Annotated in this window: 48 protein-coding genes, 4 tRNA genes and 1 riboswitch (2 of these 53 cut by a window edge); of the genes, 16 read left to right on the top strand and 36 right to left on the bottom strand. The window is 45.3% G+C overall.

Features of this window, described 5'->3' with window-relative positions; genetic code table 11:
* A protein-coding gene (locus SSED_RS04260) for a 2-hydroxyacid dehydrogenase (protein ID WP_012141172.1) crosses the window boundary here: on the bottom strand, window positions 1–156 show its beginning. The gene continues 834 nt to the left of window position 1, outside the view; the window shows 156 of its 990 coding nt (coding positions 1–156); its start codon is at window positions 154–156; its stop codon lies off the left edge, out of view.
* Window positions 157–384: 228 nt separating this feature from the next.
* On the opposite strand from SSED_RS04260, the gene SSED_RS04255 reads away from it, so the two are divergent.
* The 6 genes from SSED_RS04255 to SSED_RS04230 all read left to right on the top strand — a co-directional run bounded on the left by SSED_RS04255 (window position 385) and on the right by SSED_RS04230 (window position 7229).
* Window positions 385–795: a membrane protein gene (locus tag SSED_RS04255; protein ID WP_012141171.1), complete on the top strand. Its 411-nt coding sequence runs from the start codon at window positions 385–387 to the stop codon at window positions 793–795.
* Window positions 770–1321 (top strand): class I SAM-dependent methyltransferase, encoded by a 552-nt coding sequence (locus SSED_RS04250; protein WP_012141170.1) that lies wholly within the window; start codon window positions 770–772, stop codon window positions 1319–1321. Before SSED_RS04255 ends, SSED_RS04250 begins: the two co-directional genes overlap by 26 nt.
* Window positions 1322–1394: 73 nt before the next feature.
* A complete protein-coding gene (locus SSED_RS04245; RefSeq protein ID WP_012141169.1) occupies window positions 1395–1685 on the top strand; it encodes a hypothetical protein in 291 nt (96 codons plus the stop codon).
* Between the two features lie 160 nt (window positions 1686–1845).
* Window positions 1846–2523 (top strand): bifunctional tRNA pseudouridine(32) synthase/23S rRNA pseudouridine(746) synthase RluA, encoded by a 678-nt coding sequence (gene rluA / locus SSED_RS04240; protein WP_012141168.1) that lies wholly within the window; start codon window positions 1846–1848, stop codon window positions 2521–2523.
* 168 nt (window positions 2524–2691) lie between these two features.
* Entirely contained in the window at window positions 2692–3153 is a 462-nt protein-coding gene (gene asnC, locus SSED_RS04235; protein ID WP_012141167.1) for a transcriptional regulator AsnC, read from the top strand.
* A 215-nt stretch (window positions 3154–3368) separates the two neighbouring features.
* Window positions 3369–7229, top strand: coding sequence for a S8 family serine peptidase (locus tag SSED_RS04230; protein ID WP_012141166.1), 3861 nt, complete (start codon window positions 3369–3371; stop codon window positions 7227–7229).
* A 93-nt stretch (window positions 7230–7322) separates the two neighbouring features.
* On the opposite strand, the gene SSED_RS04225 is transcribed toward SSED_RS04230, so the two are convergent.
* From SSED_RS04225 to SSED_RS04210, 3 genes are all read right to left on the bottom strand, one after another.
* Window positions 7323–8429, bottom strand: coding sequence for a succinylglutamate desuccinylase/aspartoacylase family protein (locus SSED_RS04225; protein WP_012141165.1), 1107 nt, complete (start codon window positions 8427–8429; stop codon window positions 7323–7325).
* Between the two features lie 86 nt (window positions 8430–8515).
* Window positions 8516–9868 (bottom strand): lysine-sensitive aspartokinase 3, encoded by a 1353-nt coding sequence (gene lysC, locus SSED_RS04220; protein WP_012141164.1) that lies wholly within the window; start codon window positions 9866–9868, stop codon window positions 8516–8518.
* A gap of 134 nt (window positions 9869–10002) precedes the next feature.
* Window positions 10003–10178, bottom strand: a riboswitch (Lysine riboswitch).
* A 165-nt stretch (window positions 10179–10343) separates the two neighbouring features.
* Window positions 10344–10781: a DUF3293 domain-containing protein gene (locus SSED_RS04210; protein ID WP_012141163.1), complete on the bottom strand. Its 438-nt coding sequence runs from the start codon at window positions 10779–10781 to the stop codon at window positions 10344–10346.
* 578 nt (window positions 10782–11359) lie between these two features.
* Between SSED_RS04210 and arcA the strand changes: the two genes are divergently transcribed.
* Window positions 11360–12079 (top strand): two-component system response regulator ArcA, encoded by a 720-nt coding sequence (gene arcA, locus SSED_RS04205; RefSeq protein WP_012141162.1) that lies wholly within the window; start codon window positions 11360–11362, stop codon window positions 12077–12079.
* A gap of 428 nt (window positions 12080–12507) precedes the next feature.
* On the opposite strand, the gene SSED_RS04200 is transcribed toward arcA, so the two are convergent.
* The gene (locus SSED_RS04200; RefSeq protein WP_012141161.1) at window positions 12508–14805 is read right to left on the bottom strand and encodes a S9 family peptidase; all 2298 of its coding nucleotides are present in this window, start codon (window positions 14803–14805) and stop codon (window positions 12508–12510) included.
* Between the two features lie 257 nt (window positions 14806–15062).
* Between SSED_RS04200 and SSED_RS04195 the strand changes: the two genes are divergently transcribed.
* Entirely contained in the window at window positions 15063–16052 is a 990-nt protein-coding gene (locus tag SSED_RS04195) for a class 1 fructose-bisphosphatase (protein WP_012141160.1), read from the top strand.
* A gap of 146 nt (window positions 16053–16198) precedes the next feature.
* On the opposite strand, the gene SSED_RS04190 is transcribed toward SSED_RS04195, so the two are convergent.
* The 21 genes from SSED_RS04190 to SSED_RS04090 all read right to left on the bottom strand — a co-directional run bounded on the left by SSED_RS04190 (window position 16199) and on the right by SSED_RS04090 (window position 40410).
* Window positions 16199–16996: a DUF1338 domain-containing protein gene (locus SSED_RS04190; protein ID WP_012141159.1), complete on the bottom strand. Its 798-nt coding sequence runs from the start codon at window positions 16994–16996 to the stop codon at window positions 16199–16201.
* A gap of 227 nt (window positions 16997–17223) precedes the next feature.
* Window positions 17224–18684 (bottom strand): succinylglutamate-semialdehyde dehydrogenase, encoded by a 1461-nt coding sequence (gene astD / locus SSED_RS04185; protein ID WP_012141158.1) that lies wholly within the window; start codon window positions 18682–18684, stop codon window positions 17224–17226.
* A gap of 8 nt (window positions 18685–18692) precedes the next feature.
* Entirely contained in the window at window positions 18693–19712 is a 1020-nt protein-coding gene (gene astA, locus SSED_RS04180; RefSeq protein ID WP_012141157.1) for an arginine N-succinyltransferase, read from the bottom strand.
* A gap of 135 nt (window positions 19713–19847) precedes the next feature.
* A complete protein-coding gene (locus SSED_RS04175) occupies window positions 19848–21065 on the bottom strand; it encodes an aspartate aminotransferase family protein (RefSeq protein WP_012141156.1) in 1218 nt (405 codons plus the stop codon).
* A 474-nt stretch (window positions 21066–21539) separates the two neighbouring features.
* Window positions 21540–22682, bottom strand: a complete 1143-nt coding sequence (locus tag SSED_RS04170; RefSeq protein WP_012141155.1) for an HDOD domain-containing protein — start codon at window positions 22680–22682, stop codon at window positions 21540–21542.
* Window positions 22683–22874: 192 nt separating this feature from the next.
* Window positions 22875–25358: a S9 family peptidase gene (locus tag SSED_RS04165; RefSeq protein ID WP_012141154.1), complete on the bottom strand. Its 2484-nt coding sequence runs from the start codon at window positions 25356–25358 to the stop codon at window positions 22875–22877.
* 238 nt (window positions 25359–25596) lie between these two features.
* A complete protein-coding gene (locus SSED_RS04160; RefSeq protein ID WP_012141153.1) occupies window positions 25597–26190 on the bottom strand; it encodes an anthranilate synthase component II in 594 nt (197 codons plus the stop codon).
* A 184-nt stretch (window positions 26191–26374) separates the two neighbouring features.
* Entirely contained in the window at window positions 26375–26833 is a 459-nt protein-coding gene (locus tag SSED_RS04155) for a ClpXP protease specificity-enhancing factor (RefSeq protein ID WP_012141152.1), read from the bottom strand.
* Window positions 26833–27462 carry a stringent starvation protein SspA gene (gene sspA / locus SSED_RS04150; RefSeq protein WP_012141151.1) on the bottom strand — a complete coding sequence of 210 codons (630 nt, stop codon included), beginning with the start codon at window positions 27460–27462 and terminating at the stop codon, window positions 26833–26835. The genes SSED_RS04155 and sspA overlap by 1 nt, the downstream gene beginning before the upstream one ends.
* 108 nt (window positions 27463–27570) lie before the next feature.
* Window positions 27571–28272 carry a cytochrome c1 gene (locus tag SSED_RS04145; RefSeq protein WP_012141150.1) on the bottom strand — a complete coding sequence of 234 codons (702 nt, stop codon included), beginning with the start codon at window positions 28270–28272 and terminating at the stop codon, window positions 27571–27573.
* Window positions 28272–29486, bottom strand: coding sequence for a cytochrome b (locus SSED_RS04140; RefSeq protein ID WP_012141149.1), 1215 nt, complete (start codon window positions 29484–29486; stop codon window positions 28272–28274). Before SSED_RS04140 ends, SSED_RS04145 begins: the two co-directional genes overlap by 1 nt.
* Complete coding sequence (gene petA / locus SSED_RS04135) at window positions 29486–30076, bottom strand: ubiquinol-cytochrome c reductase iron-sulfur subunit (protein WP_012141148.1); 591 nt, start codon at window positions 30074–30076, stop codon at window positions 29486–29488. Before petA ends, SSED_RS04140 begins: the two co-directional genes overlap by 1 nt.
* A gap of 328 nt (window positions 30077–30404) precedes the next feature.
* The gene (gene hflC / locus SSED_RS04130; protein WP_012141147.1) at window positions 30405–31283 is read right to left on the bottom strand and encodes a protease modulator HflC; all 879 of its coding nucleotides are present in this window, start codon (window positions 31281–31283) and stop codon (window positions 30405–30407) included.
* Window positions 31284–31285: 2 nt separating this feature from the next.
* The gene (gene hflK / locus SSED_RS04125) at window positions 31286–32431 is read right to left on the bottom strand and encodes an FtsH protease activity modulator HflK (RefSeq protein WP_012141146.1); all 1146 of its coding nucleotides are present in this window, start codon (window positions 32429–32431) and stop codon (window positions 31286–31288) included.
* A 43-nt stretch (window positions 32432–32474) separates the two neighbouring features.
* Window positions 32475–33773, bottom strand: a complete 1299-nt coding sequence (gene hflX / locus SSED_RS04120) for a ribosome rescue GTPase HflX (protein WP_012141145.1) — start codon at window positions 33771–33773, stop codon at window positions 32475–32477.
* Between the two features lie 19 nt (window positions 33774–33792).
* Window positions 33793–34074, bottom strand: coding sequence for an RNA chaperone Hfq (hfq, locus tag SSED_RS04115; protein WP_012141144.1), 282 nt, complete (start codon window positions 34072–34074; stop codon window positions 33793–33795).
* A gap of 93 nt (window positions 34075–34167) precedes the next feature.
* Complete coding sequence (miaA, locus tag SSED_RS04110) at window positions 34168–35079, bottom strand: tRNA (adenosine(37)-N6)-dimethylallyltransferase MiaA (protein WP_012141143.1); 912 nt, start codon at window positions 35077–35079, stop codon at window positions 34168–34170.
* Between the two features lie 7 nt (window positions 35080–35086).
* Window positions 35087–36961 carry a DNA mismatch repair endonuclease MutL gene (gene mutL / locus SSED_RS04105; protein WP_012141142.1) on the bottom strand — a complete coding sequence of 625 codons (1875 nt, stop codon included), beginning with the start codon at window positions 36959–36961 and terminating at the stop codon, window positions 35087–35089.
* 53 nt (window positions 36962–37014) lie between these two features.
* On the bottom strand, window positions 37015–38337 hold the full coding sequence (locus tag SSED_RS04100) for an N-acetylmuramoyl-L-alanine amidase (protein WP_012141141.1): 1323 nt from the start codon (window positions 38335–38337) through the stop codon (window positions 37015–37017).
* 2 nt (window positions 38338–38339) lie between these two features.
* Window positions 38340–38798, bottom strand: coding sequence for a tRNA (adenosine(37)-N6)-threonylcarbamoyltransferase complex ATPase subunit type 1 TsaE (tsaE, locus tag SSED_RS04095; protein ID WP_012141140.1), 459 nt, complete (start codon window positions 38796–38798; stop codon window positions 38340–38342).
* A gap of 133 nt (window positions 38799–38931) precedes the next feature.
* Window positions 38932–40410 (bottom strand): bifunctional ADP-dependent NAD(P)H-hydrate dehydratase/NAD(P)H-hydrate epimerase, encoded by a 1479-nt coding sequence (locus SSED_RS04090; RefSeq protein ID WP_012141139.1) that lies wholly within the window; start codon window positions 40408–40410, stop codon window positions 38932–38934.
* A gap of 167 nt (window positions 40411–40577) precedes the next feature.
* Between SSED_RS04090 and SSED_RS24790 the strand changes: the two genes are divergently transcribed.
* Entirely contained in the window at window positions 40578–40751 is a 174-nt protein-coding gene (locus tag SSED_RS24790; RefSeq protein WP_190273187.1) for a hypothetical protein, read from the top strand.
* 160 nt (window positions 40752–40911) lie between these two features.
* Here SSED_RS24790 and SSED_RS04085 read toward each other — a convergent pair whose 3' ends face one another.
* From SSED_RS04085 to orn, 6 genes are all read right to left on the bottom strand, one after another.
* Window positions 40912–41367, bottom strand: a complete 456-nt coding sequence (locus tag SSED_RS04085) for a ferritin family protein (protein WP_012141138.1) — start codon at window positions 41365–41367, stop codon at window positions 40912–40914.
* Window positions 41368–42211: 844 nt separating this feature from the next.
* A tRNA-Gly gene (locus tag SSED_RS04080) sits at window positions 42212–42287 on the bottom strand.
* Between the two features lie 14 nt (window positions 42288–42301).
* Window positions 42302–42377: transfer RNA gene (locus SSED_RS04075), tRNA-Gly, on the bottom strand.
* A gap of 14 nt (window positions 42378–42391) precedes the next feature.
* A tRNA-Gly gene (locus tag SSED_RS04070) sits at window positions 42392–42467 on the bottom strand.
* A gap of 51 nt (window positions 42468–42518) precedes the next feature.
* Window positions 42519–42594: transfer RNA gene (locus SSED_RS04065), tRNA-Gly, on the bottom strand.
* Window positions 42595–42789: 195 nt separating this feature from the next.
* Entirely contained in the window at window positions 42790–43335 is a 546-nt protein-coding gene (gene orn / locus SSED_RS04060) for an oligoribonuclease (protein WP_012141137.1), read from the bottom strand.
* A gap of 113 nt (window positions 43336–43448) precedes the next feature.
* On the opposite strand from orn, the gene rsgA reads away from it, so the two are divergent.
* The 5 genes from rsgA to SSED_RS04035 all read left to right on the top strand — a co-directional run bounded on the left by rsgA (window position 43449) and on the right by SSED_RS04035 (window position 50346).
* Window positions 43449–44507: a small ribosomal subunit biogenesis GTPase RsgA gene (gene rsgA / locus SSED_RS04055; RefSeq protein WP_012141136.1), complete on the top strand. Its 1059-nt coding sequence runs from the start codon at window positions 43449–43451 to the stop codon at window positions 44505–44507.
* Window positions 44508–44540: 33 nt separating this feature from the next.
* Entirely contained in the window at window positions 44541–45404 is an 864-nt protein-coding gene (gene asd, locus SSED_RS04050; RefSeq protein ID WP_012141135.1) for an archaetidylserine decarboxylase, read from the top strand.
* On the top strand, window positions 45404–46282 hold the full coding sequence (locus SSED_RS04045) for a DMT family transporter (protein ID WP_012141134.1): 879 nt from the start codon (window positions 45404–45406) through the stop codon (window positions 46280–46282). Before asd ends, SSED_RS04045 begins: the two co-directional genes overlap by 1 nt.
* A 168-nt stretch (window positions 46283–46450) precedes the next feature.
* Entirely contained in the window at window positions 46451–49651 is a 3201-nt protein-coding gene (locus tag SSED_RS04040) for a mechanosensitive ion channel domain-containing protein (protein ID WP_012141133.1), read from the top strand.
* Window positions 49651–50346, top strand: a complete 696-nt coding sequence (locus SSED_RS04035) for a glycerophosphodiester phosphodiesterase (protein WP_012141132.1) — start codon at window positions 49651–49653, stop codon at window positions 50344–50346. Before SSED_RS04040 ends, SSED_RS04035 begins: the two co-directional genes overlap by 1 nt.
* Before the next feature lie 158 nt (window positions 50347–50504).
* On the opposite strand, the gene SSED_RS04030 is transcribed toward SSED_RS04035, so the two are convergent.
* Window positions 50505–50837 carry a DUF3392 domain-containing protein gene (locus SSED_RS04030; RefSeq protein ID WP_041421535.1) on the bottom strand — a complete coding sequence of 111 codons (333 nt, stop codon included), beginning with the start codon at window positions 50835–50837 and terminating at the stop codon, window positions 50505–50507.
* Between the two features lie 46 nt (window positions 50838–50883).
* On the opposite strand from SSED_RS04030, the gene SSED_RS04025 reads away from it, so the two are divergent.
* Window positions 50884–51810 carry a D-2-hydroxyacid dehydrogenase gene (locus SSED_RS04025; RefSeq protein WP_012141130.1) on the top strand — a complete coding sequence of 309 codons (927 nt, stop codon included), beginning with the start codon at window positions 50884–50886 and terminating at the stop codon, window positions 51808–51810.
* A gap of 237 nt (window positions 51811–52047) precedes the next feature.
* Window positions 52048–52239 carry a bacterioferritin-associated ferredoxin gene (locus tag SSED_RS04020; RefSeq protein WP_012141129.1) on the top strand — a complete coding sequence of 64 codons (192 nt, stop codon included), beginning with the start codon at window positions 52048–52050 and terminating at the stop codon, window positions 52237–52239.
* Window positions 52240–52327: 88 nt separating this feature from the next.
* On the opposite strand, the gene parC is transcribed toward SSED_RS04020, so the two are convergent.
* The 3 genes from parC to parE form a co-directional block, all read right to left on the bottom strand.
* On the bottom strand, window positions 52328–54601 hold the full coding sequence (gene parC / locus SSED_RS04015) for a DNA topoisomerase IV subunit A (RefSeq protein ID WP_012141128.1): 2274 nt from the start codon (window positions 54599–54601) through the stop codon (window positions 52328–52330).
* Window positions 54598–55761, bottom strand: coding sequence for a PQQ-dependent sugar dehydrogenase (locus SSED_RS04010; protein ID WP_012141127.1), 1164 nt, complete (start codon window positions 55759–55761; stop codon window positions 54598–54600). The genes parC and SSED_RS04010 overlap by 4 nt, the downstream gene beginning before the upstream one ends.
* A gap of 311 nt (window positions 55762–56072) precedes the next feature.
* Window positions 56073–57671: the 3' portion of a DNA topoisomerase IV subunit B gene (gene parE / locus SSED_RS04005; protein ID WP_012141126.1), read on the bottom strand. The gene runs 288 nt beyond the window's last position; only the last 1599 of its 1887 coding nucleotides appear in the window; its start codon lies beyond the right edge, outside the window — the gene reads right to left on this strand; its stop codon occupies window positions 56073–56075.

Raw genomic sequence — 57671 nt, 5'->3', positions numbered from 1 at the left:
CACAAATGCACAGATGGCTTCGAAACCGTGTGCGAGTTTGACCGACTGCATACATAGACGATAATCGAAATACTCAATTTCGGCACCGAAAGCCTCATTGGTTCTATCGAAATGCTCAATATCGTAGTGCTTAGCACTGAAGAATCCTATTTTCATCTCTTTCCACCCAACCCGCTAATTTCACCTAATTTGCTAGTATGTACGCTTTTTTACCCTGAATGTGCAAGCAATATCAAATTTTCACCTGGACTTTCTACCTGTCAGTAATTTCTTTTATTATGAGCTTTATTTTCTAAATGGGGTGAAGTTAACCTTCACAGGCGATAAATTCCTGATAAGCTTGCTCCACTCTCTTCTAAAACTTAGCATTATCTCTCCTCTATCATGAAAAAATCTAAGCTTTCTGAAAAACAGTTCTGGTTTCAAAGGATTGGAAAAACCAGCCTTAGGGCATTTCATATTCTTGGGATCACTGGTGCCGGTGGTGGTATTCTTCTTGGCGTCGCTCAGACCGAGTGGATCTTTTATTGGTGTATGGCCATGACGACTGGTTCACTACTTATGCTCTGGGAGATTGTCAGAGACTGGCGCTGGCTGATACAGCTAAAAGGGGTGCTTACTCTGGTAAAGCTAGGTTTACTGGCTCTTTTTATCCCCTTTTCGCATCTTAAACCGGAACTGCTAATAACAGTCCTACTCCTCTCCGTGGTGGTATCTCACGGCCCTGCTGGATTACGCCACTTTTCAGTTATTCATGGACGAAGAATCGATGCCAGAAAAGAAGTTAAAGGTTGAGCCTGAAGCTGCCGCCGAGTTAATCACCCATTTTGCGCCTCTCGAACCTCTTCCCCCTTCAGGAGAGGTCTTAGACCTAGCTTGTGGCGGTGGAAGAAATGGCCTTTGGTTCGCTCAAAGAGAGCACAGGCTCACCTTTATCGACAAGTCACTGGATGGTCTTAGCTCTCGCTCAAATAAACATCGCTATCTGGAATGGGACTTAGAAGATGGCACCGCCCCCCATCTGCCCCAAGAGCAGTTTGATGTCGTGCTTGTTTTCAATTACCTGCACAGACCACTCTTCTCACAAATTAAAACGGCGGTTAAACCGGGAGGCTTAATCTTCTATGAGACATTTACCGAAAAGCAGGCGGAGATCGGCCGCCCCAGAAACCCTGACTTCCTCTTAAAACCTCTCGAGCTCAGATCAAAATTTGATAAATGGGACTGTCTGCATTACTTTGAAGGAGAGGTAAGTACAAATAACAAGCAGAGCTTTAAAGCGCAGTTAATTGCACGAAAGCCAATAAGCCAAAAGTTATAGGCCCACTGAGAAGATGTACAAAGCAAAGGGATTGCTTCTCAAACCTATGGCTCACAACGTCACAAGGATGAATATGTTTCCATATCCAGAACAATATAGACAAGCAGTCCCCCCCATAATCACCGGATTTATGGTTATCTGGGCGCTCTTGAGTCGCTTACTATTTGGCGACAGTAGCAATATCGCCTTTTACCCGCTGTTTATCCTCTTTCCAATTATTGCTCTGCTTCATGCCCAGTTAATCTGGCAAGCGAAGGGAATGGAAAAGTTAGATCAATCCGTTTACGCCTTTATTCACCTCTCACTATCATTCGTTGTCTGGACCTTCTCATTAATGCACGTTAATGGCAGCGGTTTCTCTTAAATCATTGCTTTATAAATATAGAGTTATGAATATACCGTATTCTAAAGTGTTAAAACTCTCATCAGGGCTAAAAGATTTTACTGCAAACAGCCTTTTTTCACTTGCTTCCCCAGTCCGCTTACGGGTATCTTTGCCACGCATTCACACTTAGGTCCTTTTAATGTCTGACTTCGTATACTCACCACCAACTTCTCCCTGGCTAGAGATAATCTATCAAGACAAAGATATTTTGGTAGTCAATAAACCCTCAGGCTTGCTATCCGTTCCCGGTCGGGATCCGGCTCATAGTGATAGCATCTTTACCCGGGTACTAGCCGAACATCCTAACGCACAGATAGTACATAGATTAGATATGGCGACGTCAGGTGTGATCGTTGTGGCATTGAGAAAAAGTGCAGAGCGGGAGTTAAAACGACAATTTCGGGATCGTGAAACGAAAAAGACTTACTATGCGCGTGTTGCGGGTCATGTGAAAGCGGATAATGGTAGCGTCGATCTCCCCTTAATCTGCGACTGGCCTAACCGTCCAAAACAAAAAGTCGATCACGATATAGGTAAAGCTTCACTCACGCACTTTGAAGTAATAAGCAGAGCAAAACGATCGACATTAGTCAAACTGACACCTATCACGGGTCGCTCACATCAACTACGTGTACACATGATGGCGGTAGGACACCCTATACTTGGCGATAACTTCTATGCAGATCCGTTAGCCAAACGATTAGCGAGCCGTTTATTACTGCACGCACAAGAGCTAACCATTAAGCAGCCTTACTCGGGTGAGGAGATGACATTTAACTGTGACACGCCTTTCATGGAGGCTGAGTCAGAACAATAGTTTGTCTAATCCAGGTGGCCAAATCATCTCAGGCTTTGGCCCTCCTCTCTTACCTCCTTTCCCTTTCCTACAATCAAACATCTCTCATCAGATTTGAATATTCGATGGAAATTCAAAACCTAAAAGCGTAAATTAACTGATAATCTTCGTAATAATAAGTATTTCACCATGGAAACATCATTTCAAAGAGATAAGCTCGATAACCAGATCCTATCGGCGCTGATGCAGGAAGCCAGGACACCATTCGCCGAACTGGCAAAACGATTTAATGTCAGCGCAGGTACAATTCATGTTCGTGTTGAGAAAATGAAGCAGGCGGGGATCATTACCGGGGCGCAAATAACCGTAAACCCAAAAGCACTTGGTTATGATGTCTGTTGTTTTATCGGGATCAATTTAAAAAGCGCAGGCGACTATCCAGCCGCGATATCTAAACTCAATGCGCTGGAAGAGGTCGTTGAAGCTTATTACACAACCGGTAACTACAGCGTATTTGTGAAGGTAATGTGCCAATCGATCGATGGGTTACAGCATGTGCTAATCAACCGAATTCAGTCTATCGATGAGATTCAATCGACAGAAACCTTAATTAGCCTACAAAACCCCATCGTCAGGGCTGTAAAACCTTAGCAAACTTGTAATTTTCCTCACCCCCCTCCCCAGATAAAACGACCAAAAAAGTTACACTTAATGATTTTTTTGGTTGTTAAAGTTAACAATTGCGTACATTTATGTTACAACCAATCCTTACCTCTCGAAACAGAGAGGGAAAAAATAATAAGTAAACCATTACAGTTGCCTCACGGATATGTACCTAAGGCAGATTATTGACAAGGAATGAAGTTGTGAAAACAAAAGTATCTATCGCAGTCACGGCCGCGCTAATTTCGAGTGCCGCCATCGCAAGCAGTGATTTTTCTGCTAATAAATATTCTCCTGAGCTAACCTCTGTAAACAACTACAACAAACCACAAACATCGAGTCCATCTCTTGTTGCTCCCCAGCGTTTTATCGTAGAACTCGAGTCTCCGGCTCTGGCCAAATACAGGGGAGGCATTCAACAGCTAGTTGCAACGGCTCCCGCAAAGAAAGGTCAAAGAATCGATGTTCAATCGGCCGGTGCGAAGAGTTACGTAAGCCACCTGAGCCAAGAGCAAAATGCATTTACCAAAGCCCTTTCAAAGAGTGCACCTAATGCGAAAGTTGAGCGTAACTTTAAAACGCTTTTCAACGGTGTGAGTCTTGTTGCTCAAGGAATGACACTCGAGCAGATTGCCGCAATGCCTGGTGTTAAGTCTGTTTACCCTGAAACCATGTATGAAACCAACATGGATGCTTCACATGAAATCATCAACGATGCGGCCATGTGGGAAGTGGTTTCAGGCATGGAGAATGCGGGCAAAGATATCCGCGTCGCCGTTATCGATACCGGTATTCGTCCTGAAAACCCTATGTTCTCAGGTGAAGGCTTTACTAAGCCTACGGCAGATATGCCTGCCGATGATTATTGCTCGACGGTAGATACCAGCTTTTGTAATGACAAGCTAATTGTCGCTCGTTGGTCCCAGCCAACATTTGAAGTTTGTGCCGATGAGCACATGAGCCCGCTTGGATACGGTGGTCACGGTTCACACGTAGCAGGTACCTCTGTTGGTAACAAGATCAGCACGACCTATAAAGATGTCGATGTGGATCTCTCTGGTGTCGCTCCCGCCGCATACCTGATGGTATATAAGGCACTGTTCACTAAGACCGACTGCTCCCGAGGCAGCGGTAGTAACATCATGCTGATGGAAGCGATGGAGCATGCGGTTAATGACGGCGCCGATGTTATCAACAACTCATGGGGTGGCGGTGCAGGCGGCGATCCGGCTAACAGCCCGTACAAAACCATGTATGAAGCCGCCGAAGCCGCCGGCGTTGTCGTCGTTACCGCCGCAGGTAATGACGGTAATGGCGCACAAACTATCGGATGCCCGGCCTGTATCGAGTCAGGGATTACTGTCGCTAACAGCACCACCGGTCGCTTCTTCGCTAACAGCTTTACAATGGGTGATGATGAACTGCTCGCCATCGAAGCCAATAACGAGTTGCTAACTGAGGATATCACTTTACCTGTAATTGCAGCTGTGAATATCGACGCTGACAATTTTGAAGGGTGTGATGCATTCCCGGCAGATTCATTTAAAGATGGTATTGCGTTAATTTCACGTGGTGCATGTGCATTTAGTGATAAGACTGCGAATGCGCAGGCCGCCGGTGCTAAGGCCATTGTTGTCTACAACAGTAAGCCTGGAGCCCCCATCAGCATGTATATGCCTGATGCTACACTTCCTGGTGTGATGATCTCTGATGCCGATGGCGCAGCCGTTATCGAAGGTTTAGAAGAGGGCGTTGCTTGTACTATTGGCTCAACAGTTAAGCGTATCGCCAACTCGACTTTAGCCGATCTTATCAATGCTTCGAGCTCGCGTGGTCCAAACGGTAATCAAAATATCCTTAAGCCAGATCTGGCGGCGCCGGGTACTTCGATACTTTCAGCCACCTCTCCCGATGAAGATGGCACTGACTTTACCACTATGACTGGTACAAGTATGGCCAGCCCTCACGTTGCCGGTGCCGCAGCCCTGATGAGTCAACTGCACCCGGACTGGAGTGCCAATGACATCAAGACAGCGTTAACATCGACCTCTCATATGGCGGGTATACTCGATGATGATGCTGAAACGGATGCCAACCCATTTGCTATGGGTGCGGGTCGTATGGATCTTGATGCGGCAGCTAAAGCTGTCTTAACATTCGATAAGCCATCTGTTGCTTCTGACTCTTGTGTCGGTCCATGTACATTTACCCGTACCGTCTATAACAAGAGCGATGAAACAACTTCATGGTCACTTTCTGCTGCGGCTGACAGCGCCGGGATCAGCATTTCACCAACCACTCTGGAACTTGAAGCTGGCGCCTCAGCGACATTTACCGTAACCGTCGACTCGACGTTCAGTGAATATGGCTCTTGGATCTTCGGCAACGTCATGATCAAGAGTGATGAAGGCAAGCAAGATGCTCACCTGCCACTTGCCGTTATGGCGAAAGAGTCGAGTGACGCTTCACTTATCTCAACACTTACTACGCAAGCAGATATCAAGGCAAGCGATGAGTTTCCTATCAAAGCCGTTGTTAATAACTCTATCTTCGAAAATACAGTTACCCTAACGGCTAATGCACCACAAGGAACCAAGCTTACCTCAGAAGATGATGTGACCGTCTCTATTAGCGGTGCAACACAGCACGGTTTCGATATTAATGAAGATCTGGGACGTATTACCTGGGTAGGTAAACTCGACTTGCCAGAGATGAGCTCTATCAAGGATGTGGGTGGATTCCCGAGCATTATTGATTTAGGGGTTTTACCTCAACCATGTGAAAGCGGCTGTGACGAAACGGCGCTGACATTCAACTCTCTTCCCAGCTTTAAATACAACGGCGTGAGCTATGACAGCATCACCATGGGCGATAATGGTTTAGCCATTGTCGGTGGTGGTTCAACTTCAGGTACCTGGAATAACAAAGAGCTACCTGACTCTGCCAACCCAAATAACATCATCGCACCATTCTGGTCTGATTTCGATCTAGCCGATACTTCAGGTACCGATACCGGTGGTGGAGATATGGCTATCGGGGTATTTACCGGTGGTGACGGCACAACCTGGTTGGCTCTGGAGTGGAAAGATGCGCAGCTATATGCAGATGAGTCAAATACTAAATATACCTTTAGCATCTGGATAAAAACAGGCGATGAAGAGCTGGTATTGTTCAACTACATAGATGTACCTAACATGCCTGCAAATCTGACAATCGGAGCCGAGAATATCGGTGGTTCGGTTGGTACAACCTTCCACTACAATGGGCAAGGTAGTAGTGTAACCAATGGTGACGGCGTCATACTTCAAACATCGACTGCCGGTAGCGTAAACATTGACTACAAGGTTAAGTCTACCGAATTTAACCCGGGTCAAAGCGACAACGTCTCTGTAGATGAAGAAGCTACATTAGCGTTTAATGTGCTCGATAATGACATGAAGGACCAAAAAATCGCTCATGTTTCAGTCACCGGTGATGGCATGACAGCCGAAGCTTTGCGTTTAATTGATGTGGCTCCTACCGGTGCCCTTGGTAAAGCGATGCTTGTAGATGAGCCATCTAACGGTGAAGTAACACTGAAAGAAGACGGTACTGCTGAGTATACTCCTGAAGATGATTTCTTCGGTAAAGACAGCTTTAGCTATACCTCTGAAGATGCCGATGGTAATACCGGGAACGCGACTCTGGTAAACATCACAGTAAATAATGTCAACGATGCACCTAAGGTGAGCCCATCAGGTATGTCCAGCACCGAAGGATTCGCTGTTAAAGCATCGGCCAATGGCAGTGATGTTGATGGTGATGATCTGACATACACCTGGACACAAGTAAGCGGCACGAGTGTTGAGTTTACCAATGGCGGCGAAAGTATCGGCTTTACCGCTCCATCTGGCGATCATGAGCTTGTCTTCTCTGTCGTTGCTTCCGATGGTGAGTTAGAGAGTGAAGCGGGCACGGCAACAATCACTGTAAATTCAGTCAAAGAGGACACCTCTGGTGGTTCACTGGGGTGGTTGACTATGCTACTGCTTCCTTTTGCAGGCCTGCGTCGCCGTAAGCGTTAATGCAATCGTAAGTTAGACTGTTGAACCGAAAAGGGAGCCTGATGGCTCCCTTTTTATATGTGACTTTTAAAATAATTTAGCGTTGTTTCAAAATTATATCTCAAACACCTGCGTCATCACCTTATACATCTCAGTTCCTTGATACACAGATGCTGAGGCAAAATGTAAAATAGGCACACAGTCCTGACTCAGACTCAGTGGCGTAAGCACACGTTCACTACCATAAAGATCCAGCCGAAGAATATTTGCCAACGGGCTTCCAGCCTCAAGGGGTTCGCCTAGCCTTGCCAGATATTCCACCATTCCTCCCATAGGCGCATGATACTTTTTATAATCTTTAAGATAGCAGGCATAACGTGACATCTTTGCAGGCTCAACTTCTTGAGCGATAACGCCACGGAAACTCAGGTAAGCTAAAATCCCTTTAGCATCAACAAGCGCATCCTCGAGGTTAATGTACTCCTGAGGTCCTAACTCCAAGGTAAAGGCTGAAACTGGCACCTTACATTCACGGCCAATAGCGTTCATATGGTTACTTAGCTGCCACCATGGACAAAAAACAGACTCATCCATAGCACCACCAAACTCATTGGGAATAAGTAAGGTATAGGGAATAGAGAAAAGCGATGCAGCGTCGGCCTCATATTCAGGACAATAGAGGTGTTTACAGGACTTTGGACCTGTGTGAAGGTCTAAGACGATATCAGCCTTATGTGCCATCAGCTGAAGGTTAACCGCTTGCTGATGTCCAGAGGTGACGCCCCATTCGCCGGACAGGCGCTGATGACAAGCCTCGACCAGCATCTCTCTGAAACGAATAAAGATCTCTGGGTTACTCAGTTCTTGATGTGCTTCATACCAGACTGCAACATCTAACTTATGATCTAAATATTCCCGATTCCAATTCACACCGGTAATGGGATCGAAACGGCCTAAGGTAAACTCACCACTCTTTTGATTGATCCCTAAAGGGTTAGCCAAGGGAACAAGTGTGATATCACCACATAAGCTATACCCTTCTAACAGCTGCATCAGCTGATAAATAACGGCATTACCCTGCACCTCGGCACCATGAACATTGGCTTGAATATAGACACTCGGCGCCGTTGCTTTTTCAGCCTTTAAGCTGAATATCGGAACCGTAAGATCTGGACCCGTGGCCAATTCACCTATCTTAAGCGACGATTGGGTAACGCTCATTATTTATCCTTTGCCAACTAGTAGTTTCAAAACAATGGCTCAAAACTAATGCTCGAAACTAATGCTCAAAACAATCGTTCTAGAAACTATTGCTCGAACAGGTTCTTATGAAGTGCACTCACAACTTGAGCCGCTTCAGATTCGGACACTAACACACAGAGATTGTGAGGGCTGGCCCCCTGACAGATCATTCTCACATTATGAGGCTCTAATACCTCAAATACCCGGCGACACACACCTGGAGTAGAAGCGATCTTGTTGCCTACAATAGCCACTAATGCCAAATCATCTTCGACTCTAACGCGACAATGCTGTGACAACTCTTGCAGCAGGGCTTCACTCAACAGGCCATTACCCGCGGAATCAGAACCCGTCTTATCTAGCGTCAATGAGACGTTCACTTCAGAGGTCGTGATCAAATCGACACTGATCTTGTGTCTTGCCAGAGTGGCAAATGTTTCAGCCAGGAAGCCTTGAGCATGAAGCATCTGCAGGCTATGGAGATTCAGTAATGTTTGATCACGACGAACCGCAACGGCCCGGTAAACCGGCTCATCTTCAACTTGATGACGGATCCAGGTCCCGCCTCTTTCTGGTTCACGACTGGAACCGACAAACACCTGAATCTTTTGCCTTACGGCCGGTAAAATTGTCGCAGGGTGCAACACCTTAGCACCGAAGGTTGCCATCTCAGCAGCCTCATTAAAGCTTATCTCAGCGATGGGGCTGGCTTTTGGTGCCAGGCGAGGATCGGTCGTGTATATCCCCGCCACATCGGTCCAGATTTCGACAGCGGTCGCTTTCAAGGCCTCAGCCAATAACGCTGCGGAGTAATCACTGCCACCCCGACCCAATGTTGTCGTACTCCCATTTTCATCACCGCCGATAAAACCTTGCGTCACTATTCGCTGCGAGCTTAGTAGTGGTGCTAAATGCTTAGCGGCGAGCTGGGCAACTTGCTCAATTTGAGGTTCTGCCCGGCCGAAGTGACTATCTGTTCGCATCACCTGACGGACATCGAACGCACTGGCCGCCTCCCCTTTTTCTCTGAGTACCGCAGCAAATAGAGCCGATGAACACTGCTCACCTTGGGCGAGTAACTCATCCATTGTCGCTTTGTTTCTATTTCGACTGAGCTCTTCGCTAAGCGATGAAATACGACTAAGCACGGTATCTAGTCTTGCGGCAACCTCTTGTGGACTGCCCAAAGCATCGAGTATTTGATATTGAATATGAGCAATTTTCTTAATGAGCTGCATCCGACGCTCATCACAGGTTTGCTCTTGGGTCAACTCAACCAGAAGATTGGTGACGCCACTTGAAGCGCTGACGACGACAAGGCGAGTATCGGGGTTAGCAAGAATAATATCGGCACAGCGACTCATCGCAGGATAATCTGCGACAGAGGTACCACCAAACTTAGCAACAATCAGGGACATGACTCGGCCTCCACACAAAGTAGACACAGGCCAGAAAAACAGGGATATAAAACTATCATTATTACGCTCCGAACATAATTCGTTCGAAGAGCCTGGTGCAAAGATTACGCACCCCAAGAAGGGAAATGACGATCATCACCAGAAGCTCTCCACCAATAAACAGGTGACAATCGATGGGATTCAGCCCAAATGACCGATATTGTATACGTCAAAATATATCAATATCTCGGCGCTAATCTCCCTCATAAGTCGTCATCAGAGTTTGGCCTCTTCAAACTTACTACCTAGTTAACGCTCCTCTTCTGTACCCAATTCCGAACACTTAAATAAGTGTCAGAAGAAGGAATATAAAAATTATCAAATTTTGACCAATTAAGTCAATAAATAAAGATGGCAAAGTGCCAATGATGATAAAAAATCATCCTCCGCATATAGATAGAAGCGATCTCAGATTAAAAAGAGGTGCTCTTAACCTTTAGTCAAAATCAGGCAGCTCGTTAACTAAACGTACCCGGGGTGAAAAAGGGCCGATCACCACCTCTTCTTGCTGTTTAGTTTTGGATAAAAGGCAGGGGACCAGTTGCAATTTATCATGCTCGACAAAATAGATCGCATTTTGATTAAATTGACAACCAAGTCGTATTGCTGATGCCTTATCTATCGAAACGGCCCAACTCTTCTCCATATGACAGCGATCGGCTGAGGCACCAATCATGGCACGATAGGGCCTATGCAATTGTTGAATTTCGAATTGAAGCCGTCTGTCGAGAAGACGATTTTGGCAGGCTGAGAGGATCTGCCCTTTTGGGTTATGTGCGGTAATTATTGCAAATGAAAGTTCAGAGGATAATGCTTGTGTAAAAAGAAACTCTGCTTCTTGATAGCATTGCCACTGGCTGTTTGACTCACTCATCTGGATCATGTTCCCCAATTTGATTCAGAAGATTATAGCAAATCCAATATATCTTCCCAGCGGCGTGACACAGGTCACACCACAATTTTTTACCGCACTCAACAAAATCAGCCACTTACAGCAGTCAGTGTGATTTAGATCATATCCACGGATAAATTTGTTAACATTTCATTTGTTAACAAATGCCTAAAACGAGTACAATAGTCTGTGTTGATTCGCTTACCATCACTAAAAGGTAAGAAGCTTTTTGTTACAAATAGATCTGACAGTGAACAAAGAGTTAGCCAGATTCCTGTATAAAATGTGAACTATATTGAGTTTCACATCTTAACTTCAAAAAAATTTAATTCTAGGGGAACTAATCTCCGCTATTGTTAATCGAAGTGGATACAGCTCGCGTTACATTTATTGAGATACGCATACTTTACTAATCATGGAAGCGTGTTGCTGTTTCAGGCCAGTTTTGAAAGCACCTACTAGAGCAGTAAATAGTCAACATGACAAGTTCGAGCGTCACTATCGCCAAGATATTACACGCTCATGGTTAGAACAGATTTGAACAAATTAGGTAAATTAATATGCAAAACCCGCACATTCTGATCGTTGAAGATGAAGCCGTTACCCGGAACACGCTAAGAAGTATTTTCGAGGCCGAAGGATATGTGGTAACTGAAGCCAATGATGGCGCAGAGATGCATAAAGCCATGCAGGAAAACAAAATCAACTTGGTTGTTATGGATATCAACCTTCCTGGTAAAAACGGTCTTTTGTTAGCACGTGAACTTCGTGAAATCAATAACATTGGTCTGATCTTCCTAACGGGTCGTGACAATGAAGTTGATAAGATTTTGGGTCTGGAGATTGGTGCTGATGATTACATCACTAAGCCATTCAACCCACGTGAGCTGACTATCCGTGCACGTAACCTGTTGACTCGCGTTAACAGCACTGGCGCCGAATCAGAAGAGAAGAGTGCCGTTGAGTACTATCGCTTCAACGGTTGGAGCCTTGAAATTAACAGCCGTTCTTTGGTTAGCCCACAAGGTGAATCTTACAAGCTGCCACGTAGCGAATTCCGCGCTATGCTGCACTTCGTTGAGAACCCAGGCAAGATCCTAAGCCGTGCCGACCTTCTGATGAAGATGACTGGTCGCGAGCTTAAGCCACATGACCGTACTGTCGATGTAACTATTCGTCGTATCCGTAAGCACTTTGAAAGCTTACCTGATACGCCAGAAATCATCGCAACGATCCACGGTGAAGGTTATCGTTTCTGCGGTAACCTAGAAGAAGCATAAAGGAATAAGCATAAAGCTAGCGCTTATCTTGCTATCCATTAAAAAAGCCAGTCTAACGACTGGCTTTTTTATGTCTGGAACATTTATGAAGATTTACCATGGACGGTATAAAATCTTCGTTGTGTCTGAAACATTTATGAAGTTCGAAATTCTAAGATCGAAAAAAACAAAGATGTCAGCCTTCGACCTATCGTTTCGCGGACGGCTTGCGCCTATTGGACGAGCTAGGCTCTAATCGGAAAAGATAAAGCTACAAGCATTCGACATAATCCCTTTCCTACAGCCAACAACGTTGGCATCGATTAACTCACGCAGTGAGTGTCATCTTAGATTCTACAGCCAGCAACGCTGGCGTCGATTAGCTCACGTAGTGAGCGTCCTGGGTCCTAGAGCCTAGAACCTAGAACCTAGACTCTTATTGACTCCCCCTACTTCAACTCTCTTTCCAGAAAGTTTGCCAGTGAGCGATACAGATGTGTTCTGACTTTTTCACCACGCATCGAGTGCTTAGAGCCGGGATAATCGATCATCTGAAATAACTTACCTTCATCCTGCAGCGCCTTGTAAACCTTAGTGCTGTTCTCAAAAAGCACGTTATCATCCGCCATGCCGTGGTACATCAACAGACCCGATTGATAATTCTTCACATAGGGAAGCACACTACTGGCTTCATAGCCCTTAGCATTCTTTTCAGGATGGCCAAGGTAGCGCTCGGTATAATGGGTGTCATAAAGCGCCCAGTCGGTCACCGGCGCACCAGAGATTGCCGCCTTAAAATAATCCGGAGCCTTAAATAACCCCATCAGAGCCATGTAACCACCGTAGCTATGTCCATAAAGCGCGATATTATCACCATCCACATAGGGCAGCGTTCTTAAGTAGTCCACACCAGCTTTTTGATCGTTAACTTCCGCCTCACCCAGATGTTTGTAGATAACATGTTCAAACCGGGTTCCGCGGTGAGCCGAGCCACGGTTATCGAGCTGGAATACCATAAAACCTTGCTGAAGCAGGTACTGAGTAAAGTAATCATGTTCGCTCCAACTGTTCACGACCAGCTGCGCGTGTGGGCCGCCATAGACACGTACTACGACAGGGTACTGCTTATCTTTATTGAAGTTTATCGGTTTAAACAGGCGATACTGAAGTGATTGACCATCTTCGGCCTTAACCTGCCCGAATTCAGGCACCTGCCACAATCCCAGATACTCATTGAGTGGGTGAGTCGAATCCAGCTTATTCTGTTCAACCCAAGCAAGATGTTGGCCCTTATCGCCGTGTAAACTGACTTGAGGAGGCTGCATCAGAGAGCTGAAATAATCCAGATATACAGCCTCTTTCTCGGCGAAAACCGGTGAGTGCATGCCGCGGCGTTGACTCACACCTTCAATTTCGCCACCCGTTAGGGCTACACGATAGAGATGTTGTTCAACGGCGGTATCTTTACGGCCGGTGAAATAGATCCAACCCCCTTTCTCGTCGACAAACTCAACACCATCGACAACCCAGCCGCCCGATGTCAGCTGCTTCTTCACTTCGCCATCTAAATTAATAAGATAAAGATGATTAAAACCATTACGCTCTGAGGCCCAGATAAAGCTCTCCTGCTGCTTCAGGAAGTGCAGATCATTGTTGAGATTTACCCAGGCATCACTTCGCTCTTCGACCAGATTTTTAGACGTGTCGGTTCGTTCGATATCAACCAGTCGAAGATCGAGTACCTGCTGATCACGGCTTTGCCACTGATATGAGAGGCGTTTACTATCGGGTAACCATTTCACCCTGGGCAGGTAGATATCCTGCTCTTTTCCAAGCTCGACCCAACTGACTTTTTTGCTGGTAAGTTTTACGATGCCTAATGAGATTTTAACGTTGTTCTTACCGGCATATGGGTAACGTTGCTCGGTCAGCTTGATGCCATCGGCATAGATCTCGTTACGCGTAACCAGTTCAACATCAGACTCATCGATTCGGGTATAGGCAATGGCGCTCTCGTCCGGCGACCACCAGTAGCCCGTCATGCGGTCCATCTCTTCCTGTGCCACGAACTCGGCCATGGCATTTTTAATCGCGCCACCACCGTCCGTTGTCATCTCCACCAGCGACATATCTTTCAACGTTAAGACAAATAGGTTTTGATCACGCACGAATGAGACATACTTCCCTTTGGGTGAGAGGCGAGCATCGGTAGCAAACCCATCGCCTGTAGGTAGAAGTGTCACCTTGTTATCGCTCAATGAGTAGTAATAAAGGACACCGGATGCTGGAATTAGTATTGCCTGACTATCATCAGACCAAAAATATTCCATGATCCCCTGGCCATAAATTCGTTGGCGTTCACGTCTCGCCTTCTCCTCATCGGAGAGCTCACCTATGGTTAACTTATCGGCATCGAGCAAGATAGATTGTTTTCCAGATTCGACATTCATCTGCCATAAGTCATAAAAATGCTGATTATCCTGACGTCCGGCTAAATAGGTGACCCTTTTACCATCGGGAGATAATTTCAGCCCTCGGGGACTCGTCCCCGCTAACGCCGGTGAGGCATACATACGCTCGATTGACAGGGGGGATTTACCCGCTTTCGAGAGTTTTTTCAGCATCTCACCCGTCACTATGCCTCGATTGACTTCAGCTTGAGATAGCTGATTCTGGCTTGCAATAACTTGGGTGGATAGAAGCATAGGCACCGCCATAAGAGCTGAGGTTATCCATTTTTTTGTCATTATTATTTCCTGGACTGAAATCTATCTTAGTAATACAGCCAACCATCACAACCACACGCTGGATGTTGTGATGATTGAACAAAAATATCGCCCGTCATTGTGCACTAAAGTCCGATAAAACAACAACAGTCGTTATTTGCCACACATTTGGGCCCAGGCTACGCTGAAAAAAGGTTCGATCTCAGGTATGATCCGCACAAATAAAAGTTTACCGACCTCAACTCGAACCTAAACTCGAAATTGTCATAGGAAATAACATGCAGACCTTGGCCCAAAACCTGACTTCACAAGGGGTAAATGCCTCTCTGACTCAGCTTATTCATACCTTAGCTAACACCTCCAAAGAGATCAGTCATGCCGTACGCCACGGCGCGCTTGCCGGTGTACTCGGTGCGACTGAGCAAGAAAATGTTCAAGGTGAGACACAGAAAAAACTCGACGTTATCACCAACGATATGCTCAAAGATGCGTTAAAGGGCGATGACACCGTTCGCGGTCTGGCATCGGAAGAGGAAGATTATATTGTCGAAGTCGGTGACAAAGGCGAGTATCTGGTCTGTTTCGACCCGCTCGACGGCTCATCGAACATAGATATTAACTCGTTAGTGGGCACTATTTTTTCGGTGCTTCCAGCCCCAACGGGTGAGCTATCCGAGTCCAGCTTCCTGCAAGCGGGTCGCCAACAAGTCGCTGCGGGTTATGTGCTTTATGGCCCATCGACAATGTTAGCGCTGACAACGGGCCAAGGTGTACAACTCTTCACCTTAAACCCAGAAACCAATGAATACTTGCTAACCACAGAAGCGATGAGCATCAGTAAAGATACGGGTGAGTTTGCCATCAATATGTCTAACCAGCGCTTCTGGGAAGCGCCTATGCAGACTTACATCAGCGATCTGCTGCTTGGCACTATTGGTCCGAGAGAGAAAGCCTTCAACATGCGCTGGATAGCGGCTATGGTTGGCGATGTTCACCGCGTCCTTTCACGTGGTGGTATCTTCACCTACCCGACAGACAATAAAAACCCGCAGAAGCCATACAAGCTAAGATTGATGTATGAAGCGAATCCTATGTCATTCCTAGTTGAACAAGCCGGTGGTAAGGCATCTACAGGCTATGAAACCATAATGGATATTCAGCCAAGTGAAATCCATCAGCGTGTGGCTGTCATCTTAGGTTCGGCTAACGAAGTCGACGCCTGCCTGAACTATCATGGTTTAGATTACAGCGAAGAGCCACAACTGTAGGTTGTAAGCTATAAGCAATAAGCTATAAGCTATAAGCTATAAGCTATAAGCAAAGTAACAAAAAAGGAGCCCGTTGTGGCTCCTTTTTTATGGCTAACTTATGACAATGATTAGCTCGCGTTAGCTTGCACTCGCATTAACTTGCATTAACTTGCATTAGTGCTCTCAAAGATCTTATCTGCTGAGGCTGCCACAAAGCCTGTGTAAAGCTCTCCGTCAGACTTAGGGTAGCGCAAGGCAAACTCATAGAAACAGCTTGGGATCTCTTTCTGAGTGTCTTTAAAGACTACTTCTATCTTATCTGCCATAGTCGAAGACTGTTCAAGCAAAACTTCTGCTGAGCCTTTGACCTCACCACCGGCAGAGTTAAGAACAAAGCCCCCCCTCTTAAGCGTTTCATTGACATCTAAAATGCTGCTGTATCCGGGCAGGTGATTAATTGATACCGTAAAGTGATTTGCACGGTAGCCGAATGCGGCTACCCAAGCAGCATATTCACTCTCTGCAAGTAAGGTTTCATAAGTGGTGTAATCCAGCTCCCAATGACGGCCAGAATAGAGGAAATTGTCGGCCGATGTGGCTGAATCCTCGATTTGAGCGACTAACCCTTTGATTATTGTCTGCAGCTCACCGCTAAACTCTTCAACAAGCAACTCAGAGATAAACACTTTTGGTTGAGTCGCATCGGGGTGTTCAAAGTGCTTGGCTTTAAGCTTCTTAGCTTCAAAATGATAATCGCCGCAATCAACATAACCTAAGGCTTCGAAGTGGGCAGACAATACCGCCAAATTAACCTTCTCAATATTAAACGTCCGCAGGGCAATATGGTCGTTAATAATGGTGTCGCCCTTGGACAAGAGCTGATGAACCTTAGCCGCTGACGGCGTCATTTCAACGTAATCATCCCAAAGGGATCCAAAAAGCTTGTTAATATCTGTGTGCATCAATTTCTTCCTTAACGGCATCGTGTCGCCTATCGCAAGTTGCGTGGGCAAAATCTTTTATTCTCTTCGCGAGAGGTCTTTTATTATTTTCACGAAAAGTGTTTTATTATTTTCACGAGATAGGTCTACTGAGAGTAGAGGTGTGTTCTTTCCTGTGTCTCTAAAAAAGCGGGAAATACCATAACGATATTTCCCACCTCATTTTTTATAGCTCAGTGCCCTATTACTTAAAGGCTCAAACCAGGACTCAAATTAGCGGGAAGGCTAACTTCATCGGCTTCGACAGAAGCAACCGGGTAAGCACAGTAGTCGGCAGCATAGAACGCGCTCGCTCTATGGTTACCCGATGCGCCTACGCCACCGAAGGGGGCTGCACCAGATGCGCCAGTGATCTGCTTATTCCAGTTAACAATCCCGGCACGAATACGCGCAAGGAAGTACTCATAGTCATCACGACTATCGGCGAGGATCCCGGCAGAGAGTCCATAGCGGGTATTGTTCGCTAACTTGATCGCCTCATCGAAATCGGTATAACGCACCACTTGCAGCAGAGGACCGAAGTACTCCTCATCAGGCAGTTCGATAACCTGAGACACATCAATTAACCCCGGAGATACCAGGCCAGTACCCTCTTCAATATGAGTCAGCTCGACTAATGAATGGCCACCGAGGTTAACCAGGTTACGTTGAGCCTCCACCATTCCCTTAGCGGCAGTTTCTGAGATCATCGCTCCCATAAACGGCTGTGGCTGAGCATTCCAGGCGCCAACCACAATACGCTTAACGGCATCGGTAAGTTGAGCCAACAGAGCATCGCCCTCTGCACCTTTCTCAACATACAAGCGACGCGCGCAGGTACAGCGTTGGCCTGAGGAGATGTAAGCCGACTGAATAATATCGTGTACAGCAGCCTTACTGTCTTTAACGCCTTTGATGATAAGAGGGTTATTTCCTCCCATCTCTAATGCCAGAATTTTTCCGGGCTCGCCGGCATACTGTTGATGCAAGATATGTCCGGTGCGAGAACTTCCGGTAAAAAACAGACCATCAATCTGGGGGTGAGATGCCAGCGCTTTTCCGGTTTCAACTTCGCCTTGAACCAGATTGATAACGCCGGCTGGTAGTCCAGCCTTCTCCCAAAGCTTCAACATCAACTCTGCGACTTTAGGCGTTAACTCAGATGGCTTGAAGACAACAGTGTTACCTGCAAGCAGTGCAGGCACAATATGTCCATTAGGCAGATGCCCGGGGAAGTTATAAGGGCCGAAAACGGCAACGACACCGTGAGGCTTATGACGAAGAACTGCACGTCCTGCTGGAGTATCATTTTCTGATGTTCCGGTGCGCTTATTGTAAGCCGCTACTGACAAGCCAATCTTGCCAATCATGGCACCGGCTTCGGTGGCTGTTTCCCACTGTGGCTTTCCGGTCTCCTGAGCGATAGTTTCGGCTATCTCAGCTTTATTTTCTTCTAACTGGGCACGGTAAGCTTCGACAATCGCAAGGCGAGCCTCAAAACCCAGCATGAACCAGTCAAACTGCACTTCACGTGCAGCTTCAACCGCGGTATTAACCTGCTCTGGCGTCGCGGTTTGGCTGTTCCAGATAACGTCATTATTTGCTGGGTTTTTTGAAGTCACTGCGTGACCTAGGCCGGCAACCCACTGGCCTTTAATAAATTGAGTCATATTTCTTCCTACAAAGCCAAAATGCGGATCTCGTCACCTTGCTCGAGCAATAAACCTGCTGCGAGTTCAGGAGAGATTGTCACTTCGTTACTACCTTCGGTCAGCAAAAGCATTCCTGAGGTGGCACGGTAATTAGCTAATTGAGTATTTGAGATAATAAAGTTGGTATCAGATTCAGGCGCATTGCCGATATTCACAGTCAATAAGCGGCTCTCTCTGACGGAACGAATATCGCTAAGATTACACTCAACTGTCGGACCACCATCGAAAATATCGACATATCCGCGACACCTGAACCCTTCGGCTTGCAGCAAGTTCAGTGCGGGACGGGTATTGGCGTGTACTTCACCGATGACTTTCTGGGCTTCTTCCGGTAATAAACAGACATACACGGCATTCTTAGGCATCATTTCGGCCATAAATGCTTTCTGTCCAAGCCCGGAAAGATAATCGGCCTCGACAAAGTCGATACCTAAGAAATGCTTCTGTAACCAATCATAAAATGGTGAGTTACCATTTTCATCACTCTCACCGCGCATCTCGGCAATCACAGTTTCACCGAATCGCTGTGCGTGCTGGGCTAAAAACAGAAAACGGCTACGGGATAACATTCTGCCGTTATTGTTCTTTCGATATGAACTACGCAAGAAAAGCGTACAAAGCTCAGCCGCTCCCGTGTAGTCGTGGCACAGGGTTAACGTTTCTACCTCATTTCTCACATCGATCTGTTCTGAGTAATAGACTTCTGTCCCCAATCGATAGTGATAGAAGGCATCTTCCATTCCAACGGCCGCTTCAAGTCCACATGTACCAACGACTTCGCCGGTATCTGTATCTTCAAGCACCATAAGATAACCTTCATCGAATGGCTTATCGACCTGCTTTTGAAATGAAGCTTCTACGCGGGCAATTTTTTTTCTTAGTAGATCTTCATTGACCGGCAATGATGTAAATCCGTGCCCGGATTCTTCTGCTATTTGATAAAGCGCTTCAAAGTCGCTAGATCGGATTGGACGTATAATTAACATCTCAGGATCTCCTCACTTTCACTTGTCGCTCAACGATCCCTATCCATTCTAAGACAAGCAGATCATCGTTAAGGTTCAAGTATTCCCAATGACAAAAAAAGAGTGCGTGATATTAATCAGCACTCTTTAAGTCATTTAGGCCGCTACGACTTTAGCAACAGCACGTTCAAAACGTGCTAAACCTTCGGCGATGTCGGCTTCAGGAATAACCAGTGAAGGAGTGAAACGAATGACATTTGCCCCTGCGATTAGGCTCATTAGGCCTTCGGCAGTACCAGCGACCAAGAACTCTTTAGCACGCCCCTGGTATTTATCATTGAGCACAGCACCAAGCAGTAGTCCCTGACCACGCACTTCAGAGAAAACACCATACTTATCGTTTATCTTATTTAGACCATCACGCAGTAACTGCTCACGTACTTTAACACCTTCCAATACCTCTGGAGTATTAACCACATCGAGTACGGCATTAGCGACGGCACACGCCAATGGATTACCACCATAGGTCGAACCATGAGTACCAATCTTAAGATGACCGGCAATCTCTTTAGTGGTTAACATAGCCGCTATCGGGAATCCACCGCCAAGTGCCTTAGCCGTAGTCAGTACGTCAGGGACAACATCTGAGCGCATGTAGGCATATAACTCACCCAAACGACCAACACCGGTTTGAACTTCATCGAATACAAGCAGGGCATTGTGCTTATCACACAAAGCACGAACTGCTTTGAGGAACTCAGGGTCAGCATCGATGATACCGCCTTCACCTTGAAGCGGCTCCATCATAATGGCGCAAGTCTTATCTGAGATCACGGCTTCGAGCGCGGCAATATCATTGAATGGTACGTGAGTAATGCTTTGTGGCTTAGGACCGAAGCCATCTGAGTATGCCGCTTGGCCACCGACACTAACTGTGAAGAAAGTACGACCATGGAACGCCTTATCGAAAGCGATGATTTGATCTTTCTCAACGCCAAACTTATCCATAGCATAACGACGAACCAGTTTAAGTGCCGCTTCGTTAGCCTCTGCACCTGAGTTAGCAAAGTACACTCGGTCTGCAAACGTAGCGTTAACCAGTTTTGTTGCAAGTTCAAGAGCGGGTTCATTAGTCATCACATTCGAAAGGTGCCATAGTTTCTCACCCTGCTCTTTCAATGCACCAACCAGTGCCGGATGACAGTGTCCTAAACAGTTCACTGCTATACCACCGGCAAAATCGATAAACTCATTACCCTCTTGATCCCAAACTCGGCTACCTTCTCCACGAACAGGAATTACAGCCGAAGGCGCATAGTTAGGCACCATCACTTCATCAAATTGGGCTCTTGTCAGGGTGTTGTTTACGCTCATACCTTCTCATCCTTTATTATTGTTAATGGCTCTGAAAGCCACTACTTCCCGCCTTTTATCATTATCAAAAGTCTTGATGGCGGTGATTATTTAGATTGCTTAAGTGACATTAATAACGAAAATGTGATCAAAATACCAGTTTCTTACACTCAAGTACGAGCATCGGTGCACATTTAATGCATAAAGAGTTGAGTTTAAGAATTATACAAGCGCTTATGGCGGGGGTTTTAAGCATAATTAGTCATAAAAAAAGTTATTCGAGACAAATACGGCTAAGTATGCACGGTATATGCATAGATAACCGAACAGAACAGCTGATGAGGGTGAGATTAACTACTTTTTAATAGAGTAATACCAATTGGTATAAACCTGACATAAACATCAATACCAAGCCGAAAGCCACTCACAAAAATGAAGAGGGCTTTTTATAAAATTAAGAAATGAAGATAAGGAAGCAACAAAGTTGGGGAGACCTTAAATGATATCTAACTTACGGTAATTTTGGCCTTTTAAACGAATGATTTCCTGTTCAGAGAGCTCATAATAATCGAACATTATACGTTTCTCTTGAGGGGTAATTTGTCGCATCTCCTCCAGCAAGACTATTTTGGCAAAACAGTTCGCTCGGGCCACCATCGCCGCCCCATCAGATAACTCTTTATAGCTCAGGTTATTATCAAGTTCGGCTAAAACTGTGGCCATTGCACTGTCTTCGAAATTCAATTGATAGAGCAGTTGCCAATTGAGCGCACTCCCATGCTGCAGTACTAATTGATATACTTTTTGGGCTGGAAATTCTGTTGCCACAACAGCATCATAAAGCTCTTTATCCCGACTGTCACTGGCTTCACGAAGCCACTCCCCCCAGATCTCCTCGAACAACTTAGCGCTGTTTTTTAGTACGACGGAAGCGCCCATCTGACTAAGCAACGTACAGGTATAAACAAATGAACCATCCATATCATGCAGCTTTGCTAATGCTTGGGCTGCTATCGCACTCACAACAGAATAACGCCATAATTTTCTGGTGGTCCACAACAGATTCGCATGGCCTGAGGGTAGCCAATTTCGAAGACAGAAATAGGGGACCAGTAATTTGAGATTTTCAACACCGATGAAGTTAAGCACCAGCTTAATATCGGTAACTTTAACATCGGAGCGTTGTGGCCTACGGTGTCTGAAAGAGGGGCTGTTGACAATATTAAGCAGATCTCTTGCAAGCCAAGCCTGTTCGGTTATAAGTGGGCTAAGACGATTAAGATCCAAATTTTTACGTTGCAAAAGCTCTAAAATAAGCAGTTGATTTTCGTTAATCCCCGAGTAGGTTAGTATCGAATCGGGCGAAGCTAACTGATGGCCTATGGCATTATTAACTGTGTTTATCAGTTGAGTGGAAACCTCTTCAAATACCTGTTTAGCCTGGATCTGCTTCGCTAATCTTTCCAGAATGGCTTCCCGCTCGATAGCAAGCTTACTCGCGTCAGCCTCAAGTTCGGCATCGAGCTCATCATACATAGATCCAGACTTTTGTTTACCAACAATGAGTTGTTGGTATAGCCTATGCTCAATCTCTATGACTTTCCCGGGTCTAACCCCCCCCGCTACCGATATCGCCACTGTCTACATATCTCCAATCGTTATCTATCACTATAATTTAGCATAATTTACCCTGAATCCACTGATTATGATGGAGTTTCAACTAAACGACTCAAAATTCTATAGCGAATCGAAGCAAAAACTATCATGTTATCCAACAAGCTCCATAAAAAAGGTCTCTAAACAGAGACCTTTTATTATTCCAACCGTTACTTATTTCAGCTCTTGCTCAAATAGTTTATAGATTCGACGGTATTCATCTAGCCAACTCGAAGGTTGCTTAAACCCGTGAGGCTCTACCGGGTAAATTGCTGTCTCGAACATCGGCTTCTCCAACTCAATTAAGCGCTGTACCAGACGAACACTATCCTGGAAGAAGACATTGTCATCTAATACGCCACTCATGATGAGTAGTGGTTTTTGCAGCCCCTGGGCATGCTCTATGGGTGAGCTTCGCTCATAGGCAATAGGATCTACATCAGGAGTGTTAAGTATGTTTGAGGTGTATGGTGCATTGTAGTGTGCCCAATCCGTCACAGGACGCAGTGCGGCACCAGCCTGGAAAAGCTCAGGCTCTGTAAACAGTGCCATAAAGGTCAAAAAGCCCCCATAGGAACCGCCATAGGTGCCGACTTTACTTGCATCAACATTAGTATGAGTGGCCATCCAGCTCACACCATCCTTCAAATCCTCAACTTCAGGGTGTCCCATATTGCGATACACTGCTGTACGCCAGTCACGTCCGTAGCCTTTAGAGCCGCGATAATCCATGTCCAGAACCACGTAACCTTGCTGAGTTAACAGGTTATGGAACATAAACTCTCTGAAGTACCCAGAGAAGCCGTAATGAGCATTTTGCAGATAGCCTGCACCATGGTTGAAGATCACCGCAGGATACTTCTCACCTCGACTCTTATCATACCCTTGCGGGAGGTAGACTCTGGCATAAATATCCTCGGCGCCATGGCTCGAAGGTACAGCAACCACTTTAGGAGCTTGCCACTGATACTTCTTAAAGGCGTCACTGGTGTATGAAGTCAGTTGCTTAATAGCACCACCGATTGGCAGAATAAATAACTCTCCAGGCTCAGTTCGACGAGACGCGTTGAGTAGCAGACTTTTTCCATCAGGGCTCAAAGTATAATCGAGTTGTCCATCCCACTGGGTTAATTGCTCATCTTTACCTGTTTTAACAGAGACCCGATAAACGTTATCTATACCAGGATGCTGCTTATTAGCCTTGTAGTAGATAAATTGAGCCTTAGGACCTAAGGTGATGTCACTTACGACGAATTTACCCTGTGTGAGTGGCTCGGCTTGTTTACCCGCTTGCTTAACATAGATATGTGAATAGCCGGTTTCCTCGGAGAGATAATAGAGGTTATTAGTTTCAGGCAACCAACCAAACTGATTGAAGTTATAGTTAACCCAAGCTTCATCATGCAGCCTGTGTTGGGTCTTCATGGATCCCTTCTCTAGATCCAGTGTCGCTATCCAGCGATCTTTATTGTCGACAGCTTCGAGCATGATAGCGACCCGATTGGCAGACTCCTGCCATTGAACGGCACTTTGAGACCATCCCCAATCCTGCATCAGTTGGATCTTACGAGGTGACTTTTCACTCTTATAAGTGTCGCCCGCTAACTTGGCATTTTCAGACTTAACCCCAGACAGGACATCTTCATCGAAACCTTCAAGACCTTCGATAGTGATATCCTTTAAACTATGAGTTTGAAGGTCGAGTAATACTAAGCGCTCCCCGGGTGGGTTATCTTCGGCAACACGAGCCCTTGCCGGGACGGCATCGACATAACCATCTTTCCCCAGATAATTGGGCATGATGTCATGTTCACTTCGCCAACTGTAATCCTTATCAATTAATGACAAGAGCAGGTAACGACCGTCGGGTGAGAGGCTCAAGTCTGACACCGTCTCTTTATCCCCCAAGTACCAAACTTTAGCGGCAAGCGTTGGATCTAACTGGCTAAGTTCATTCTGATGCTCTTCTCTCTTCTTAGCATTCTCTTGCTGCATCGCAACATACTGGATCAATCTATGTTGCTGTTTGGCGATATAGCTGGTCGGAGCCTCTACGCCTTTAGGCTTAACAGCCATCTTGATGCTTGCCAGTTGCTCAAACATACCCGAGTCTTGATGAATACGAAAAACGGTGTCTCCCTGCCAGAAGGCAATATCACCATTAGTTAAAAATCGTACTCCATCTACATTGTCATTCTGCCTCGTAAGCTGAATAATCTGCCCCGTAGCTAACTCTTTTACGAAGAGGTTACCCTGGTATATGTAGGCTTTTCGGCTTCTGTTCTTGTCAAAGACTCCGGACTCTTGATCTGCATGATGCAATTGGTTCAAATTTAGCTGTGTCGCCTGAGCGGCAGCCACATCCTGGCGATAATATTCTTTTATTGGTGCGCCATGCGCTTGCCTCGTAAAGAAGATAGTCTGGCTGTCATCTCCCCAATACGCGCCCTTAGCCAGTACTCCCATCCAGTCGGGGTTAGCCATAATCTGATTCAGGGTCAAGTTTTCTCCAACCTGAGGAGGTGCAGTCAGTTCGGCTTGAACCTTAGTATGCATATCTTGCTTTTGTACAGCTGAATGATTTTCACTGCTCGCACAGCCACCCAATATAGCTATCGCAATTAAACTAAGACCAGAATTACGTATCAGTCCTGTCATTTCCCTTCCTTTATTGTTTTTCAACGAACGTCAGTACCGCTGACTCGGGCAAGGCTCGTTGGTATTATTTTGCGGATATTTATATCACAAATGGAATGGTGTTGAGTTAGGAATATTTATAAAACTTGTAACAGAGGTTTAAAACAGGACTGGGCTGTAAGACTACTATTGCTCAAAGTAATCAAACCTTCCTGCCCTGAAACATCCACGACTAAAGCCATTCTTACATGGGAAGTGTCTAACTAATGCGATAACCAGTGCCGCCAGCACTCAGGAAGTTTTGCAAAAGCTCATGGCCTTGCTCGGTAAGCACTGACTCAGGATGAAACTGCACCCCATATATAGGCAAAGTCTTATGTCTCATGGCCATTATCTCCATACCGTGAACCGGATCGTCATACCAGGCATCCAGCTTAAACTGCTCGGGCACAGAATCTACCAGCAAGGAGTGATAACGAGTCACTGTCAGTGGATTGTTAAGCTTAGAAAATAGCCCATTACCCAGATGTTCTATAGCACTCGTTTTACCATGCATGACCCGCTTCGCTCGGATCACGTTCGCGCCAAAAACTTGCGCGATAGCTTGGTGTCCCAAGCAGACACCCAATATAGGTAGTTTGCCGGCAAAATATTCTATAGCTGACAATGAAATACCCACTTCATTAGGGCTACAGGGACCAGGAGAGATGACTAAGTGAGTCGGTTTCAACGATGCAATCTGTTCAATAGTGATCTCATCATTACGCTTAACAACGACCTCTTGACCTAGTTGCTGAAAATACTGCACTAGATTAAAGGTAAACGAGTCGTAATTATCGATCATCAAGAGCATAGAGGGTCCGATATCCTATAGATGAAATATGCCATTCTAATTGGCCGCAGATGCTACCACAGTGCGAAGCCATGATCACCTTACCCGATAAACCTTGAGTGCTCTTAGCCTATAACCTAAGGATGAGATACTGCAGGCATAAAAAAGCCAGTCATTGACTGGCTAATTTTTTGAGGCTAAGAAACTACTTAACCAATGTGAGATGACCTCGACGCTTAGGTTCTGGTGCTTGAGGAGCTTCTTCTGTCAGCACGGGCTCTTCTTCCGTTGCTTCTTCAACAACGGTTAACCCAGCTTCAACAGACTCATCTTCAAGTTGATATGCTTCTTCCATATCGAAAACAGTACCAGCACCATTTTCTCTGGCATAGATAGCAACAATTGCAGCCATTGGCAGAACAACTTGCTGAGGAACACCACCAAAACGGGCACTGAACTCAATAAAATCGTGTCCAATCTGTAGGTTACCTACAGCCGAAGCGGTAATATTAAGTACAATTTGACCATCTTTCACATATTGTTGTGGAACCTGAGTACCCGGAACATAGGCGTCGACGACGACATGTGGCGTTAACTCATTATCCATCAACCAGTCATAATATGCTTGCAGCAAGTAAGGACGGTTCGGGGTCATAGGTTTCATTAGATACCCATGCGCATTTCGCGCTCGGTCTCAGTTAAAGATGCTTTAAATGACTCACGATCGAACAAGCGTGTCATGTAGGCCTTAACTTCTTTAGCTGTACGCATATCGAGTTCGATACCGAGTACAGGTAAACGCCAAAGCAGTGGACCAAGATAGCAATCGGCCAATCCAAACTCTTCGGCCATAAAGTATGGCATCTCAGAGAATACCGGAGCGATAGCGGTTAGGCTCTCTTTAAGCTCTTTACGAGCTTCATCGGCACGGTCACCACTCCTGATACGATCGACTAATGAGTACCAATCAGTTTCGATACGGTTCATCATTAAACGGGTACGACCACGAGATACCGGATAAACGGGCATAAGAGGCGGATGCGGAAAACGCTCGTCCAAGTACTCCATGATGATACGAGAGTTATAAAGCACTAACTCACGGTCAACTAGTGTAGGCACTGTGTTATAAGGGTTTAGTTCGATTAAATCTTCAGGCATCTCACTTGGATCAACCTGTAGCACATCAACAGTCACCCCCTTTTCAGCCAAGACGATACGAACTTGGTGACTATAGAGATCATCTGCACCTGAATACAGGGTCATGATTGAGCGTTTATTGGCAGCAACAGCCATTGATACCCTCCGGGACTAAAAAGTCAAAAGCAAAAAAACAAAAAGCAAACGAGGGGCAAAGCCCCCCGTTTACAATATGCGGATAATACATTCTAACCTTTAAAGGGGTTAGTGTACATCTTTCCAGTACTCTTTCTTCAACAGATAAGCGATGACGAAGAAGATAAACAGAAAGCCCATCACCCACCAACCTAAGCTTTCACGCTCAAGTTTTACTGGGTCCCCTGAGTAAACCAGGAATCCGGTGATATCACGTACAACTTGATCATACTCTTCGGCAGATAGTTTACCGCCAGTGGCGACTGTCGTGCCATCTTCCTGTTTTACAGGAAGTCCTTGCAGATGTTCGAGAACATGAGGCATACCCACTGCAGGAAAGACTGTATTGTTGACACCAAAAGGACGACTCTCATCTTTATAAAAGCCCTTCAAGTAAGTGTAAACCCAGTCTTCTCCACGAACTCGTGCAACTAAAGTCAGATCCGGTGGCGCTGCGCCAAACCATTTAGCCGCATCGGCTTCCGGTATCGCGTTTTGCATCAAATCGCCAGGCTTAGCATTTTCATCGAACATATACTTGCTACGCATATCATCGATAGAGATGTCTAAATCGTCGGCAACACGGCTATAACGCTGATACTGAGTACTATGACAACCAGCACAGTTGTGTTGAAACAGATCAACACCACGCTGCAAAGACTCTTTGTCGTTTAGATCGACGTTAGCACTCTCTAAGTGTACGTGTGAACCACCGGCAGCAAATGCTAGAGATGGAACTAAGGTAACTAATGCAATAAGTAATTTTTTCATTAGTGAGTCAACCTCTCTGGAACAGGCTTAGTCTTCTCGTTCTTACTGTAAATCCAAAGCAGTAAGAAGAAACCGAAGTAAGTCAGAGTAAAGATACGCGCAGCGATTGTCAGTGCAGGTGTCGCAGGGACAGCACCTAAATAACCCAAGACAACAAATGACACGGCAAATTGACCGATATTCAACTTATGGATCATGCTACGGTAACGAACGGACTTAACCTTACAGCGGTCTAACCAGGGCAGTACAAACAGAACTGCAATCGCAAGTCCCATACCTACGACACCTAACAACTTATCAGGGATCGCACGCAAAATGGCGTAGAAAGGTGTGAAGTACCAGACTGGTGCAATATGCTCAGGCGTCTTCATTGGATTGGCCGCTTCAAAGTTCGGCTTCTCAAGGAAGTATCCACCACCTTCCGGCATAAAGAACAGGACATAACAGAAGACAATCAGGAAGCCTGCGACACCCATGATATCTTTAACTGTGTAGTAAGGATGGAATGGAATACCATCTTTAGGCCAGCCATTCTCGTCTTTATTTTTCTTAATCTCGATACCGTCAGGGTTGTTTGAACCCACTTCATGTAATGCGATTAAGTGTAAGAAGACCAATACAACCAGAACCAGCGGCAATGCGATGACGTGCAAGGCAAAGAAACGGTTCAGTGTCGCACCGGAGACGACGAAGTCACCACGGATCCACAAGGTTAAATCATCACCTATGACAGGTATAGCACCAAAGAGTGAGATAATGACCTGTGCGCCCCAGTAAGACATCTGTCCCCAAGGTAGCAGGTAACCCATAAAGGCTTCCGCCATCAACACTAGGAAGATAAGCATACCGAATAGCCAGAGTAGCTCTCTGGGCTTCTGGTAAGATCCGTAGATTAAACCACGGAACATGTGTAGATAGATAACGACAAAAAATGCCGAGGCACCGGTAGAGTGCATATAACGCAACAACCAACCGTACTCAACATCACGCATAATATATTCAATCGATGCAAACGCACCTTCGGCCGTTGGCACATAGTTCATTGTCAGCCAGATACCTGTTAGTAACTGGTTAACCAGTACCAACATAGCTAATGAGCCAAAGAAATACCAAAAGTTAAAGTTAGTCGGCGTCGCATAGTGACCAATATGACGGTTATAGGTCGCCGTCATAGGAATGCGAGCATCAATCCAATCAACAATATTCTTAACCATTAGACTGCTCCCTGATCAACACCGATGATGACATTGCCATCGTCGATATACTGGTGAGGTGGAACAACTAAGTTCAATGGTGCCGGAACCCCTTGGAATACTCGACCGGCCATATCAAACTTGGAACCATGACATGGGCAGAAGAAACCGGAAGGCACACCCTCAACCTGCTCACCAAAGGTGTCAGGCAGATAGGTAGGAGAACAACCTAAGTGAGTACACAAACCTACGGCAATAAAGTACTCAGGATTGATAGAGCGAACAGCGTTTTGTGCATAAGCAGGCTGTTGCTCTTCTGCTGATGCTGGATCGCGTAATTGATCATCAAGAGTGGCGAGATTTTTCAGGATCTCTTCAGTACGACGTACAACCCATACAGGCTTTCCACGCCATTCTACACGGATCAATTGACCCGGCTCTACTTTACTAATATTTACTTCAACCGGCGCACCTGCAGCTTTCGCTTTGGCACTCGGATTCCATGACTTTATAAAAGGAACCGCTACAGCGACGGCACCTACACCACCTACTACGGCAGTGGCTGCGGTCAGAAATCTGCGACGTCCGGTATCGACTGGCGCATTGCTCATCCACTTATCTCCAGAGAGTGTTGGAATTTTTGTTTTAAATTATTTTTCGAATATAGGGCTTTAACCCAAAACTCAAAAACGAAACTTGAGGCGGGGCTCATTATACCCAAAAATTTGAGCTTGATCATAGTAAAACCATAAACAAAGTTAACTAAGATAGAAAAAGCCCCATTCCAGCTCAAAAAACATGCGAACTTATATAGAATTCAAACAAAAATAACTCAGGTAAAGTATAGAAACAGCAATAACATTCATCACTAAATTAGTTAGTTACGGGTTGCAAGCAAAAAAAAGCCCGACAATAGTCGGGCTTTTAACTCAAATGGAATTATTTACCTTGAGAGCTCTTCATATATTTGAAGAATTCGCTATCAGGCTCTAACACCATAACATTCGAATCACCACTGAAACTTTCTTTGTAAGCTTCAAGGCTTCGTATAAAGCTATAAAACTCAGGATCCTTATTGTAAGCATCGGCGTAAACTTTAGCTGCCGTAGCATCACCTTCACCTCGAACTTCCAATGCTTTACGTTGTGCATCGGCAATCTGAATAGTCACAGAAGCATCCGTTTTAGCACGAATGATCTCTGACTGCTCCATACCTTGTGCTCTATGCTCTTTCGCTACAGCGGTACGTTCGGCACGCATACGCTGATAGATACTCGAACTTACGTTTGCAGGCAAGTTGATCTGTTTCACACGAACATCGACGACTTCAATACCCAGATCCGCAGCACTTTCAGATGCGTTCTTCAGTGCATCTTGTTGTAACTCGTCACGGCTTCCGGAAACGATCTCTTTGATCGTACGGCGACCAAACTCGGTACGAAGGTCGTTATTGATCTTACGCTGAAGTAGAGACTCGGCATTGGCTTTAATACCGCCATTAGTCGACAGATAATACTTTTCGTGATCAAGAATTCGCCACTTCACATAAGAATCAACCATAAGGTCTTTCTTCTCAGAGGTGACAAATCTATCAGCAGCACCATCCATCGTCTGGATACGCGAGTCAAGGAACTTAATCTTATCGATCATAGGCAACTTGAGGTGCAGACCAGGTTCATAGATGCGAGTCACGCCATCATCTTTTAAAATCTTACCGAATCGTGAAACAATCGCTCTCTCACCTTCGTTAACAATCAAAATAGATGACAGAAACACAGCAACAAGTACCGCAGCAATAATCGCAGTTAATCTACCCATTCTTAATTCCTCCCCTGGCGAGTTCTATCACTACGAGATGAACGTGAATCATTCGGCATACTGTTCTGCCCAACAACATCATTTGAAGTGTTCATCGATTGATTAGAACTAACCTTACGAGGTTTAGTGTCAGATTGACCGCTTTGCATCAACTTATCCAAAGGCAGATACATCATATTGCCACTACTCTTTGAGTCGACCAGCACCTTATTGGTATCTTTTAACACTGTCTGCATAGCATCCAGATAGAGTCGTTCACGTGTCACTTCAGGTGCAGCTGTATATTGAGGAAGTAAAAGTTCAAAGCTTGCAACTTTACCTTTCGCCTCTAATATTTCGCGTTCTTTATATGCGTTAGCCTGCTGCTCCATTCTTTGAACCTGACCACGAGCCTTAGGTTCAATTGCACGGGCATAAGCCTCAGCTTCACGAATAAAACGCTGCTCATCTTCCTGTGCTGAAATTGCATCATCGAATGCATCCTTCACCTCTTCAGGTGGACGTGCAGGCAAGAAGTTAACGTCAACGATGTTAATACCTAACTGATAAGGTTCGATAATACGCTCGACCTCTTCCCAGGTATCACGGCGGATCTGATCACGACCAGTCGTTAAGATGTCATCCATTTTGTTATGGCCGACAACGTAACGCAACGCACTGTCTGTTGCTTCACGCAAACTTGCATTAGCATCAACAGCACTGAACAGGAAGCGGTATGCATCAACAACACGATACTGAACATCGAGTTCAACTAAAACCACATTCTCATCAGCCGTCAACATGCTTCCAGAAGCAGGAATTGAGCGAACAGTGCTCACATTCACCGGATAAACTTCATCGATGAAGGTCGCTTTCCATTGTAAGCCAGGTTCGACTTCACCAATGTACTCACCGAACCTCAAGGCAACACCTCTCTCTGCTTCCTTGACGGTATAGAAACCCGAAAGCCCCCATACTACAAGTGCGATGCCCAAGACAATGACAAGGCCAAATGAGCTGACTCCAGGTCCTGACCCACTGCCTTTTCCACCACCAAAGCGTTTCGAGATATTACGAAAAACTTCATCTAGATCTGGTGGTCCCTTATCGTTACCGTTTTTATTTCCCCAAGGGTCTTTTCCCTTGTTACCGGGCTCGTTCCAAGCCATTTAGCACTCCATAGGTACGTGAAATAATGAGATTACTAAAAACCTACTCAACTGCCGTATTCTCGACAACAAAGGTCTCTAACTCCCCTTGGCTCTGTTTCATCAGTCGTCGCCAATCGGCCTCCAACAAACGAACAGATAAGATACAGTTCCCCAGATCGTCGTACTCTTTCTGCTGTATCACATCAAGTCTGTAAAACTGACCAAGATAATGTCCAGCAGTTGCTGGAATTTGCAAGGTTAATTCTAAATTCGTCTTACCAACAAGAGCGTTGATAGCTTCCTTTAGTTGTTCCAAGCCTTTTTGCTGCTGGGCAGATACCCAGACTCGTGTCGGTATGCCTTCGGAGTCATAATCGATCTTCGGGCTTACATCCTCTAACAGGTCAATCTTATTACAGACAACCAGTTGTGGAATCTCTTCGGCACCTATCTCCTTGAGCACTTTTTGAACTTGCTCAAAGTTATCTCCCATATCCTCATCGGCACAATCAACAATATGAAGTAAAAGATCCGCTTCTCGTGTCTCTTGTAATGTAGCCTTAAATGCTGCCACTAAATCATGGGGTAGATGGCGAATAAAACCAACGGTATCAGCTAATATAATCCCACCATCTCTTAATTCTAACTTTCTCAAGGTAGGATCAAGTGTGGCAAAAAGCTGATCGGCGGCATAAACATTTGATGCCGTGAGCGAATTAAACAGTGTAGATTTGCCGGCATTGGTATATCCAACCAAAGATACAGTAGCTAAATCACTACGGCGTCTCGAGCGTCGGCTCTGCTCTCGCTGCTTATCCACTTTATCCAAACGACGGTTAATCGTTCTGATCCGTCCACGTAACAAACGTCTATCAGTTTCGAGCTGAGTTTCCCCAGGTCCCCGAAGACCAATACCGCCTTTTTGCCTCTCAAGATGGGTCCAGCCGCGTATCAGGCGTGTCGACATATGGCGTAACTGCGCTAGCTCCACCTGCAACTTACCTTCGTACGTGCGTGCCCTTTGGGCAAAAATATCTAAAATGAGAGTAGTGCGGTCCAGCACACGACATTGGCATAACTGCTCAAGATTTCGCTCCTGAGCGGGACTCAGTGCATGATTAAAAATCACCACATTTGCTTCTGTCGCTGCAACCAATGCAGCTAACTCTTCGGCCTTTCCCGAACCTACAAAGAATTTTCGGTCCGGTGATCGGCGACTTCCTGTTATCACTCCGATTGACTGGGCCCCAGCCGACTCTACCAATAATTGGAGTTCGACTAGATCCTCCCTACTATCTTCATCGGAAAAGTCGATATGGACAAGGACCGCATTCTCACCCGCCTCATAACGCTCAAACAAAAAGCAAACTCCTTATCAATTATTGGTCGTTGTTATCGTCTTGCTGACCATTAAAACCACCAGCAGGGCTAGGTGCCGCAGTGTGACTGTTAACGTTAAATGGGCGAGCAGGCACAACTGTAGAGATAGCGTGCTTGTAAACCATTTGGCTTACCGTGTTTTTCAACAAAATAACAAATTGGTCAAATGACTCAACTTGTCCTTGTAACTTAATGCCATTAACAAGATAAATTGAAACAGGAACGCGCTCACGGCGCAGTGCGTTCAAAAACGGGTCTTGTAAAGATTGCCCCTTTGCCATTTTATAATTTCCTTTTTAATTAAAATAAGTAGTAAAACTAATACAACATAACTTTTTGTTTGGTTTTAGTATTATATAGTGAGGCCCAATTAGCTAGCGACAATGTCGCAATACGGTATTTAGATTAGAATCTACACCGCTTTCCAGCCAATTTAACTCAGGCCAGCCTCTTAACCATGTTAATTGACGCTTGGCTAATTGCCTAGTAGCAACTATGGCTTTTTCGACCATAGTATCATAGTCAAATTCACCATCCAGATATTGCCAGCACTGTCTATAGCCTACGCATCTCATCGAAGGAAGCGCTAGGTTCAGGTCACTTCGCTTTTTCAGGGCGCGAACTTCATCTACGAAACCTTGATTTAACATCAATTTGAATCTTTCTTCTATAGAAATATGTAACACTTTTCGATCTTTTGGTGATATCGCAAACTGAACGACATCATAAGGTAGAGGCTCTGACTTAATTTGACTCAATTCGGTCATTGACTTGCCACTGATCCTGCATACTTCCAGCGCCCTGATTAACCTTTGAGGGTCATTGGGATGAATGCGTTCAGATGAGACAGGATCAAGCCGCTTAAGCTCATCATGCATATCTTGCCATCCACGCTGCTCCGCCTCTAAGATAATTTGCGCGCGGAGAGCCTCATCGGCAGCGGGAAGTGGTGAAAGCCCTTCCAATAAAGCCTTAAAATACATCATGGTTCCACCCACTAACAGTGGTGTTTTCCCAGCCTTTAGTATCTGTTCAATTTCATGCAGCGCATCGGCCCTGAAATCGGCTGCGGAGTAACTCTCTGCCGGATCCCGTATATCAATCAATCTATGAGGCGCAAGGGCAAGTTCATCGGCACTGGGTTTGGCAGTACCTATATCCATTGAGCGATAGATAAGTGCTGAATCGACTGAGATAATTTCACAGTTGTGCTTTTGAACCAAGTCAATTGCTAATGCCGTTTTGCCTGAGGCGGTAGGCCCCATTAACGTTATGATTTTTGGCATATTCTGTTCAGTCACTCGGGTATTCTTCCAGCCATGATTGCCAAGGTAAAACCTTGGCCTTCTTAATTAGTTCATCTTGAACATTGTCATCTAACTGACTAAACGCTAACCAGGTATCTGGTGCAGACTCAAATCGCTTATCGTCATGCTTTGCAAGCCAGGAGGCCAATGCTTCATTACTCGGTTCTTCGAACCTGAGCCACTGTAGTAAATCAGGTATGACAGCTACTAATTGGCTCTGTCTTAAATATGGGGGCACTTTCTTTATAATCAACTGCCCCAGTCGAATTGTTACTTCAATTCCTATTTTTCTGAGCAATAATTCCCTCTCGGCCAGCGTATCGCTCCAAGTCTCGTCCATAGAGATAGAAACCGGCATCAATAATGGCTGGCTAACCAGACCACTATCGAGTTTATTTGAGATCTCGTGTTGCAAAAGCCAGGTCGAAATGATTCTAACAGGCAGGAGCAGCAGTTGCTCTTCCTGAGTCAGGACCCAATACTGACCCGCCAAGATTGGCGGCATTGACACATTTGCTTGAAGCTCCTTATTCCCTCTATTCCCTTGATCTACATCCGGTGTCTTTAATAACTCTGCATAGGATGCTATCGCAGCGGCACTGGGCAATTCAGCTTGCTGTCGATAAGATGAAGTCGCACCTCCTCTGCTCTGCACATCACTGGTGTGAGAAGGCACAGCCGAAATAGGTGAAGAAAAGCGCTCACGGTTTGTTTCTGTGCTTGCTTTGGTGCTTGGTGCAGTCTGATGTGAATAATCATGTCGTGAGTGGCTAGGCTCAGCAACGCCATAAGCGCTATGCCCTCTCTCATGACTCTGAGAATGAGAATCGGTATCGAGCTTATTATCAGAGTCGATTGCTAACCTACCGACTTGATGAAGAGCCGACTGTAGGGCCTGAAAAATATAGTCATGTACGTAACGACTCTGATGAAACCTGACTTCATGTTTAGCCGGGTGAACGTTAACATCCACCTGATGTGGATCGAGCTCAAGCATTAATACATAGCTTGCTTGCTCTCCGGTTTCATGCTCGGCAAATGCTTGCCTGACGGCGTGATTAACCAGCCTGTCCCGTACCAACCTGCCATTGACATAAAAATATTGAGTATCGCTCGCCGGCGTTTCAAAAAAAGGAGACTGAACATAGCCTGTTAACTTAAGATCATCGTGTTGACAGTTGATCTCAATCGCTTGTTCAGCAAACTTCTTCCCACTGATCTGGGCTAAACGTTGCAGATATTGATCTTGGGTGTTCGTTGCCCGGTAGTTTCGTACCACCTTGCCATTGTGCTTCAAGGTAAAGTGAATATCGCTACGCACCAAGGCAATACGTTTTAGCCACTCATCGATATGCGTGAATTCGGTTTTATCACTCTTAAGAAATCGTCTTCTCGCGGGCGTATTGAAAAACAGATCGACGGCTTCAACGGTCGATCCAACCGGATGGGCGGCAGGTATCACTTTCACCGCCATATCAGAGCCTTCGGCATAAGCTTGCCAAGCTTCAACCTGGTCGGCCGTTCGGGAAGTTAAGGTTAACCGGGAAACGGAGCTGATACTCGCTAACGCCTCACCACGAAATCCGAAACTGAGGATAGCGTCAAGATCATCGAGAGAGCTGAGTTTTGAGGTGGCATGTCTAGACAGGGCAAGGCCTAGATCTTCTTTTGAGATCCCAGAACCATTGTCATGAATTTTAATCAGCTTACTGCCGCCTTTCTCGATCTCTATATCGACGCGAGTTGCACCTGCATCCAGACTATTTTCAACCAGCTCTTTAATCACAGAGGCGGGTCTTTCGACAACTTCCCCCGCCGCTATTTGGTTTGCCAGTTGCGGCGGTAATATCTGTATTGTCATAATATTTTAACTCTTTAGGCCGAAGCGACTAACATTCCTTGTAAGAAATGGACTTAAGCCCTTGGTATAACCAACTTTTGACCAATACGTAACGTATTTGATTTCAAGCCATTGGCCTTCTTAATACTGTTTATTGAAACTTGATACTTGTGTGCTATCACTGACAATGATTCACCGCTACGGACATTGTGCTTAAAGGAACCTTTGCTTGCCAGTAATGAGTTTACCGGGGGATTCGATTCAAAATAGCGTAATACCCCTTTATGTACCGCCTTAGCAATATTATTTTGATGCTCTCTTTGCGACAGGAGTCGCTCCTCTTTATGGTTCGAAATAAAGCCGGTTTCAACCAAGATCGATGGAATATCGGGTGATTTGAGTACTGCAAAGCTGGCGGACTCAGGTTTATGCTTATGCAATTTGGTCACCTTGCCTAAATTGGAAAGGACATCATCGGCAATGTTATGACTAATAGCCATAGATCTATCCATAGACATATCTAATAAAGTCATAGCCAGATACTGTTCATTGTCAGTACTTTGAATTATTTCACCCGCTCCGCCTAATAGCTCCGAATGCTTCTCTTTTTGCTCGAGCCATCGACCTATTTCACTGTTCGCACGACGCATAGAGAGTACCCACACTGAAGCGCCTCTGGGTTGAGAGGAGGTGAATGCATCTGCGTGAATAGAAACTAATAGATCGGCTTTGCTGTTTCGTGCAATTTCAGAGCGCTTATTGAGATTAACAAAATAATCCCCTGTTCGAGTCATTATGGCCTTCATGCCTGGTGTTGCATTTATCTTTGCTTCGACTTTTTTCGCAATCTCTAAAACAACTTTTTTCTCGTATATCCCCGTCGGACCTATGGAACCGGGATCATCCCCGCCATGGCCGGCATCGATTGCCACAATAACGTCACGAAGTTTTTGCTTAGGTTTGCTGGTTTGTTTAGCCGCCGATACTGAACGGCTATCGTCAAGATCGACGACTAATCGGTTACCATATGGCGCCGTTGGTGATAGCGCAAACAGGCTCGATTTTACCGGCTTAGTCAGGTCGATAACCAGCCTGAGCGTTCCCTTCGAAGGAGGCTTGCTAATACGAACTCTTTTTACAATTTTACTATTGTTTGCCAGCTTCTTGAGATTCAACGCGGTCGATGTCCCCTTAAGGTCGACGACCAAACGGTAGGGCCCTGTTAACGTGAAATGGGTAAAGCTGGGCGCCTTACTCAGATCGAATACGACCCGAGTCGATTCCGGAGCAGCCCATATTCTCACGCCATCGAGCTTAGTAGCACTTTGGGCAACAAAAGATACACAAAGAGAAAATGTAACCAATAGAAACTTTAAAATAAAATCAGTTCTTATCATTGTTATTTGAGTTTACTCAAGAGTTGCTGTCCCCTATATGAACCAGATGAAATTTCAACTTCTCTACGTTCACCGACATAGTTAATTTGCAGGCTGATATCGGCCTCAGGCAATAGACCATGGCCTCTATCCGGCCATTCGACAATACAGACACTTTTTTCAGTAAAGTAATCTCTGATCCCCATAAATTCAAGCTCTTCAGGATCGCTCAATCGGTAAAGGTCAAAGTGATAGAGATCAATACCATCAAACTCATAGGGTTCGACTAATGCGTAGGTTGGACTCTTCACAGCCCCTTTATGCCCTAAGGCTTGAATGAGACCGCGACTCAAGGTTGTCTTACCCGCACCCAATTCGCCAGACAAATTCAGCATCAGAGGTGGAGAAATAATTGCCGCTAGTCGCTTACCAAGATCCACCGTATCTTGTTCATTATCGAGGTAGACTTTTACTGATGTCATCGTGTTGAGTTTTCTAACCTAAAGTTGTTCCGAACCTGTTACTTTATACCAATTAACTGGCCAGCTAAACCGCTTTCATGCAATTGCACTAAATCGCCTCAGCTACCCGTTAACTCTTATGGGGCAACAGCAATCAAATTTTGTTTACCAACTGTCTGATATGGGGCATTAAGTCACTGGCAAGCATCCCCCTTTCTCCATCTATTGCGGCGCGGTCGGCGGCTTCTCCATGTACCACCACTCCCATTATTGCCGAGGAGAGTTTATCGAACCCCTGCGCCATCAGCGCAGCAATAATGCCTGATAACACATCGCCACAACCGCCGCTGGCGAGTCCGGGGTTACCCACAGGGGCGACATAACATTGTGAACCATCATAAATTAACGTACCCGGCCCCTTTAATACCACCACGCCACCATATTTCTGCTGTATGGCTTTAACGGCCGCAAACCTGTCGTTTTCAACTTCCAGTGTAGAAATGCCTAATAGCCTGGCAGCTTCGCCTGAGTGGGGAGTCAGAACCCAATGATCCTGCCTGCCATGTTCGGCGCTGAGTAAATTCAGGGCATCAGCATCCATCACACAAGGCTTATCACTCAAGCCTACAGCCTTGAGTAAATTGTACCCCCAGTCTTGCTTGCCTAGGCCCGGACCAATCACCAAAATATTGGCCCAACCGAGTCGAAGATAAACTTCCATATCGACTAACTCACATCCCCAAAACATCAGCTCGGGGCGGTTCGAATTTACGACAATTTGATGCTCAGGCCTGGATATTACCGTAACTAAACCTGCTCCCGCCCTAAGGCAAGCCTCTCCGGCTAATCTAACAGCACCAGCCATCCCGGCATCGCCGCCAATTACAGACACTTTCCCAGACAAGCCTTTATGTGAGTCTCTGTCTCTAGGTTTAATATGCTTATTAACATAATCAATAGAGACATTGATTGAGTTAGCCTGTGGCAGATATTCGGTTAACCCCAGAGCCTTAAACAGCAACTGCCCAACACAGTGTCTTGCACGACCAGTCATTAGCCCTTGTTTAACCGCACCAAAAGTGAGTGTCACATCGGCCTCTACGGCATTAATTCCGGTTCCAGTATCTGCGTTGATACCTGAGGGGATGTCTAAACTAAGCACCCATGCATCACTACTGTTGATACTATCGATAGCAAGTTTAAAGTCACCTTTTATCTCGCCACTAAAACCAATACCGAGTAAGCCATCGATGATCACATCTGCCGAGGCAACCTTTTCCGGAGAAAAACACTCCACCTCTCCACCACTCTCGATGAAAAGTCGTTGTGCTTTAAGTACCTCATCACCCATTTTCTCTCGAGTAAATGCCATTAACGCAACACTATAGCCCGACTCTAACAGCCTCCTTGCACACACATAACCATCGGCACCATTGTTACCGTAACCGACAACAACCAAAATGGATCGCGATTTATCCTGTGCCATCTCAATCTGCTCAAATGCAGCATTCCCCGCTGACTCAACAAGCCGATAAAAATCTGTGTTTCCACTATCGACAAACTTTTGTTCAGCGGTTCGTACTTGCGAGCTTAAGAACATTTCACAAGGAAAAGTCGGTCCGTTTGGCAACATGATTATTTCTCCATTGAGGTTGCGTAGCGCAGAGACTGGCATTCTGAATGCCTAGAATAATAAGATTAATAGAATTTGAGCTTAGATTCGTAAATAGATTCACTTGTCACTACACTTATGTAAGAGAAAGTTGATCTCGCACAAGAAATCAGTTCAGGAGCAAAGGGATGAAGCTCTTTACATTACTCGTATTAGCGCTGTGTATGCTGTTATTGAGTTTACCGTTACAATCAAAAATTTTGATCCAAGCACTTTTACTTCTATGCCTGCTACTGGTAGGGATCGGTCTGTATAAGGCAATTATTCAGCCATGCAGTGATAAAGATGATGATGGAAATTAACAGTTCAACCTTATTCCTAGCTGAATTATACCAATTGGTATTGGATTGAACCCATTAAAAAAGGCACCCTAAGGTACCTTTAGTTAGTCGCAGCATCTGATTTTAGTTGTATCGAGTCGAACCAACTAGATTAAAACCTGCAATTGCTCTACTCGAAATTTTACATATCATCCATACGGATACTACTGTGAACCAAGCGCTGCTGCTGAATTTTCTCTACTCGAACCAAGTCATTCAAGGCTCCGGCGATTTCGTTCGATGAAGAGTGTTCGGCTGTCTTTTTCAACAGTTCAATCAAGCGATTATCAAGATCTAAATGAAGCTCTAACACATCTTCCTCAGACATATTTGCAGTAAGCACTGTCTCCTGACAACGTTTAACAAAATCCTCAAACGTGATGTCTTTATACCAGGTATCTAACATCCGCTTTGGCGCTTCATCAATATAATTTTCTAACTTTTCAGCCACACCCTTTTGATGTTGTTGAAAATATTCAAGCATCATCTTAACTCTCGATGAATCAGCCTCTGTTTGTAATCTGCTATATAGTTGTGCCATCTCTATGCGGCAAGTAGCAACATAACCTAATAGTCCGCTGAGTTGTTGAAATCGCATGAATCGCTCCCAAAGAGTACTTGCCAAAAATCGGCTCAATTAATCATCTATGTAAGCATTATGCAAACAAACCACGAAGGAATACTTGAACAAGTTCAAAGTTTGATACTTCCGAGACCACTACATTAGATATTGTTAAAAGAAATCGGCGTCAGATCACACTTATACCCTTCGCGCGACTCGGGCATGAAAATACTAAAAATTGAGAGGTTGACTTTAAAATTGATTGATTAGCTTCATAATCCAGCATTGCTTGAACAAGGTATTGATTCTTATGGGTCTGGTAATGATCAGCAAATAGTGACTTAGCAAACCAGGAGGACAACAGAGCCAATGTCGCTTTGAACTTAATGAGATGTTTGAGAAATTTAAATCAAGAGGAAGATTGGAGCGAGCTCTTGATTTAAACCAAAGGGGTTCGAACCGGCACTTGGTTAAACGAGAAGCTATACCTTGGCAAAAAAATGGTATCAACTCTTTCTACAAACACAACTGAGCTAATGTCACATAATCTTTTAAAGCTAGGAGGATTTAAATCGAGGAGAAGATTGGAGCGAGCTCTTGATTTAAACCAAAGGGGTTCGAACCGATGACCTATACCTTGGAAAAAAATGGTATCAACTCTTTCTACAAACACAACTGAGCTAATGTCGCATAATCTTTTAAAGCTAGGAGGATTAAATCGAGGAGAAGATTGGAGCGAGCTCTTGATTTAAACCAAAGGGGTTCGAACCGATGACCTATACCTTGGCAAAAAAATGGTATCAACTCTTTCTACAAACACAACTGAGCTAATGTCACAAAGTGTTTTTAATTGGGGAAGTTTTAAATCGTAGAGGAAGATTGGAGCGACATATCGGGTTCGAACCGATGACCTATACCTTGGCAAGGTATCGCTCTACCAACTGAGCTAATGTCGCATAATCTTTTAAATTGGAGCGACATATCGGGTTCGAACCGATGACCTATACCTTGGCAAGGTATCGCTCTACCAACTGAGCTAATGTCGCTTAATCTTTTAAATTGGAGCGACATATCGGGTTCGAACCGATGACCTATACCTTGGCAAGGTATCGCTCTACCAACTGAGCTAATGTCGCTTTAAACTTTTTAGTCTCGAATATTTGGCGTATTCAAAACGTTTTTAAATTTGGAGCGACATATCGGGTTCGAACCGATGACCTATACCTTGGCAAGGTATCGCTCTACCAACTGAGCTAATGTCGCAAATCTTTTCTTTCGTACAACCCTTGCTGTCATCACCACCTAAGGTATCGTTCTTCACCTTCAGCAACTGAGCTAATGTCGTAAAACTTTACTTTTCAGCATTCCCATAAACCGGGAAGCCGTAAAGTTGAGGCCGCATTATATGAGAATTTCATATCTCTGCAACCCCTTCTTGAAAATAAACTGACTGATTGGTTAAATTTTAAATACTTTTGCCCGATAATACTGCAGTTCTGCTATAGACTCCTGAATATCGACCAAAGCTTTGTGGGTTCCCTGCTTAGTAAAACCATTCATTAATTCTGGCTTCCAGCGACGAACGAGCTCTTTTATTGAACTCACATCTATATTTCGGTAGTGAAAGTAGTCTTCCAACTCCGGCATATATCTATTCATAAAGCGTCTATCCTGGCCTATGCTATTCCCGCACATAGGTGAGTCGCCTTTGGTGGCATGCTGAGAAAGAAACGCGATAGTCATTGCCACGGCTTGCTCTTCACTATATTTACTTGCGCGAACCCTATCAACCAAACCCGACTCACCATGGTGTTTCTGATTCCAGTCATCCATTCTAGCAAGCTGCTCTTCAGATTGGTGAATGGCTATGACAGGCCCCTCTGCAAGAATATTTAACTCTTTATCTGTCACTATTGTTGCAATCTCAATGACCCTATCGACGCTAGGATCTAGCCCTGTCATCTCTAAATCTACCCATATGAGATTGTTTGCATCTGCAGCCATAGATCTGCCTTATTGTTCCGGTTTGCCTAAATTCAGGCTTTTTTGTTTAAGACCGTGTATCATACTGCTTTTTTAAGCAACACAAAATAACCTTATTTTACGATGGCAAATCTGTGAGTAAAAAGAAACCCCTAAGTCAAGGCCAACGCCGCCGTATGCGGGCCAATCAAGAGAAAAGACTGCAGCGGAAAGATTCTGGCAGTAATGCCTCTGAATTACAGGATAGTTCACTTGGGCCAGAACAGCTCGGAACCGTCATATCTCGTTTTGGCCAACATGCCGATATTGAAACAGAATCGGGACAACTGGCTCGTTGTAATATTCGTAGAAATATTCAAAGCCTGGTCACCGGCGACAAAGTTGTCGCAAGATTAGCTAAAGATATTGAAACAGGAATTGCCGGAGTCGTGGAAGCTGTTCATCCCCGTCACTCCTCTCTTTCTCGTCCCGATATGTATGATGGCATTAAGATCATTGCCGCCAATATCGATCAAATATTGATAGTATCTTCTGTTGTACCAAGCTTCACGACTCAGATCATCGATCGCTACCTTGTTGCAGCTGAAGACACAGGCATTTCCCCCATTATTATCCTCAATAAGATCGATCTCCTTACTGATGAGGAGCGACCTGAAGTTGAAGCGGCTCTCGAGCGTTATAGAGATATTGGCTACCCCGTCTATCAGGTCAGCAGTAAGTCAGGACTAGGCGTGGAAGGGATAAAAGATCTGCTAAATGAGAACGTCAGCGTTTTTGTTGGCCAGTCCGGTGTTGGCAAGTCTTCATTGATCAATGCCATGATGCCGGATGCGGAATTACAAATTGGTGATGTATCTGAAAACTCAGGTTTAGGCCAACATACAACGACTACGGCAAAGTTACTTCATTTTGCCAGCGGTGGTGATCTTGTTGACTCTCCGGGTGTTCGCGAATTTGCTTTATGGCACCTTCCCGCAGAGCGGGTAGGATGGTGCTTCATTGAATTTCGGGACTACCTTGGAACCTGTAAATTCAGAGACTGTAAGCACAAGAACGATCCCGGATGTGCAATAACAGCAGCATTTAATGATGGTAAGATTGCAGAAGACAGATACAACAACTATCACAAAATCATCGCTAGCTTAGATGAACAGCGTCATGCTCGACACTTCAGATCCGGTTCTGATGAATAAGAGTGCAGCTCATTAAAATTTAAGGGAAGTAACGTGGACAAAATTAAAATTGCACTGCAATACATGATGCCAAAACACTTAATATCCCGCCTCGTAGGTAAATTGGCGGCAGCAGAACTTGGTAGCATCACCACTGCTGCAATTAAGTGGTTTATTAAGCAATATAAAATTGACATGAGCGAAGCGGCACAGAGTGAGCCTGAAGCTTATACGACCTTTAATAATTTTTTCACTCGCGCCCTTAAACCAGGTATACGTCCCCTGTTTGATGATAAAGACTACATTGTCCACCCGGTGGACGGCGCAATAAGCCAGTGTGGACCAATCAAAGGTGATCAAATTTTTCAAGCGAAGGGGCATGAATATTCATCACTTGCACTGTTAGGCAATCAAGCCGATGATGCAAAGCGCTTCGAAGATGGTGATTTTGCGACGATTTACCTGGCACCAAAAGATTATCACCGGATTCATATGCCGATTAAGGGTACCTTGTCAAAAATGACCTATGTACCCGGAGACCTGTTTTCAGTCAATCCTCTGACAGCTGAAAATGTACCCGGTTTATTTGCCAGAAATGAGCGAGTCGTAGCGCTGTTCGAAACAGAAATTGGCCCTATGGCTATGGTACTTGTCGGCGCAACCATTGTGGCAAGTATTGAAACTGTCTGGGCTGGTACCGTTACGCCACCGGCAGGCAAAAAGGTCTTTACCTGGGATTACCCAACAGAGGGACCCGACGTGATCACTCTTGATAAAGGTGATGAGATGGGACGCTTCAAGCTTGGAAGCACAGTAGTCATGCTATTTGCCAAAGACGCACTGGATGAATTCGCCAAGGATGTCGTGCCTAAAGCTGTCACTCGAATGGGGCAGCCATTTGCAAAAATAGAGGACTAATGGATCAGGCTTCACAACTAAAACAATCAGGTTTATTGGAACTACACCTTGCTGTGCTGCTATTTGGCGGCACAGCACTCTTCTCTAAACTCATCCCCCTGAGTGCATTAGATATCACCCTTCTAAGGTGTTTTGTCGCAGCCTTGGTACTCGCACTCATTGTCAAGGCAAGTAAACACCGACTGTTATTAAACTCCGGACGAGACTATCTGATTGCGCTTGGATTAGGCATAGTGGTTAGCCTGCATTGGGTGACATACTTTGCCTCCATGCAACTCTCATCCATCGCCATCGGCATGATCGCTTTCTTTACCTATCCGGTCATGACAGTTTTAATCGAGCCGATAATTACCGGTAACAAAATTCAAAGAGTCGATGTTGTCAGCGGTATCACTGTACTCATAGGTGTGATTTTACTCATACCCGAAGCGAACCTGGGTAATGATGTGACTTTAGGCATCGCAGTTGGCGTTTTATCCGCTGCATTTTTTACTGCGCGCAACTTACTCCATAAGCAATATTTCTCAGCTTACTCCGGTCCCCAGGCGATGTTTTATCAAACTGCAGTCGCCACTGTTTTTCTGGCTCCCTGGCATACCGTTGAGATCAACACTATAGAACAGAATGTTTGGGGTTTAATACTGCTGTTAGGCATTGTGTTTACCGCCGCTCCCCATGCGTTATTTACATCGGCATTAAGACATTTAAGTGCGAAAACCGTCAGTTTAGTCTCCTGCCTCCAGCCATTCTATGGCGCCGTACTGGCCCTGTTTTTTCTTGGTGAAAACCTGGAAATTAAAACAATTTTAGGAGGATTGCTCGTCGTCACTACCGCAATTTTCGAAACCCGACGGAGCCGGCGTTCATATAGAAAATGAAACTAACTCAGACCTTTTTCATTAACTTCTGTTGGCTGTTGATTCAGACAAAGTTGAATCAGAAGTAATGCTAAGTTCAAATTGATAAAAAAGAGCTTGTACTGCCATACCATTATCTTAATAACTTGGTAATATACCTCTGTTTCTTCTCTCAACCAGCATCAGACTATGCGACTAATTTTACTGCTCTTAGTATTCACCTTAATCCCCTTTGCCAATGCCAGTTCACCTCTTGGGCTTGATAAACGTCTGGGGATAAATCAAACCACAGTTAAAAATCTTTCGGTTGAAGAAAAACTTGCACATTTAACACGTGCGACCGAAGAGCAGAAGTTGCTTGAACAGAGCTATCAAGAGACGATTGATAACTATCAGACTCATAAGCTCAGTATTGAACATCAACTTATTCAAGCTCAACCCCCTCTCTCTTTGTCACAAAATCAGGGATTAACTCAACAAGCCTCTCTCGCTTATCTGAGGCTCTCGGAGTTAAAAGAGACAGAAGCCAACCTCAATGGGAAAATAACGGACTTAATTAAGCAGCATAACCAGTTGCCGAACAAGATAAGTTCGGCCAGACAAATTCTCTCGCATAGCAAGAAACAAACTATTAGTCAACCACCTAGCGGAGAGGAACTTGTACTTCAGGCACAACGTCAGCTCTATGTTCAAACCTTAGCGACACTCGAAGCAGAACTTGCCAGCAGTCAAAAACGCATAGACCTCAATCAGAAACAGGTGTTACTGGTAAGAAAACAGCTATCCCAACAGGAAAACCTGATTGAATCGCTCAATAGCGCTGTGGCCCTGCAACGCCAAAAAAGAACCGATGCTACAATCGCTAAGAGTCTGATTGAAACCTCGACGGACAAAGACCCTCTCACACAAGAGCTAAGCTCAATAAATCAAAACTACGCCTCAGATTTAAAGAGTCTGACAAACAAAACCAACCAAGTGGTAAAGCAGCAAGAGGTGGCTGAAAACAGATATCAACAGCAAGCCAAGCAGCTGGCCAATATTCAACAACAGATAGGATGGATTAAGCTCAACTCGGCTTTTGGCGAACGCTTTCTGCAGATGCTGCAAACATTACCGAATCCGCCAAACCAGGAAAAACTACAAAACAAAATTGCCAATGCAAGAATGGCGAGATATCAACTCGAACAAGATCAAACCCTCAACGGACAGCAGCTAATAGCTCAAGATTCATTCACAAGCATACAGAATAAATTACTCGACTCTCAGCATGCGTTAATCACTCAGCTATTACAGAGCTATGATCTATACCTGAGTGAACTGGGTGACTTAAGAGTCATCTACGAGCAGTTAACCCAACAGCATTTAACCTTAAAAAGTACCCTGAACGAACACCTGTTTTGGGTTCCAAATGCAAACTCTATCGGGCAACTCTGGTTCACCGAGTTCTACCAGAGCACACAATGGCTGATTCATCAGGCTCCCTCCATCGATCTATCAAACTCCTTCAGTGAGCGAAGTGGTTTCTGGTCCTGGTGGATTATACTCTTTGTTCTCAGTCTTGTGGCCCAGGATATTCTGACACCTAAGTTTAAAGCCGCCATGGCCCAGGATGTAACGTTCGTAGGGAATGTTACCCAAGATCAATTTGTTTATACCTACAGAGCCCTTATCAATTCGCTGGCGTACAGCATCATCAAGCCACTGCCCGTCATCACCGCGGGCTTAATCATGTACGACTCCAGCCAAAATATGGTTTCAGCCATAGGCATGGGCGTACTCGCCATTGGGCTACTCTACCTGCTCTATCGTTTTACTTACCTGCTGGCACTCGATCGCGGCCTGTTGATCAGCCACTTCAAGGGGGAAAAAGAGATCATCCGCGAGGGTCAGCTCAGGTTTAAGACATTCACATTAATGGCCATTCCTTTCTTCGGCATCATGGGGTTTACTGAGTTCATCGATAACTCTGTGTTACGAAACAGCATAGGAAGAGGCGCATTTATTATCTTCTGTATCATGTTGCTTTGGTTCTACAAAGATATTCTGGCACTGTCGAAGAGAGAACATCATTACCATCAGGATGGTAAAAATAAGAAGCTTATTCAACGTATCTTATGGACCATTCTTCTAGTCGTTCCCCCCATGTGTGCGGTGCTTGCATTCAGAGGTTACTACTACACCGCCTTTCAGATGCTATTACAGTTGCAGTTATCCCTGCTGCTCTCATTAGGGTTTATGCTGCTCTATCAGTTGATAAAGCGCTGGATGTTGATTGAGCGACGCAGAATAGCCTTCGATCGGGCAAAAGCCCGAAGAGCCGAGATCCTCTCGCAACGTGAACGGGGTGAAGACCCTCAAAACACCAATGACGCTCTCGATACGTATGAAGAGCCCGTGGTCGACTTAGAAACTATCTCCAGCCAGTCTCTGGGCTTAGTGCGCTCATTGCTGCTGCTGGCCTTTCTCGTCTGTTTAATCGGCCTGTGGACCCAGACTCACACGGCTCTGTTCTCTCTGCTCGACGGGATCACACTCTGGACCAGTAATTCAATGATAAATGGCATTGAACAGCAGCTGCCAATCACATTAAAGTCACTGCTGTTAGGGCTTATCATTGTCGGCTTCTCACTGATGATAGCCACCAACTTACCTGGCCTGCTCGAACTAATGATATTGCAACGGCTCGATCTAACCCAAGGCACCGGTTTTGCGATAACCACAGTCAGTCGCTACCTGGTGGTTTTCTTCGGTCTGCTCAGCGGTTTCTCGACCCTTGGGATGGAGTGGTCAAAATTACAATGGCTCGTCGCCGCTCTATCGGTTGGTTTAGGTTTCGGCCTGCAGGAGATCTTCGCTAACTTTATCTCCGGTTTGATTATTCTTTTTGAAAAACCGGTTCGTATCGGCGACACCGTCACCATCAGAGATCTGACAGGAACGGTGAGTAAAATTCAAATTCGAGCCACGACCATTATTGACTGGGACAGAAAAGAGATTATCGTTCCTAACAAAGCATTTATAACCGAGCAGCTAATCAACTGGTCGCTATCGGATCCGATCACCCGTGTCATAGTGTACGTTTCAGTTGCAAGAGACTCAGATCCGGCTCGTGTCGAAGCCGCATTGTATCAAGCGGTAAAGGAGTGTGATGACGCCTTGGAGACACCAGAACCTGAGGTCTGGTTTGCCGGTTTTGGCAAACACACTCAAGACTTCGAAGTCAGAGCATACGCAAAAGATATGAACTCACGTTGGCCGCTGCGTCATAAGTTACATAAACGGATCAGTAAAAAGTTAAATGAAAACAACCTGGAACTGGCTTATCCGCAACTGGAAGTACATATTAACAATAGCCAAAACAAAGATGCTCAAGGACTTATCAGAACCTAATGATTATTTTTGCACATCGGGGGGCAAGCGGTTATGCCCCGGAAAATACGCTGGCAGCAATGAAAAAAGCTATCGAGCTTGGGGCCAGAGCGGTAGAGATTGATATTCATAGCGTCGAGGGTGAACTCTATGTCTACCACGATAGAAGGCTTGATCATAAGAGTAGTGGAACGGGACTCATCAGTGACGTTAGTCGCGAGTACCTGAAAACACTCTTTGTAGATAGTGAACCAATCCCGACGCTTTGGGAGGTGATGACCTATCTGAGTAAGCAAAACTGTCTCGTCAATATCGAATTAAAGGGGATGACATGCCTGAGCCCCTTTATTGCCCTGTACCCCAAACTGATTAAAGAGTTGGGATTCCGGGCCGACCAATTACTGATCTCATCCTTTCACCATGGATTTCTACAGGAGTTTCGCCGTTCGTATCCACTGGCATGTATCGCCCCGCTGTTAGAGGGGGTTCTCCTCAATACTACCGATATAGCAACACAGCTCGATGCCTATTCGATCCATTTAAGCCTGAGTTTCATTACCTCCGAGTTAGTCGATGATGCTCATTCGAAAGGGTTAAAGGTGTTCGTGTATACCGTCGATCATCCCGAAGATATTCATCAGCTAAATAAAATGGGGGTAGATGGAATATTTACCAATTATCCGGATAAGGCGACACAAACACTGGCACAGGCTTAGAGAACAATATTTTCTAAGCCGAGTATCTAAAAATTCGGTATTTCTTACAGATGGTGACATCTGAGTATATGGCGAATGTAGATACCTTTAACAAAAAATGTTCACACAATCAGCCCATTCCAACCTAAACTAGTGTTATAACAATTCATTGAGTCTCACTAAACTTGACGATTACCCTGTGCCAAGGCGCCAATAAGAACAAAGACAAGAGTGACCACAAGCAGTAGCCAGTGAGCAGGCAAACTGGCCATATTTCGGGCAAGCATCGGGCTAACTGAGATAATCAGTAAACCGTAGCCAAATGCATTGACCAACACAAAAGCTAACGTTCTGAGCACGAATGAACGAGTGGCAAGCTTTCGCCTTAAGAAGCGATTTATATCGGCCCCAAACACAACAAGAGTACAGGCAACGATAGCGGTAGCGATTTCGTTAAGCCAAGGATAGAGCCAGGTTCCAACCTGATGAAATATTGAAATAATTTGTTCCATTATACGGTCCATAAAAATAGTCCACTTTAGAATAAAGGGAGAGTGTATGAGACACAAGTTACTATTACTGACCCACGAAAATGATCGCTATCGAGACCTGCTTACCTCATGTAGTCTTCCTGAACTCATCTTACTGGATGATGATCCACAGAACATAGTTGAAGCCGATATCTGGCTTGCCGAGCCAACGCTTGCCGCCCCCATTCTGCCCCATGGTAGAAAGCTTATCTGGATGCAATCGACAATGGCCGGCGTCGACGCACTAGTTAAACCGCGTCAGAGAAAGGACTATCGACTCACAAATGTGAGGGGCATCTTTGGCCCATTGATGAGTGAGTATCTTTTTGGCTACTTACTGGCTCACCAGCGAGAGCATCAGAAATATAAATCACAGCAGGTTGAAAAAATCTGGCTTCCGGGCAGCTTTAAGACACTTCAGGGTCAGCACCTGCTCCTACTTGGCACAGGTAATATTGCCAAGCACCTTGCGCAAACTGCCAAGCATTTTGGTATGCAAGTTACCGGAATCAACCGTGGCGCCAAACCGACTAAGGGCTTCGATAAAGTCGATACCTTAGCACACTTGCCCAAGTACATTGCCCAGGCCGACATTATCGCCAGTGTCCTGCCTAGCACTCCGGACACCAGAGGTGCATTAAATTGCGAAATCCTTTCGCTGATGAAGCCTGAAGCCATTTTATTTAATCTGGGGCGTGGGGATGTTCTGGATCTGGATGCGCTTTATCTGCAGTTAACTACAAATTGTCAGCAAAATGCAGTTTTAGACGTGTTTAATCAAGAACCACTGCCCCGGGAACATCCTATCTGGTCATTACCAAATGCCATCATCACTCCCCATATTGCAGCCCCCAGTTTTCCCGAACAGGTCGTTGAGATATTTATCGAAAACTACCATAAGTTACTTAAAGGGGAGCAGTTATTACATGAGGTAAATTTTCAACGTGGTTATTGAGCATTAATCAATTCACAGGGTCATCTTCAAAGCTGAAGTCGGTATCCTTTCAGCTTAGTGCTCCACCTTCACAACCGCAAAAGCTTACCGGCTTCCACTTCTCTCAAAAAAAGAACCTCTGTCACATTTTTTAATAACGCACACTAAGATTTTTAGCAGTAAACTATAACTTCCAGCTATTAGCATTGAGAATCATTTTCATTTATAATTCTCTAATCGAATTTGGGAGGCTTATTAATGTACGTTTGTCTTTGTCACGCAGTTACTGATACACAGATCAAAGAAGCCGTTAGCCAGGGGGATATCTCTCTTGCTGATGTTAAAAAACGCTTAGGTGTAGGCAGTCAATGTGGAAAATGTACCAGAATGGCAAGCCAGATCATTCAGAGGCAGTTAGATATAGAGCCTAACTACTATGAAGTAGCTTAGCACTAGCAAAGCAAACGAGCACTGCCGACCTCTCAATAAAAAAGCTGCCAATGGCAGCTTTTTTAGTTCTGGAGATCTATTAAAAGTCTTATTCAGGAGTGTTCAGCGAACCATCACCAATCTCAACACTATCGACGCGCTGTAAGCCACGAGGTAACTTAGCCCCACGTCGACCACGTTCACCTCGATAATGTTCCAGATCGCTTGGTTTTAGCGTTAATTTACGCTTACCAGCCCAGAGTGTTACCGCAGTATCTTCAGGAACCACATGCAAATGCGATAACAGCTCTTCCCGGCTCTTCGCTCTTTCGCTAGGAATACCGATGATTTTATTACCCTTACCCTTTGACAACTGAGGTAGGGCTTCAAGAGAGAATAACAACATGCGACCTTCATTGGTGATCGCCAGTATCGACTCCACCTTCGACTTATCGACTATCTGAGGTACGATGACCTTAGCATTGGCAGGCAGACTCAATAAAGCTTTACCCGCTTTGTTACGGGATACCATATCCTTATAGGAACCAACAAAGCCATAGCCTGCATCTGAAGCGAGTAGATAGAATTTATCATCATCGCCTAATAATACATGTTCCATCACCTCACCCGGTGACAGATTAAAGCGCGTCGTTATCGGCTCGCCCTGACTCCTTGCCGAGGGTAGGGTGTGAGTCTCGGTCGCAAAAGCACGCCCCGTTGAACCAATAAACACACTAGGTTGGTTACTGCGACCCGCAGCCGAGCAGAGGAACCCATCCCCGGACTTATAAGATAATGCCTTCGCATCGATATCATGACCTTTAGCGCAGCGAACCCAACCTTTCTCTGACAACACGACAGTCACGGCTTCAACTGGTGCTAATTCCTGCTCTGTTAATGCCTTAGACTCTCCACGTTCAACCAGAGGGGAGCGTCTGTCATCGCCATAAGTTTCGCCATCTTGTATCAACTCTTTCTTAATAAGCGTCTTCATTCGCCTGTCTGAGCTCAACAGCAGTTGTAGCTTGTCACGCTCGGCTTCAAGCTCACTCTGCTCGCCCTTGATCTTAAACTCTTCGAGTTTAGCCAGGTGGCGTAACTTAAGATCGAGAATGGCATCAGCCTGAATATCGGTTAGATTAAACCGCGACATCAATTCGGCTTTCGGATTATCCTCATAACGGATAATCTCAATCACCTCATCGATATTCAGGAAGGCCGTCATCAAGGCCTCAAGGATATGCAATCTCGATAAGATTTTGTCGAGTCTATGTTGAACACGACGGGTCACCGTCTGGAAACGATATTCCAACCACTCGGTCAGGATCTGCTTTAAGCCCTTCACCTGTGGACGCCCGTTCAGACCTAAAATATTCAGGTTTACACGGAAAGATTTTTCTAAATCCGTAGTAGCAAACAGATGAGCCATTAGCTGGTCGCAATCGACTCGATTAGATCTGGGAACCACTACGATTCGAACCGGATTCTCATGGTCGGATTCATCTCTGAGATCGACAACCATAGGCAATTTTTTAGCCTGCATTTGAGCCGCTACCTGCTCCAGGATCTTACCGCCACTGGCCTGATGAGGAAGCGCCGTTATGACCACTTCGCCATTTTCAATCTTATAGACGGCTCGCGCTTTAATCGAGCCTCGGCCCGTAGTATAAATTTTACTGATATCACTGCTGGGAGTAATGATCTCGGCTTCAGTGGGATAATCCGGCCCAGGAACGAATTCCATTATTTTGGCTAAATCCGCTTTCGGATTATCGAGCAGCTCAATACAGGCGGCAACTAACTCACGTGTATTATGGGGTGGTACATCCGTGGCCATCCCCACGGCAATACCGGTTATACCATTGAGTAGAATATGCGGTAAACGAGATGGCAGAACCAATGGCTCCTTCATCGTTCCATCAAAATTCACGCCCCAATCGACGGTCCCCTGCCCCAACTCACTTAAAAGAACCTCTGAGAATTTTGACAAACGAGCTTCGGTGTAACGCATAGCGGCAAAAGATTTAGGGTCATCCGGGGCTCCCCAGTTGCCCTGACCGTCAACCAATGGATACCTGTAGGAAAATGGCTGGGCCATCAATACCATAGCCTCATAACAAGCGCTATCGCCATGTGGATGGTATTTACCTAATACATCACCGACCGTACGTGCTGACTTCTTATGCTTAGATTGAGCCGATAAACCAAGCTCGCTCATCGCGTAAATAATACGACGTTGTACAGGCTTCAACCCATCACCGATGTGAGGCAAAGCACGGTCCATAATGACGTACATGGAATAGTTCAGATAGGCGGCTTCCGTGAAGCGCCGAAGAGGCATCTGTTCTACACCATCAAGACTTAAATCTATCGCATCACTCATTGTTCAGTATCCAATTTTTGAGCAGGTTCAATCTCTTCTTTAATAATATCTTTATAAAACAAACGATAGATATTGCCTTTAAGATCATCTGAGATATACATAGCACCGTCGGGTGCCGTTAATAAAGCGTAGGGTCTGGCTACGGGAAATTCCCCGTCTAAAAAGCTGACCACAGTACTACGCTTCATCACTTGTTGATTTTCGATCTCCAACATCACAACCTGGTAGCCAATTTTACTGGATCGATTCCAAGACCCATTTTCGGCGACAAACATCTGATTATGGTATTTAGCGGGAAATTGTTGACCACGATAAAAATGAAGCCCCATAGGTGCAACGTGTGCAGGAAGTTCATAGGCCGGAAGCGTGATCTTGAGATTTTTCGGCTTGTCGTAAGCAGGTTCAACCACAGACTTAGCATGAATATAGGGGAAGCCATAATGTGCACCGATTTGCTCAACACGATTGATCTCGTCTGGCGGTAATCTATCGCCCATCCAGTCCCGTCCTAAATCTGCAAACCAAAGCTCGTTATCGATTGGCGACCAATCAAAGCCAGTAACATTACGGATACCCGTGGCTATCTGCTCACTACTTCCACTCTCTATATCTATGGCGATAATGCTACCAAAAGGTGCTACAGCCTCACAGACATTACAGGGGGCACCAATCGCCACATACAATCGGCCATCGGGACCAAAATGTAATGCTCTTCGACTCTTATTGGTTTTGCCCGGTAAACGGTCGTAAACTTCTTTACCGCGACCGGGGCGCCTTAAACGGTTCTCAATATCGACAAAACGAATAATTCTATCATCGACCGCGGCATAAAGGTCGCCCTTATAAAATGCGATAGCCTCAGGCGCTTCCAAACCTTTTGCAATGACATAACGCTTATCGACTCTGCCGTCGGCATTACTATCAACCAAAGCCTGTATTGTGCCCTTCTTATGTGAACCAACGAATAGTGTCCCTTTATCTCCCAACGCTAACTGTTTGGCATCTCCCAAATCGGAAGCATACAGAGTTATACCAAACCCTTTAGTTACCGTGATCATTATAGGTTGAGAAAAGGCTTGTCCCCCCAGGCTAAATAGCACAGCGGCACAAACCCAAAACAACCAAATCCCTTTATGCTTTTTTGTATGATTCAACAACATTCTTATTATTTAAGCCTAATTATCTAATTACTGTTATACCCAAGCTACCTCAAGGTGCTCGTTTCAGAGCTCCCGTAGGATAGCTGAACAAGGCAGTGATTGAGAGAATGGTTATTCCCTTGTTGATATCACTAACGCAGTGCAGATATTCTACGGGAACTCCCGAAGGGCAAGGCGATAAGCAACATTTTTCTGCGTCATGAAATATTGAATTAGAATAACTAATCCTACTATTTTATTCCTTGAACTCTGCCACTTCTCGACATGCTGAATCCTGCATCTTGAAGTGGTTTGGGCATATAACCAGGGAGCTAAAAATCAGCCAAGTCACCTTTAGTCTCTAACCAAGTCTTTCGATCACCCGAGCGTTTCTTGGCAAGTAACATATCCATCAGCGCAATTGTCGCTTCGGCATCATCGACCGTAAGCTGAACCAACCTACGAGTATTGGGATCCATCGTCGTTTCCCTCAACTGCAGCGGATTCATCTCACCCAATCCTTTAAATCGGGTAACCTGAACTTTACCTTTCTTCTTCTCAGCTGCAATTCGATCCAGTATGCCCTCTTTTTCCGCCTCATCCAGGGCATAAAAAACCTCTTTCCCCACATCGACACGGAACAGAGGCGGCATGGCGACATAGATATGTCCATGCTCAACCAACACTTTATAGTGCTTCATAAACAGAGCACAAAGCAGGGTCGCAATATGTAAACCATCAGAATCCGCATCGGCTAATATGCATATTTTGCCATACCTTAGCTCTGAAATATTATCACAATCCGGATCGCACCCTATGGCAACTGAGATATCATGTACCTCTTGGGATGCCAGTACCTGACTTGCATCGACCTCCCAAGTATTTAGGATTTTACCTCTCAGGGGCATTATCGCCTGAAACTCACGATCTCGAGCCTGCTTAGCACTTCCTCCCGCAGAGTCACCCTCCACCAGGAATAGCTCTCCTCGCATAGGATCTTGGCCACTACAGTCAGTTAATTTACCTGGCAGAGCTGGACCCGAGGTTACCTTCTTACGTGCGACTTTCTTCGCAGATTTCAATCGTTTCTGTGCATTGTTGATGCACATTTCGGCGAGTGCTTCGGCCTGTTCAGTATGGGTATTAAGCCAGAGACTAAACGCATCTCTGACAATACCCGAAACAAACGCTGCACTTTGGCGACTCGACAACTTCTCTTTAGTCTGTCCGGAAAATTGAGGGTCTTGCATCTTGACCGATAAAATAAAGCTACTGCGATCCCAAATATCTTCGGGGGTCAGTTTTATCCCTCTTGGGATCAGGTTACGAAACTCGCAGAACTCGCGCATGGAGTCGAGCAAGCCCTGCCTGAAACCATTAACATGAGTCCCCCCCAGTGGGGTAGGAATGAGGTTAACATAGCTTTCATTGAGGTAATCTCCTCCCTCAGGCAACCAGGTTATCGCCCAATCTACCGCCTCAAGATTCCCCTTCAAGCTGCCTACAAATGGCTCTTCAGGCAACATGAGTGCATCTTTAATCGACGAGGTAAGATAATCTGTTAATCCGCTTTCATAGTACCACTCTAAGACCTCATCAGTTTGCTTGTTCACAAACTTGATCTTAAGTCCGGGACACAAAACCGCTTTGGCTTTTAACAGGTATACAAGCTTGGAAATAGAGAAATTTTCAAAATCGAAGTAACTGGGAGTCGGCCAAAAGTGAACTCGAGTTCCTGAATTTCTACGGCCACAAGTTCCGGTTTCAACAAGGTCTTCGACCTTATGACCGTGCTCGAAAGCCATGTCATAAACAATGCCATTACGTCTAACCGTAATTTCTACACGGCTCGATAACGCATTAACCACTGAGATCCCGACGCCATGCAAGCCACCCGAAAATTGATAGTTATCATTCGAGAACTTACCGCC

Source organism: Shewanella sediminis HAW-EB3 (assembly GCF_000018025.1).
Taxonomy (GTDB): Bacteria; Pseudomonadota; Gammaproteobacteria; order Enterobacterales; family Shewanellaceae; genus Shewanella; species Shewanella sediminis.
The sequence above is the reverse complement of the archived record's forward strand: the minus strand, read 5'-3'. Positions and strand labels throughout refer to the sequence as shown.

Excerpts from the sequence above, each read along its gene's own strand:
- SSED_RS04255 (WP_012141171.1), top strand. The coding sequence starts at position 385 with ATGAAAAAATCTAAGCTTTCTGAAAAACAGTTCTGGTTTCAAAGGATT.
- SSED_RS04250 (WP_012141170.1), top strand. The coding sequence starts at position 770 with ATGCCAGAAAAGAAGTTAAAGGTTGAGCCTGAAGCTGCCGCCGAGTTA.
- SSED_RS04245 (WP_012141169.1), top strand. The coding sequence starts at position 1,395 with ATGTTTCCATATCCAGAACAATATAGACAAGCAGTCCCCCCCATAATC.
- rluA (WP_012141168.1), top strand. The coding sequence starts at position 1,846 with ATGTCTGACTTCGTATACTCACCACCAACTTCTCCCTGGCTAGAGATA.
- asnC (WP_012141167.1), top strand. The coding sequence starts at position 2,692 with ATGGAAACATCATTTCAAAGAGATAAGCTCGATAACCAGATCCTATCG.
- SSED_RS04225 (WP_012141165.1), bottom strand. The coding sequence starts at position 8,429 with ATGAGCGTTACCCAATCGTCGCTTAAGATAGGTGAATTGGCCACGGGT.
- lysC (WP_012141164.1), bottom strand. The coding sequence starts at position 9,868 with ATGTCCCTGATTGTTGCTAAGTTTGGTGGTACCTCTGTCGCAGATTAT.
- SSED_RS04210 (WP_012141163.1), bottom strand. The coding sequence starts at position 10,781 with ATGAGTGAGTCAAACAGCCAGTGGCAATGCTATCAAGAAGCAGAGTTT.
- arcA (WP_012141162.1), top strand. The coding sequence starts at position 11,360 with ATGCAAAACCCGCACATTCTGATCGTTGAAGATGAAGCCGTTACCCGG.
- SSED_RS04200 (WP_012141161.1), bottom strand. The coding sequence starts at position 14,805 with ATGACAAAAAAATGGATAACCTCAGCTCTTATGGCGGTGCCTATGCTT.
- SSED_RS04195 (WP_012141160.1), top strand. The coding sequence starts at position 15,063 with ATGCAGACCTTGGCCCAAAACCTGACTTCACAAGGGGTAAATGCCTCT.
- SSED_RS04190 (WP_012141159.1), bottom strand. The coding sequence starts at position 16,996 with ATGCACACAGATATTAACAAGCTTTTTGGATCCCTTTGGGATGATTAC.
- astD (WP_012141158.1), bottom strand. The coding sequence starts at position 18,684 with ATGACTCAATTTATTAAAGGCCAGTGGGTTGCCGGCCTAGGTCACGCA.
- astA (WP_012141157.1), bottom strand. The coding sequence starts at position 19,712 with ATGTTAATTATACGTCCAATCCGATCTAGCGACTTTGAAGCGCTTTAT.
- SSED_RS04175 (WP_012141156.1), bottom strand. The coding sequence starts at position 21,065 with ATGAGCGTAAACAACACCCTGACAAGAGCCCAATTTGATGAAGTGATG.
- SSED_RS04165 (WP_012141154.1), bottom strand. The coding sequence starts at position 25,358 with ATGACAGGACTGATACGTAATTCTGGTCTTAGTTTAATTGCGATAGCT.
- SSED_RS04160 (WP_012141153.1), bottom strand. The coding sequence starts at position 26,190 with ATGCTCTTGATGATCGATAATTACGACTCGTTTACCTTTAATCTAGTG.
- SSED_RS04155 (WP_012141152.1), bottom strand. The coding sequence starts at position 26,833 with ATGAAACCTATGACCCCGAACCGTCCTTACTTGCTGCAAGCATATTAT.
- sspA (WP_012141151.1), bottom strand. The coding sequence starts at position 27,462 with ATGGCTGTTGCTGCCAATAAACGCTCAATCATGACCCTGTATTCAGGT.
- SSED_RS04145 (WP_012141150.1), bottom strand. The coding sequence starts at position 28,272 with ATGAAAAAATTACTTATTGCATTAGTTACCTTAGTTCCATCTCTAGCA.
- SSED_RS04140 (WP_012141149.1), bottom strand. The coding sequence starts at position 29,486 with ATGGTTAAGAATATTGTTGATTGGATTGATGCTCGCATTCCTATGACG.
- petA (WP_012141148.1), bottom strand. The coding sequence starts at position 30,076 with ATGAGCAATGCGCCAGTCGATACCGGACGTCGCAGATTTCTGACCGCA.
- hflC (WP_012141147.1), bottom strand. The coding sequence starts at position 31,283 with ATGGGTAGATTAACTGCGATTATTGCTGCGGTACTTGTTGCTGTGTTT.
- hflK (WP_012141146.1), bottom strand. The coding sequence starts at position 32,431 with ATGGCTTGGAACGAGCCCGGTAACAAGGGAAAAGACCCTTGGGGAAAT.
- hfq (WP_012141144.1), bottom strand. The coding sequence starts at position 34,074 with ATGGCAAAGGGGCAATCTTTACAAGACCCGTTTTTGAACGCACTGCGC.
- miaA (WP_012141143.1), bottom strand. The coding sequence starts at position 35,079 with ATGCCAAAAATCATAACGTTAATGGGGCCTACCGCCTCAGGCAAAACG.
- mutL (WP_012141142.1), bottom strand. The coding sequence starts at position 36,961 with ATGACAATACAGATATTACCGCCGCAACTGGCAAACCAAATAGCGGCG.
- SSED_RS04100 (WP_012141141.1), bottom strand. The coding sequence starts at position 38,337 with ATGATAAGAACTGATTTTATTTTAAAGTTTCTATTGGTTACATTTTCT.
- tsaE (WP_012141140.1), bottom strand. The coding sequence starts at position 38,798 with ATGACATCAGTAAAAGTCTACCTCGATAATGAACAAGATACGGTGGAT.
- SSED_RS04090 (WP_012141139.1), bottom strand. The coding sequence starts at position 40,410 with ATGTTGCCAAACGGACCGACTTTTCCTTGTGAAATGTTCTTAAGCTCG.
- SSED_RS24790 (WP_190273187.1), top strand. The coding sequence starts at position 40,578 with ATGAAGCTCTTTACATTACTCGTATTAGCGCTGTGTATGCTGTTATTG.
- SSED_RS04085 (WP_012141138.1), bottom strand. The coding sequence starts at position 41,367 with ATGCGATTTCAACAACTCAGCGGACTATTAGGTTATGTTGCTACTTGC.
- orn (WP_012141137.1), bottom strand. The coding sequence starts at position 43,335 with ATGGCTGCAGATGCAAACAATCTCATATGGGTAGATTTAGAGATGACA.
- SSED_RS04045 (WP_012141134.1), top strand. The coding sequence starts at position 45,404 with ATGGATCAGGCTTCACAACTAAAACAATCAGGTTTATTGGAACTACAC.
- SSED_RS04040 (WP_012141133.1), top strand. The coding sequence starts at position 46,451 with ATGCGACTAATTTTACTGCTCTTAGTATTCACCTTAATCCCCTTTGCC.
- SSED_RS04035 (WP_012141132.1), top strand. The coding sequence starts at position 49,651 with ATGATTATTTTTGCACATCGGGGGGCAAGCGGTTATGCCCCGGAAAAT.
- SSED_RS04030 (WP_041421535.1), bottom strand. The coding sequence starts at position 50,837 with ATGGAACAAATTATTTCAATATTTCATCAGGTTGGAACCTGGCTCTAT.
- SSED_RS04025 (WP_012141130.1), top strand. The coding sequence starts at position 50,884 with ATGAGACACAAGTTACTATTACTGACCCACGAAAATGATCGCTATCGA.
- SSED_RS04020 (WP_012141129.1), top strand. The coding sequence starts at position 52,048 with ATGTACGTTTGTCTTTGTCACGCAGTTACTGATACACAGATCAAAGAA.
- parC (WP_012141128.1), bottom strand. The coding sequence starts at position 54,601 with ATGAGTGATGCGATAGATTTAAGTCTTGATGGTGTAGAACAGATGCCT.
- SSED_RS04010 (WP_012141127.1), bottom strand. The coding sequence starts at position 55,761 with ATGTTGTTGAATCATACAAAAAAGCATAAAGGGATTTGGTTGTTTTGG.